This window comes from Amycolatopsis mediterranei (genome assembly GCF_026017845.1).
GTDB classification, from domain to species: Bacteria; Actinomycetota; Actinomycetes; order Mycobacteriales; family Pseudonocardiaceae; genus Amycolatopsis; species Amycolatopsis mediterranei.
In genome coordinates this window covers 5,503,523-5,561,193 of record NZ_CP100416.1, presented here as the reverse complement: position 1 = coordinate 5,561,193, position 57,671 = coordinate 5,503,523, and the positions used below count along the sequence as shown (strand labels likewise).

The window sequence follows — 57,671 nt, the reverse complement described above, 5'->3', positions numbered from 1 at the left end:
GGCCCACGACCCCGCCACCGATCACCACAGCTCGCATCGCGGACCTCCTTCGTCGTTCGCCATGGACGCTAAGGACGTCCCCCGGTTAACTCCAGTGCAACGTTGGTACGAACTGATTCCGGCTGTGATAATCGGCGCGTGGACCACGACCTGAACCTCATCGAGGCGCTGGACGCCCTGCTCACCGAGAGCAGCGTGACGAAGGCGGCGGCGCGCCTGCACACCTCGGCGCCGGCGATGAGCCGCACCCTCGCCCGGCTGCGGCGCGCGTTCGACGATCCGCTGCTCGTCCGGGCGGGCCGTGATCTGGTGCCGACCCCTCGGGCGCTGGAGCTGCGCAGCGAGGTGCACGCGGTCGCGACCCGGGCCCGCGCGCTGTTCACCGCGTCGACCGCGGCCGACCCGCGGACCGTGGTGCGCATGTTCGACCTGCAGGTCACCGACATGCTGTCGACGACGTTCATCCCGGCCCTCATCGACGACCTGCGGAGCCAGGCGCCGGGGATCTCCCTGCGGCTGCGGCCGGAAAACCTCGAGGACACCCCGGCGCTGCGCGAAGGCCTCGTGGACCTGGAGATCGGGACGCTCCGCCCGGGCGACCCGGAGATCCACTCGGAAACGCTCGTCACCGAAACGCTGGTCGGCGCGATCCGGCCGGAGCACCCGCTGGCGAAGGCGAAGAAGGTCACCCCCGAGAGGTTCGCCGCGGCCGACCACATCGTCGTCTCACGCCGGGGCCGCGCCCACGGCCCGATCGACGAGCGGCTGGCCGAACTGGGCCTGAGCCGCCGGGTGATCGCCGTGCTGCCGAGCTTCGCGGGGGCACTGCACCTGGCCCGGGCCACCGACGTCGTCTGCGTCACGCCCGCCCGGCTGGGCCGTTCGATGCTGGAGACGCTGGGGCTGCGGACGTTCCCGATTCCGGTCGCGTTGCCGGAGGTGGTGCTCGGCATGGCCTGGCACCCCCGCAACCACCACGACCGGACGCACGCCCTGCTGCGGGAGCGCACCCGCCGGATCATGGCCCGCGCCGCGGCCTGACGTGATCGCGTCCGGTTGGCGACTGCGACCGCGCCGACTGTCGACGGATTGTCGACGGAATGCGAGATAGTCGGAGCATGACTCCACGGACCGCGGAGGCGGTCCGGGGAGCCGGGCTGCTCAGGGAAGCCGCAAGCGTGCACGCCGGGGTGGGGACTGCGATGGAGTTCAAGGTGCTCGGACCGCTCACGGTCACCGAAGGAGACCTGAGCGCTCACCTGCCCGGCGGGCTGCGGCGACGGCTGCTCGCGGCCCTGCTGGTCAACCTGAATTCGGTCGTGTCGGCCGATCGCCTGGTCCACATCCTCTGGGGTGACGATGCTCCGCCGTCGGCGTCGCGCAACCTCCACAACCAGGTGTGGCGGGTGCGTGCTGCGCTGGACGAGTGCTCACCCGGCATGGGCGCGGCGCTGATCACCCAGCCGCCCGGCTACCAGCTGCGGGTGGATCCGCAGGTGGTCGACGCCGTCCGCTTCGAACAGGCGGTCACCGGCGCGGTCGCCGAGTCGGCCGAGCGTCCCGACCGGGCGGCGGCCCAGCTGACCAAGGCGCTCGAGCTGTGGCGTGGGGCGCCCTACGCGGAGTTCGCCGGGCAGGAGTTCTGCCGGTACGAGGCGATGCGGCTCGAAGAACTGCGCCTGGTCGCGATCGAGGAGCGGTTCGAAGCGATCATCGCCTCGGGCCGGCACGCGGAGCTGAACGGCGAGATCGAGGCGTTCGCCGCCGAGCACCCGTTGCGGGAACGGCCCCAGGACCTGCTGATGATGGTCCTGCACCGGGCCGGGCGCCAGGCCGACGCCGCCGCGGTCTACCGGGAGTTCCGCCGGCGGCTGGTGGAGCAGATGGGGCTGGAGCCGTCCGCCGCGCTGCGCCGGCGCCACGAGCACATCCTGCACACCGATCCGGTGCCGGAACCGGACCGGCGGCGCGCCCGCGTCGGCAACCTGCGGCTGGAGCTGAGCGATCTGGTCGGTCGCGGCGACGACATCGCCCGGGCGCTGGCCACCCTCCGCCACACCAGGGTGCTGACCATGACCGGGGTCGGCGGGGTGGGCAAGACCCGGCTTGCCCTGCGGGTGGCGGCGGAGGCGAGCGAGGCGTTCCCGCACGGCGTCTGGGTGTGCGAACTGGGCGCGGTGCGGGACGGCTGGCTGGTGCCCGACGTGCTGGCGACGACGCTCGGGATGCAGGCGCTGCCGGGCGCGACCGTCACCGACGGGCTGGTCGACTTCCTGCGCTCCCGGCGCGCGTTGCTGGTGATCGACAACTGCGAGCACGTACTGGACGCCGCCGCGCACCTGGTCGACGCGGTGGCGCGCGACTGCCCCGAGGTCGTGGTGCTGGCCACCAGCCGCGAGCCGCTGGGCGTCGACGGCGAGCACGTCCTGCCGGTGGGCCTGCTCGAGGTCCCGCCGCCGGACGCCGGCCGGGACGTCGACCGGGTGGCCGCGGTGCCGTCCGTGGCCCTGTTCGTCCGCCGGGCGAGCGCGGCGACCGCGACCTTCACCGTCGGCGCGCACAACATCGCCGAGGTCGCCGAGATCTGCCGCCGGCTGGACGGCCTGCCGCTGGCCATCGAGCTGGCCGCGACGCGGCTGAGGTCGATGTCGGTGGCCGAGGTCGCCGCCCGGCTGGAACGCCGGCTGGACTTCCTGCACAGCACGAGGCGGGTGCGGGAGGAACGGCACGGCACTCTCGGCACCGTCGTCGGGTGGTCCTACAACCTGCTGGCCCCGGTCGATCGGGCCGGCTTCGACCGGCTCAGCGTGCTGGCCGGGTCGTTCACCCTGGACGACGCCACGGCGATCGCCGTCGACGACGACATCGGTGCGGCGGAGGTGGTCGACGTCGTCGCCGACCTGGTGCACAAGTCCATGCTCGTCGCCGAAACCGAGCACACCCCGACCCGGTACACGATGCTGGAGACCCTGCGGATCTACGGCCGGGAACAGCTCGAACGCAGCGGGCGGCTGGCGCTCTTGCAGCGCCGGCACGCCGCCCACTGCGTCGCCGTGGCCGAAGCGTCTTCCGCCGGGCTGGCCGGGGCAGACGAAGCAAGCTGGGCGGCCAGGATCGCCGCGCTGCTGAACGACCTGCGCGCCGCCCACAGCTGGGCGCTGACCACCGATCCGGCGACCGCGATCCGGCTGTCGGCCGCGTTGCTGCGGTACACCTCGGCACACGGACCGGCCGAGATGTACCGCTGGGCCGACCGGGCGGTGGCGGCCGCGACCCACGAGCCGCCCGGCCCGCGACTGGCGGCCGCACTGGCCGTCGCCGCCGCGGGCGCCGCTCGCCGGGGCGATCTGGCCGACGCGGAGGAGTTGGTCGAGCGCGGGTTGCGCGCGGTGCCAGAGCGGGCCGACCCGGCGCGGCGGCATCTGCTCTGGGTACTGGCCAGGGTGGCCTCGTTCCGGGGCCGGCTCACCGACGCGGCCACCTTGTACGCGAAGGTCGCGCAGCTGGCGGAGCAGGTCGATGACACGCATTGCGTCGCCTACGTCACCGCGAGCGGTGCTTTGCAGCACGCCTACCAAGGTGCGGCCGAGCGGGCCGTGGTGCTCGCCGGCCAGGCCGGGAAGCTGGCGATGGTCACCCGCAACCCGACCGCCATCGCCTGGGCGCACTACGCGCTCGGGGTGGCGTTGCAGGACCGGGAGCCGGAGCGGGCGCTGGCCACCCTGCGGCAGGCGCGCGAGGTCGGGAGGGCCGGGGGCAACACCTACATCCCGGGCGTGGCGCTCAGCGTGGCCGCCGCCCTGATGACCCGGCACGGCGACGTGGACCAGGCGGCGCGGCTGACCGCCGAGGTGGTCGACTACTGGAGCCACGAGAGCCACTGGGCGCAGCAGTGGGTCGCGTTGCGCACCGCCGTCTCCGTGCTCGCCCGGTCGGGGGAGTACGAAGCGGCGGCGACGCTGCACGGCGCACTGGTGGCCAGCGATGGCGCGATCCGGCCGATCGGGGCCGAGGCCGAGCTGTCCGACGCGGTCGTCGGCGCCGTGGCCGATCGGCTCGGCGACGAGCCGTTCACCGCCGCTGTCACCCGCGGTGCCACGCTGAGCGACGACGACGCGGTGGTCTTCGCGAGGACGGCGCTCGACCGGATCGGCCGGGCCGGGCCCGCCGCCCCCGCGCACGGGGTGGTTTCCTGGTCGCCGAGGGGCGAGGTCGCCGCCCGGTCGTGAACGAGTGCGGCGGAACCGGCCGGCTATCCGGCGGCAGCTGCCCCGCGCGGCCCGGATACCCGGGCGCGGGCGAGTTCGAGGCGCCGTACCGCTTCCGGCATCTCCGACGGCGACAGCGTGGCGAACGACAGCCGGAGGTGGCGGGAGCCGTCCCGGTCGATGCAGAACGGGGGACCGGGAACGATGGCCAGGCCCTCCTCGATCGCCGCCGCGGTCAACGTGGCGGCGTCCACCCCCGCGGTCGTGATCGCGGCCCAGAAGAACAGCCCGCCACGCGGTGCGCGGAAGGTCAGCCAGCCGAGCCCGCCGAGCAGCCCGGCGAGGTGGCCGGCCCGGGTGCGGTAGAGCGACTGGAGGCGGAGCAGGTGCCGGGGCAGGAAGCCCGGCCGGCTCAGCAGCCGGCTGACCACGTGCTGGCCGAAGGTGTTGGTCTGCAGGTCCGCGTCCTGCTTGGCGGTGGTCAGCGGGCCGATCAGCGCGGGCGGGGCGACCAGCCCGGCCACCCGGAACCCGGGGCACAGCGTCTTCGACAGGCTCAGCAGCCGGATGACGCGATCGCTGAAGGCGTCGATGGAGGGCAGGCGCACCCCGTCGAACGCGAGATCCGCGTAGGGATCGTCCTCGACGATCAGGAATCCGTAGTGGCCGGCCAGCTCGGCCAGGTGACGGCGGCGCTCCTCGGTCAGCACCGCCGCCGTCGGGTTGTGGAAGTGCGGTACGACGTAGACGAGCCGGCAGCGGGCCCCACGCCGGAGCCGGCCGGCCAGCGCCTCGGTGTCCATGCCGTCCTCGTCGCCGGGCACCGCGAGCAAGTCCGCACCGGCCTGCCGGAAGACCCGCACCGCGCCGAGGTAGCCCGGATCCTCCAGCGCCACCGTGTCCCCCGGCGCCACGAGCGCGTTCGTCGTCAGGGCGAGGCCCTGCTGGCTTCCGCTGGTGACCAGCACCCGGTCCGGGTCGGTGTGGCCGCCGGTCTCGCCGGCTCGGGCGGCGAGACCGGCACGCATCGCCGGTACGCCTTCGACCGGACCGTACTGCAGGGCGGCCGCGGCCGCGGAGCTCATGACCTCGTCGAGGACGGTCACGAGCTCCGTCAAGGGAAAGCTGTCCGGGGCCGGGAGGCCGCCCGCCAGCGACAGGACACCGGGCGCGGCCGCGGCGGCCAGGATGTCGCGGATGGCGTCCGGCGGGGCCGCCCGGTCCACTGTGGTCACTTGCGCGCGAGGAACAGGCGGCCGGTGGGGAAGCCGAGTTCGACGGTCTCCACGTGCCGGAAGCCGGCGCCGGACAGCTTGTGCTCCCACTCGGCGACCGACAACAGCTTGCGGGTCATGAATTCCCGGTGGTAGTAGGTCACGATGGAGCTGAACCGGCGCTCCCGTTCGGTGCGGACGTAGGGGATCGCTTCGGTGATCGCCATCAGGCCGCCCGGCCGCAGCGCCGTGTGGCAGTTGGCCAGCACCGCGTCGGCGATGTGCTCCTCGTCCGGCAGCATGTCGTGGAAGACGAATCCGGCGTGGATGACGTCGGCGTCGAGGAGCGGACCCGGATCGGTGGCCAGCGACTGGATCGACCGCTGCAGCACGGTGAGCCGGTCGCTCATGCCGGCGTGCGCGGCCGCGTCCTTCGCCGCGTCGCACGCCCCCTGGTCGAGGTCGAGGCCGAGACCCGTCGTGCCGGGCAGCATGTCCAGCAGTTCGATCAGCAGCCGGCAGGTACCCGAGCCCAGGTCGGCGACCCGGGTGGGGCGCGCCTCGGTGATCGCCTCGAACGCCGCGGGGTAGAAGGCCAGCGATCCCATCCACTGTGAGCTGACGGCGACTTGCCTGCCGTCACGGACGTACGCCGCCCGCGCGCTCTCCGGATCGATGAGGAACTCGCGCGGGTGCTCGACGAAGGGACGGTTGGCGTTCATCGTCCACGACACGTAGCCCGCCTGGTGCCGGATGACGTCGTAGTCGGAAACGGTCCGGAAGAAGTCACCGTCGGTGTCCACGCGCTCGATGATGCCGGCGGACTCCAAGGCCTCGAGGTAGCGGGCGACACCGCTTTCCGGCAGCTCTCCGATCGAGGCGAGCCGGCTCGCGGTGAACTTCCCGCCGGTGCTGATCTCCTCGAGGACGCCGAGCCGGTCACCGATCTCCAGCAGCGCCGCCGCGGCCGCGATGTCCGGCGCCGATGCGCTTTGCTTGATTTCCCGGAAGAGTTCGCGTCGGGGGCTGGCGGCAACGGTCATGGGCATTTCCTTATCTGATCGATGAGAACAGATCCGACAATCGGGGTGGATCCGAGGGAAAATGTTCGGACGATTCGACCGCACGAGCGCGGTCGGCTAACGGCCGGCCAGTCGCAGCACCGAATGCAGCAGGGTGCGCGCGCCGGCGATCAGGTGCGCGTCGTCGGTGTGCTCGTCCGGGGCGTGGCTGATGCCGCGGTGGCTCGGCACGAAGATCATGCCGATCGGGGCGATGTCGCTCACGATCTGGGCGTCGTGACCGGCGGAGCTGAACATCTCCCGATGCGCGAGGCCCAGTGCTTCGGCGGCCGCGGCGATCGCCTGCCGCGCGGGCTCGGTGGTCGGCGTCGGCGCGGTCACCGGGCGGACGGTCGCCGCGATGTCGATCCCGGTCGCCGAGCCGAGCCGGGCCAGCTCGCCGGTCAGCGCGCGCTCCGCGGCCCGCAGGCGTTCCGGTCTGCTGTCCCGGATCTCGGCGGTCAGCTCCACCCGGCCCGGGATGACGTTCGTGACGTTGGGCTCGGCGTCGAGCCGCCCGACCGTGCCGACGGCACAGAGACCGCGTTCGGTGGCCAGCTCCTCGACCGCAAGCACCACCCGGGCCGCTACCGCCAACGCGTCCCTGCGCAGGGCCATCGGCGTCGTGCCGGCGTGGCCCTGGCGCCCCTGCACGGCGATGTCCAGGATCGTCCGCCCGGTGATCGCGTCGACCACGCCGATCGGGATGCCGTGTGCTTCGAGCACCGGGCCCTGCTCGATGTGCAGCTCGAGGTAGCAGGCGATGGAGCCCGGCGGCCACGCGGCCGCGTCGATGGTGTCGAGATCCCCGCCCGCCGCCCGCAGCGCGGCACGCAGCGGCAGGCCGCCGCGCTCCGCCGCTACCGTCGCGGCGGCGACGTCCACCTTGCCCGTGAGAGCGAGCGAGCCGAAGAACGGGTAGGGGAATCCGGCGCCTTCCTCGTTGGTGAAGGCGATCGCGACCGGTTCCACCGGCAGTTCGACTTCGGCCTGGGCCAGCACCCGGACCACCTCGCACGCCGCCACGACGCCGTAGGTGCCGTCCAGGCGGCCGCCGTCGACCACGGTGTCCAGGTGCGAGCCGAGCAGGACGACGGGCTTGTCGTGGTCCGCGCCCGCCCGGCGCACGATCAGGTTGGCGGCCTGGTCGACGTGCGTGGTGAGGCCGTCCTCGTGGCACCGCGCCGCCAGGTAGCGGCGGGCCGCGGTCTCCTCGTCGCTGAGGCCGGTTCTGGTGATTCCGCCCAGCCCGGGCCGGGCGCCGAACGCGGCGATCTCGTCCAGGCGACGCAGCAGGAGGGCGGCGTCGATGTCCAGCCCGGGATCGAGACCCGCGCCGCCGGCCCGGGTGCGGCCGCCGGCCGGTGTGGACAGCACTGCGGGATCAGCCGGAATGCTCATAACGTCCTCATGCTGTGGGAAGTGGGGTTTTCGTGCCGGTTCGATCTGGCATTTGGGCAACGATAATCCGGCCGTCTATCACTGGGCTATCCATGTGCGATCGGGGATTTTCCGGAACGGCGGTTGACTGTCGAACACGGCCTGGAAATATGGCTCAGTGCGTCGGCGACGATTCGGATGCCGTCCGGCCCGATAACAGTGGCGAGGAGCCAGATGAGAAATATTTGGAATCTGGTGGCGCACAATCGGAATTTTTTCCTGTTGTCCGGCGCCAACCTGATCTCGCTGGCCGGTGACTGGATTCTGGGCATCGGGATGATGTTCTACGTCTACACGGTCACCGGGTCCGCGCTGGCCTCCGGCGCCATGCTGCTGGTGTCGATGGTCCCGCAACTGCTGTTCGGCTCGCTCGCCGGTGTGTTCGTCGATCGCTGGGACCGCAAGCGCACGATGGTCGTCACCAACCTGCTGCTGGCGCTGGCCCTGATCCCGCTGTTCGCGGTGCACGACGAACGCACGATCTGGGTCGTCTACGTGGTCGTCTTCGTCCAGGGCGTGCTCGAGCAGCTCTTCCAGCCGGCGGAAGCCGCGATGGTCCCGCACGTCGTGCCGGCCGAAGACCTGGTCGCCGCCAACGCGCTCAACGGCCAGAACCGCCAGGTCGCCAGGTTGATCGGCGCCGCGGTCGGCGGTGTCCTCGCCGCCACCGGCGGTATCTTCCTGGTCACCGTCGTCGACGCGGTCAGCTACCTGGTCGCCGCCGCACTGGTGGCGATGATCCGGGCCGAGGTGCCGCCGGAGCCGATCGACCCGGCCGGGGACCGGCGCCGGCTCGACCACGAGTGGCGGGCGGGCATCGCACTGTGCCTGGCCCGCCGGGATTTGACCACCCTCCTCGTCTTCCGGCTGATGTCCGGGTTCGGCGAGGGCGTGCTCGCGGTGCTGATCGCGCCGTTGATCATCAGCGTGCTGCACGCCAGCAGCGCCGAGTACGGCTCCGTGATCTCGGTGCAGGCGGTCGGCGGGATCGTGGGCGGGCTCGCCATCGCCGCCGTCGGGCGGCGCTGGCCGCCCCGGCTTCTGCTCGGCTACGGCGCGCTGATGTTCGGGGTGGTCGACCTGGTCATCGCCCTCTACCCGCTTGCCCTGCCCGCCCTCTGGCCGATCTTCATCCTGATCAGCGTGGTCGGTGCGCCGTCGGCGGCGCAGCAGGCCGGGTTCAGCACGATCCAGCAGACCGAGACGCCGGACCGGTACCGCGGTCGCGTCTTCGGCGCGCTCAGCACCGGGTGGGCGCTGGCCATGCTGCTGGGCATCGTGCTGGCGAGCACGCTCGGCGACGTCGTCGGCATCATCGCGATCATCTCGCTGCAGGGCGTGATCCACATCCTCGCCGGCCCGTACCTCCTCGTGCGGCTGAGACCTCCGCTCCCGGAGGTCTCGGCCGGGGTGGCCGTGCCGGTCGTCGAAGACAACCGGACGGGCGGGTGAACCGCCCGATGGACGGGGCGATCACGGCGCCGCAGCGATCGGAGGTCGGTTTCCGCGCCGGCGTGGGCACCTGCTTCGGCACGTTCGGCGAGCTGCTGCAGGGCGCGCTGCCCGGACCCGAGCAGGACTTCCTGGTGACCCTGCCGATCGCGCGCTGGACCACGGCGGTGCTCAGCCTGTCGCCGGAAACCGACGAGCTGCTCGTCCGGCCGGCCGGCAAGCACAAGGCGCTGCGCGCGGCCCGGATCGCGCTCGCCCGGTACGGGGTGCGGCCGGGCGGCACGCTCACGCTGACCAGTGACCTGCCGGAGGGCAAGGGGATGTCGAGTTCCTCGGCCGACCTGGTGGCCACGGTCCGGGCCGTCGGCGCCGCGCTGGGGATCGCGGTGACACCGGCGGAGACCGAGGCCTGCCTGCGGCAGATCGAGCCGACGGACGGGCTGATGTACCACGAAATGGTCGCCTTCTACCACCGCAGGGTGAAGCTGCACCGCGTGCTCGGCCCGACGCCGCCCATGACCATCGTCGGGATCGACGAGGGCGGGCAGGTCGACACGGTCCGGTTCAACGCGGCCCGGCCGGTGATCACGGCGGCCGAGCGGCGCGAATACCGCACGTTGCTCGACCGGCTCGGCACCGCGCTGGCCGGCGGCGACCTGGCCGGGGTCGGCCGGATCTGCACCAGGAGCGCCGTGCTCAACCAGTCGAGGTGTCACAAGCGGCACCTCGAGCGGGCGATGGAGATCAGCAGGGACGTCCGGGCGCTCGGGGTGACCGTGGCCCACAGCGGCACCATCGTCGGCGTCCTCATCAGCGGCGACGACCCACGGCACGCCGGCAAGATCCGCGACGCCGTCGCTGCCTGCACCGAACTCGCCGGCGCGGCGTCGATCGACCACACGCTCGAGCCGGCGGCCGCCCGTCCGGCACAGCGAGACGACAACCGGGAGGGCGTGTCCTATGTGGACTGACCAGGGGCGCGAGCAGGTCTGGACGTTGATCGGCGGCTTCGAGGCGCAGGTGCGCGCGGTGCCCGAAGCCGTCGCCTTGGAGGACGTCGACGGGGCCACGACGACCTACCGGGAACTCAACGCGCAGGCGAACCGGCTGGCGCGGCTGCTCGTCGGCCGCGGTGTCGGCCCGGAGGTCCGGGTGGCGCTCGTGCTGGAGCGGTCGCCGGCCCAGGTCGTGGCGATCCTCGCCGTGCTGAAGGCGGGCGGCGCGTACGTGCCGATCGACGCCGGCTACCCGCCCGAGCGGATCGCCCTCATGCACGCCGACTCCGGAGCCTCGCTGGTGCTCACGACGAGCGACCTCGCCGCCGGCCTGCCGTCCGGGACCGGCCCGCTCGTCTCGCTGGACGAGCCGGGGACCGTCGCCGCCCTGGCGGCGCACGCCGACGGCAACCTCGACCTCGAGCTGTGGGGCGACCAGGCCGTCTACGTGATCTACACCTCGGGTTCGACGGGCACCCCGAAGGGGGTCGTGGTGTCGAACGCCAACCTGGCCACCCTGTTCGTCGAGGCCCAGCGGATCCTGCGGTTCGGACCGTCGGACGTGTGGACCCTGTTCCACTCCTGCTCGTTCGACTTCGCCGTCTGGGAGCAGTTCGGCGCGCTGCTGCACGGCGGCCGGCTGGTGCTGGTGTCGCGCGAGCAGGCCCGCTCGGCCGAGGAGTACCTCGACCTCGTCGAGCGCGCCGGTGTGACGGTGTTCAACCAGACGCCGTCGGCGTTCCTGCAGTTCGTCCAGACGGCCGACGGCCTCGGCCGGACCGGGTGGACGGACCCGCTGCGGGTCGTCTTCCTGGGCGGCGAGTCGCTCGAGGCCGCGCGGCTGGCGGGGTGGTACGGCCGCGAGCCGGCGAGCCGGCCGATGGTGACCAACGCCTACGGGGCCACCGAGGTCTCGATCCTCAACAACATCCGGCTGATGGACCCGGCGAGTGCCGCGGCCGGCGCCGGCAGCCTGATCGGCACCGGCCTTCCCGGGCTCGGCGTGACCGTGCTCGACGCCGGGTTCGCCCCGGTGCCGCCGGGCGGGATCGGCGAGGTGCACGTGTCCGGGCCCGGGGTGACCAGGGGCTACCACGGCCGGCCCGGCTTGACCGCGCGCTCGTTCGTGCCCGATCCCGCCGGGCCGGCCGGCTCGCGGATGTACCGCACCGGCGACCTCGCCCGCTGGGCCGGGGACGAGCTGGAGTTCCTCGGCCGGGCGGACGACCAGGTGAAGATCCGCGGTTTCCGGATCGAGCTCGGCGAGGTCGAGGCGGCGATCGCGACCTGCCCGGCGGTGGCCCAGTCCGCCGTGGCCGCCCGGGAGGACCGGCCGGGCGACCAGGTCCTGGTCGCCTACGTGGTGCCCGACGGTGAGGCGGCCGGCCTGCCGGCCGCGGTGAAGGCCTGGTCGAGCGCCCGGCTGCCCGCGCACATGGTCCCGGCCACCGTGCTGGTGCTCCCGGCCCTTCCCTTGACACCCAACGGGAAACTCGACCGCAAGGCGTTGCCCGCCCCGCCGGTGCACACGGCCGCGGGCGACGGGACGGAAACCGGCACCGAGCGGGCCGTCGCGGCGATCTGGGCGCAGCTGCTGGGCCGCGACGGTGTCACCAGGCTGGACGACTTCCTGGACCTGGGCGGCCATTCCCTGGTGGCCGCGCGGATCGCCGCCCGGGTACGGGCGGAGCTGAACACCGGCGTGCAGGTCCGCGACTTCTACGACTACCCGCGGCTGGCCGACTTCGCCTGCCGCGTGGAGGCGTTGCAGGTGCCGGCGGCCGGAACGGCGGAGAGCGAATGACCACCGAACCCGGACGTCTCGCCCCGCAGTCCTACGAGCAGCAGCGGCTGTCCCTGTTCGAGGGGCTCGACGACGGCGGCGTCGCCAGCAACGTCGCCTACATCCACTGGATCACCGGTGCCCTGGACACCACGGCGCTGACGGCGGCGATCGCCGCCGTGCACGCCCGGCACGAGGTCCTCCGCACCCGGTACCCGGACGTGTCGACCCAGGAAGTGCTCCCGGTGGGCGAGGCCCCGCTGGAACACCTCGACCTGAGCACCGGCCCGGACCCCGAAGCCGCGCTGCGCCGGCTGGTGGACCGCCGGGTCGGCAGGCCGTTCGACCTGGCCGCCGGACCGCCGGTGCGGTGGATCCGCGCCGCGCTGGGACCGGACCGGCACGCGCTGGCGATGGTCGTGCACCACATCGCCATGGACGCCTGGTCGCTCGCGGTGCTCAACGGGGACATCTCGGAGCTCTACTCGGCGTTCCACACCGGCCGGCTGCCCCGGCTGCCCGAGCTGCCCACGACCTACGCCGGCTACGCCACCGAGCAGCGCGACCGGGACGGTGCCGCCGCGGCGCCCGAACTCGACTACTGGGTCACCGAGCTCGCCGGTCTGCCCGGCCCGACGCGGCTCCCGTTCGACCGGCCGGCCGGCCACGAGACGGGCCGCCGCGGCGGGGTGCGCCGGGCACCGATCCCGCCGTCGCTGGTGAGTGCGGCCGCGAGCCTGGCCAAGGCGGAACGGGCGTCCCTGTTCATGGTGCTGCTGGCCGCGTTCTCCTGGCAGCTCGCGTGGTGCGGCGACCAGCGCGACTTCGTGGTCGGGGTGCCGAACGCCGGTCGCGACCAGGACGGGCTCGACGCGGTCGTCGGCTGCTTCATCGACACCCGGCCGTGCCGGATCCGCCTCGGCGAGGCCCCCACCTTCCGCGAGCTGCTGGCCGTGGTCCGGAAGTCCACACTGGACTCCTACCGGCACGGGGCACTGTCGCTCGAGCGAGTGGTCGCCGCGGTGGGGCCGGACCGCGAACCCGGCCGGGATCCACTGGTGCAGGTGAGCTTCGGGGTGACGAACACCCCGGATGCCGGGCTGCGCCTGGCCGGCCTCGAGGTGACCGAGGAGGAGCGCTTTTCGCCGGCCACCGCGCTCGACCTGGCGGTGATCGTCCTCGACGAGCCCGCCGGCCTCACCGGCATGTGGCAGTACCGGGCCGACCTGTTCGACCCCGGCACCATCGCCGGGCTCCAGGCCGACTTCGAACGGATCGTGCGCTGGGCCACGGCCAACCCGGACCGGCCGCTCACCGGCTTCGCGGGCTTCACCATCGGGTCCGGTGTGGACGGTGCCGACGTGACGGCCGGGCCGGCCGCGGCGGACGACGACGCCGAAGCGGCCCCGCGCACCGGGACCGAGGAACTGGTCGCGCGGCTCTGGTGCGAGACGCTCGGGCTGGACTGGGTCGGCGTCGGGGAAGACTTCTTCGAGCTGGGCGGGCATTCGCTGGTGGCCGCCCAGCTCGTGGCCCGGATCGAGGCCCGGCTGCCCGGCCTGCCCGTCCGCGGGCTGATGCGGGACGTCCTGCGGTACCCGACGGTCCGCCGGTTCGCCGCGGTCCTCGACGAGCGCCTGGCCGGCCTCGCCGTGCCCGAGCCGCGCCGCGTCCCGATCCTGCCCCGCGGCGAGGCATTGCCACTCTCGCTCGGGCAGAAGCGGCTGTGGTTCCTCGACCAGTTCGTCAACGACAGCGCCGAGTACCTGGTGCCGTGGATCCTGCGCGTGTCCGGGCCGCTCGACACCGGTGCGCTGGTCGCCGCCCTGACCGAGATCGTCGCCCGGCACGAGGTGCTGCGGACCAGCGTGGTCGTGGCCGCCGACGACCCGGTCGGGATCGTGCGCGACGTCACGGCGTTCACGGTCGCGGTGGCCGAGTGCTCGGCCGCGGCGCTGACCGCGACGATCACCGCCGAGACCACCCGGCCGCTCGACCTGGCGGCCGGCCTGCCGATCCGGGCCACGCTCCTCCGGCTCGGCGACGCCGACCACGTCCTGTGCCTGACGGTGCACCACATGGTCTTCGACAACTGGTCGGCCGGGTTGTTGCACGAGGAGCTCGATACGCTCTACGGCGCGTTCACCGCGGGGCAGCCGTCACCGCTGCCGCCGCTCGTCGTGCAGTACGCCGACGTCACCGCGGCTCAGGAGTCCGGACAGGACGGTCCGGAGTTCGCCGCGAAGCTCGACTTCTGGCGGACCGAGCTGGCCGGTGCGGAGGCGTTCGAACTCGCGCCGGACCTGCCGAGGCCGGCCCGCCGGACGTCGCCGGGCCGGACCGTGTCCTTCTCGGTGCCCGAGGACGTCCTGGCCGGGCTGGAACGGATCGGCACCCGGCACGGCGCGACGACGTTCATGACCCTGCTGGCCGCGTGGCAGGTGCTGCTGCACCGGTGCACCGGTGCCGACGACCTCACGGTGGGCACCACCGCCGCCGACCGGGAGCTGACCGAATCCGAGCCGCTGATCGGCCTGTTCATCAACATGCTCGTGCTGCGCGGCGACCTGTCGGGCCGGCCGGCCTTCGGGGAGCTGCTGGCGCGCACCAGGGACCGGACCCTGGAGGCCTACGCGCACCAGGACGTGCCGTTCGACCGCCTGGTGGAGGAACTGGCCCCGGAGCGGGACCTGGCCAGGACCCCGATCTTCCAGGTCATGGTCAAACTGGACAGCGGACGGCAGCGGCCGCCGACCTTGCCGGGGTTGACCGTCCGGCGGCTGGCCAACGCCCCGGTGCCCGCCAAGTACGACATCGAACTCACCTTCGCGCCGAATCCCACCGGCGGCCTGTCGGGCGAGCTCAGCTACGACACCGGCCTGTACCTGCCGGACACCATCGACCGGCTGATCGGCCACTTCCGCACCCTGCTCACCGACATCGCCGATGACCCGGACCGCCCGATCGACCGGCTCGCGCTGATGGACGCCGCCGGACGAGCCGAGGCCGCGGCGCTGGCCGCGCGACCGGAGGTCCCGGTTCCCGCGCTCTGCCTGCACGAGCTGATCGCCCTCCGGATCGCCGACACCCCCGACGCGGTCGCGGTGGTGCAGGACGACCGCGCGCTCGGTTACGCCGAGCTGGGGCGCTGGTCCGACGCGGTCGCGGCGTGGCTCCGCGAGCACGGCGCCGGACCGGACGTGGTGGTCGGGGTGGTGCTGGACCGCTCGATCGAGCTGGTCGTCGCGTTGCTCGGGGTGCTCAAGGCCGGCAGCGCGTACCTGCCGATCGAGCCCGGCACGCCACCTGCCCGGATCACCCAGCTGCTCCGGGACTCGGGTGCGCCCGTGTGCCTGGTGGAGCCCCGGGTGGCGGGCGTCGTGACCGAGGCCGGCAGCCGGGCCCTGCTCGTCCCGATGCGGCAGTCCGCCGCGCGCGGGCCGGTCCCGGCTCCGATGGTCGACCCCGGCCACCTGGCCGCCGTCTACTACACCTCGGGATCGACGGGACGGCCCAAGGGCGTCGCCTGCACGCACGGCGGCTGGGTCAACCGGATGCACTGGATGCAGCGCCACCACCCGCTCGGTGCGGGGGAGACGGTGCTGCACAAGACGACCATCACCTTCGACGACGCCGCGGTGGAGATCTTCTGGCCGCTGATGTCCGGGGCCACGGTGGCGGTGCTCGGCCCGGGACGGCACCGCGACCCGCGCGCGATCGCGGACGCGGTGATCCGGTACCACGCGGTGCACGTGCAGTTCGTCCCGAGCATGCTCGAGCTGTTCCTGGACACGGTCACCGGCGCGGACGTCCGGCGGATGCCCGCGTTGCGCAGCGTGCTCTCCAGCGGCGAGGCGCTGCGACCGGAGCTCGCCGGCCGGTTCCGCGAGGTGTTCGGCGAGTCGGTCGTGCTGGACAACACCTGGGGCGCCACGGAAGTGTCCATCGACTCCACCTGCCACGTCTGCCGGAGCGAGGACGCGACCGGCACCGCGGTCCCGATCGGCAGGCCGATCGACAACAACGAGGTGCGGGTGCTCGACCCGCGGTTCGAAGAGGTGCCGGTCGGCGTACCCGGCGAGCTCTGCATCGGCGGGGCCGGGCTCGCCCGCGGCTATCTCGGCGACCCCAGGCGGACCGCGGAGGTCTTCGTGCCCCACCCGGAACGAGCGGGCGAGCGGTTGTACCGGACCGGCGACTGGGGCAGGCGCGGCCGCGACGGTGTGCTGGTGTTCCTGCGCCGCAAGGACGATCAGGTGAAGATCCGCGGGGTCCGGGTCGAGCTGGGCGAGGTGGAACACGCGTTGCGCGCCCACCCGGCGGTGGCCGACGCCGTCGTCGTCGCCTGGACCGCGGCCCCGGGGGACAAGCGGCTGGCCGGGTACGTCGTCGCCGGCTGCTCGTCCCGGGAACTGCTCGAGCACGCCCGCGCCGTGCTCCCGGTGTACGCGGTACCCGGCTCGATCACGGTGCTCGACGCCCTGCCGAGACTGCCCAGCGGAAAGCTGGACCGGAAGAACCTGCCCGAGCCGGCGGTGACCGGCCACGAGGACTCCTTCCTCGCGCCGCGCACCGCCACCGAGAAGGTGCTGGCCGGGATCTGGGCGGACGTGCTCGGGCGCGACCGGGTGGGCGTCGAGGACGACTTCTTCGCCATCGGCGGTCACTCCCTGCTGGCCACGCGGGCGATCGCGCGGATGCGGCAGGCCTTCGTGGCCGAGCTGCCGTTGACGCTGATCTTCGAGCGACCGACCGTCGCGCGGATGGCCGAGGCGATCGAGGAGATCGTGCTGGCCGAGGTGGCCGGGCTCACCGATGCCGAGGCTCGCGAGCTGCTGAGCTGATCCGGCCGGAGCGAGTTCGGCCGTAGGAAGGGAAAGGTACCGAGATGTCGGAGAACGAGGCCGGGACGGACCGCTACGTGGTGGTCGTCAACGACGAGGAGCAGTACTCGATCTGGCCGGAGGGCAAGGACGTGCCCGCGGGCTGGCGCACCGACGGCGCCGCCGGGTCCAAAGAGGACTGCCTGCGGCACGTCGAGGAGGTCTGGATCGACATGCGCCCCCTCAGTCTCCGCCGGAAGATGGCCGACCGGCAAGCCACGGCCAACGGCTGAGCGACCCACGAGACGGACCGGACGCGAGGAAGCGATGACCACGACGTCGAACGAACCCCGAGAGCTTTCGGCCGCGCAGCGTGCGCTGGCGCTGCAGCGGCTGCGTGGCATCCGCGGTGGCACCGCGGACGAGCCGATGACCGTGCCATCCGGTACGCCGGTGCCGCTTTCGCCGGTGCAGCACGGCTTGTGGGTGGTCGAGCAGTTCCTCGACGACAACTCGCTCTACGGCGTGCACCGGAGCCTGTGGCTGCGGGGCGAACTCGACGTGGTGGCCCTGCGCGCCGGTCTCGACCGGCTGGTGGCGCGGCACGAGACGCTGCGCACCACCTACACCGGTGACACGGTGCCGCGGCAGCAGGTCGCTGCCGCCCGCGAAGCGGACTTCGTGGTGACGGACCTCGCCGGCCTCCCCGCGCCGGAGAGCCGGCAGCGTGCCCTCGACCTGGCCGGTGCCGAGCTCGGCACCCCGTTCGACCTCGGCACCGGGCCGACGCTGCGGGCCAGGCTGTTCCGGACGGGGCCTGCCGAGCACCTGCTGGTGCTGAACATGCACCACCTGGTCAGCGACGCCTGGTCCTGCACCGTGCTGGGACGCGATCTCGGTGAGCTCTACGCGTCCGAAGTGGCGGGACGCGCGCCGGAGCTGCCCGAGCTGGCGATCCAGTACGGCGACTACGCGTACTGGCAAATGCGCAGGCTCGCCGGGCCGCTGCGGGAGGAGCAGCTCGGGTACTGGCGGGCGGCGCTCGACGGGGTCGCGCCGGTGCTGCGGCTGCCGGCCGACCGGCGGCACCCGGCGCGGCCGTCCTACCGGGCCGGCCGCGCGCGGCGGTCGCTCGACGCCGAGCTGGCCGCGGCGGTGCGCCGGCTCGCCCACGAGCGGGGCGTGACGCTGTTCTCCCTGTTGATGACCGCGTTCGCCGTGGTGCTGGGCCGGTGCGCGGGCCAGGACCGGTTCGCGGTCGGCTCGCTCACCTCGGGACGGGAACGCCCCGAGGTCGAGCACCTGATCGGGATGTTCGCCAACACCGTGGCGATCCCGGTCGACCTGTCCGGGAACCCGACGTTCGGCGAACTGCTGCAGGGGACCCGGCGGGCCGTGCTCGGCGCGCTGGGCCACCAGGACGTGTCGTTCGAGGACGTGGTGGCCGCGGTGCGCCCGGAGCGGGAACCCGGCCGCAGCCCGCTGTTCCAGGTGCTGTTCCAGCTGGTGGAGGTCGACGACGAGCGATGGCGGTTCGGCGACCTCGACGTGCGGGCCGCCGAGACGCACAACGGGCTCGGCAAGGTCGATCTCGCCCTCTACGGCATTCACGACGGCGGCCGGCTCGACCTCGAGATCGAGTACGCGCACGACGTCTTCGACCACACCACCGCGCTGCGCTACGCCGACCGGGTCGCCGCGGTGCTCGCGCAGGTCGTGCTCGTCCCGGACGCTCCGCTGTCCACTGTGGACGTCATGTCCCCCGCCGAGCGGCAGCTGGTGGTGCGGGAGTGGAACGACACGGCGGCGGAAGTGCCGCGCGTGACCTTGGCGGAGTTGTTCGAGTCGGTGGCCGGGCGGGTGCCGGACTCGGCGGCCGTGGTGGACACCGACGGTTCGGTGACGACGTACGCCGAATTGAACGCGCGGGCGAACCGGCTCGCCCACCACCTGCGAGACCGCGGGGTGGGCTGCGAGTCGGTCGTCGGCGTCTGCCTGGAGTCCGGGGTCGACCAGCTGGCGGCCCTGCTGGCGGTGGTGAAGTCCGGGGGCGCCTACCTGCCGCTCGATCCGGACCACCCGGCGGACCGGCTCGGGTTCATGCTGACCGACACCGGTGCGCGCATCGTGGTCACCGCGGCGCACCTCGCCGGGGCACTGCCTCGGGAACACGTCGGGGACCTGGTTCTGGTGGACGACGACCGGGCGGCCATCCAGGAGTGCCCGGCCACCGACCCGGTGGCGGTGATCGGCCCGGACAACTTGGTGTACGTGATGTACACGTCGGGGTCGACGGGACGGCCGAAGGGCGTGATGGTTTCGCACCACGGCCTGGTGAACTACCTGTGGTGGGCGATCGAAGGGTATGGCCTCGAGGGCGCTTCGGGTGCGCTGATGGTGGGTTCGGTTGCGGTGGATCTGTCGGTGCCGAACTTCTTCCTGCCTTTGATCGGCGGCAAGGACGTCACCCTGTTGCCGCCGGACCGCAGCCTGTCGGCGTTGGCGGAAACGCTCGGCGGCCCTGGTGACTTCTCGTTGCTGAAGCTCACCCCCGGGCACCTGGATCTGGTGCGGGCGACGCTGGGTGCGAGTTCCACTGTGGACTCGGTGCGGACGTTCGTGGTCGGCGCCGACGAGGTCCGGCCGGAGACGGTGGCCGCATGGCGGAGGATCGCACCGAACGCGCGGATCATCGACGAATACGGACCCACCGAAACCGTGGTCGGCTGCTCCACCTACGTGATCGGCGACGATTTCGACCCGGCCACGCCGGTGTCGATCGGCAAACCCATTGCCAACACCCGGATGTACGTCCTCGGCCAGCACCTGGCACCGGTGCCGATCGGGGCCGTGGGCGAGTTGTGCATCGGTGGTTTCGGGGTGGCGCGGGGGTACTGGCGGCGGGCGGGGTTGACGGCGGAGAAGTTCGTGCCGGATCCGTTCGGTCCGGCCGGCACGCGGATGTACCGGACCGGTGATCTGGCCCGGTTCCGCGCGGACGGGAACCTGGAGTTCCTGGGCCGGGTGGATCATCAGGTCAAGATCCGGGGCTATCGGGTGGAGCTGGGGGAGATCGAGGCCCGGTTGCTCCGCCACGAGCAGGTCCGCGAAGCCGTCGTGCTGGCCACCGAGGATACCGCCGGGCACAAGCGGCTCGCCGCCTACGTGGTGGCCGAAACCGACACCGCGGCACTCCGGGACTTTCTCGCCGGGGCCCTGCCCGACCACATGATCCCCGCTACCTGGACGCTGCTGGCGCGGATGCCGCTGACCCAGGCCGGCAAGATCGACCGGACCGCGCTCGCCGCGCTGTCGAGCGATCCGGCACCCGGTCCGGCGGACCACGCCGCGCCGGGCACGCCGGCCGAGACCGTGCTCGCCGAGATCTGGGCGGACGTGCTCGGCCTGGAGCGGGTCGGGACCGACCAGGACTTCTTCCGCCTCGGCGGTGACTCCATCCTCGCCATCCGGATCACCGCGGCGGCCCGGCGAGCGGGCCTGCACCTCACCGTCCGGCAGGTCTTCGAGAACCGCACCGTGGCCGCACTGGCCGCGGCCGTCGCGGACACCGCCGTGGTCGCGGTCGCGGCCGAGCAGGGGACCGTTTCCGGGCCGCTGCCGCTGACCCCGATGCTGAAGTGGTTCACCGAGACCCACGGCGGGCTCGACCACTACAACCAGTCCGTGCTCGTGACCTGCGAGCCGTCGGTCGACCCCGGCATCCTCTCCGCGGCGCTCTGCGCACTGGCCGACCACCACGACGCGCTCCGCACCCGGTTGTCCCGCTCGGCCGGCTCGTGGCGCGCCGAGATCGTCGCGGCCCACGACCGTGGCCCGCTCCGGACCGTCGACCTGTCCGCGATCCCCGCGGCCGACCGGGACGAGGCCCGGACCCGGATCGCCACCGAGGTCCAGTCGAGCCTCTCGGTCGGCCAGGCCCGTCTCCTGCGCGCCGTGCTCTTCACCGGGGCGGGTCCGGACACCCTCCTCGTCGCGGCGCACCACATCGCCGTCGACACCGTGTCCTGGAGCATCCTGCTCGAGGACCTCGCCACGGCCTGCCGGCAGCTCGAGGCCGGCCTGCCGGTCCGGCTGGGTGCCAAGACGACCTCCTACCGGCAGTGGGCGGGCCTGGTCGCCGAGCGTGCCGGGACCGTCGGGACCGAAGCCCCGGCGCCTGCTCCGCTGCCGGTCGACCTCGACGACGGCCCGGACGCCGAGCAGTTCACGGAGGCGGCCGAGGTCGCGTTGCCGGCCGAGCTGACCGACACGTTGCTGCGCCGGACGACGGCGGCCTACCGCACCGAGATCAACGACGTGCTGCTCACCGCGCTGGCCCGCACGTTCGCCGGCTGGACCGGTGAGCCCGGGCTGGTCGTCGACGTCGAGGGGCACGGCCGCGACCCGTTCCTCGACGACGTGGACCTGACCCGCACCGTCGGCTGGTTCACCTCGATCCGCCCGGTGCTGCTGCCCGTGCCGCGACCGGACTGGGACAGCTGCCTCAAAGCGGTCAAGGAAAGCCTGCGCACGACGTCGGACGGACCGCGGGCCACCGCGCAGGTGTCGTTCAACTACCTGGGCCGGCTGGACCGGCCCGGCGGTGACGCCGGACGGTTCCGGCTGCTGGCCGAGGACCTCGGCGCGACCAGAGCCCCGGGCGCCGGGCGGCCGTACCTGCTGGAGATCACCGCGGCCGTCGTCGACGACCGGCTCCGGATCTCCCTGAGCTACTCGAGCCGGCGCTACCGGCGCGCCACCGTCACCCGCCTGGCCGAGGCGTTCGCGGCCGCTCTTGCCGCGGTGGCCGAGCATTGCACTTCCGGAGCACGGGGAGTCACGCCGAGCGACTTCCCGCTCGCCGGCTTGCCGCAGTCCACTCTGGACACACTGGTGGCCGGGCTCGGCAGCTCGCCCGACCCGATCGAGGTCGGTGACATCGCCGACCTCTATCCGCTCTCGCCCTTGCAACAGGGCATGTTGTTCCGTTCGGTGTACGACCCCGGCTCGCAGGACTACCTCGAGCAGAACGGGTTCGTGGTCCGGGGCCCGCTGGACGCCGACGCGTTCGAGGCCGCGTGGCAGCTGGTCGCCGACCGGCACGCGGTGCTGCGCAGCCGGTTCGTCTGGGCGGGGTTGCCGCACCCGCTGCAGGTCGTGCGCACCGGCGGGCGGATCCGGGCCGCCCGCCTCGACTGGTCCAAAGTGGACCCCGCCGACGTGCCCGAGTGGTTCGACCGCCTGACCCGGGCGGAGCGCGCCGTGGGGTTCGACCTCACGGCCGAGTGCCCCGCGCGGCTCGCGATCGCCACCCGCGCGCCGGACGAGCACTACGTGCTGTGGTCCTTCCACCACATCGTGCTCGACGCGTGGAGCGTGACCGCGGTGCTGGACGAGGTGGCCGAGGCCTACCTGAGCCTGCGCGACGGGCGTGCACCCGTCCTGCCCGAGGTGGTGCCGTTCCGCGACCACATCGCCTGGATCGCCCGGCAGGACCGGGCCGCCGACGCCGCGTTCTGGCGAGCCGAGCTCGCCGGTCTGCCCGGCCCGACCGTGCTGCCCAGCGCCTTCGCCGCCGGGGACCCGGGAGTCGGCCGGGTGCCGGCGACGGTGCCTGCCGAGGTCGTCGCCGCGGTCCGGCAGCTGGCGCTGCGCAGCGGGTGCACGGTCGGCACGGTCGTGCACGCCGCGTGGGCGCTGCTGCTGAGCCGGTACACCGGCGAGACCGACGTCGTGTTCGGCAGCACCGTGACCGGCCGGGCCACCGGCGTGCCCGGCGCCGACCGGATCGTCGGGATGCTGATCAACACGCTGCCCACCCGGGTCGACGTCGACCCGGACCTGCCGGTGCCCGCGTACCTGGCCGCCGTGCACGACAAGCAGCTCGCCCTGCGTGAGCGCGAACACTGCGGCCTGGTCGACATCCAGCACGCCACGACCGTCCCGGCCGGCACCGCGCTGTTCGACAACGTGCTCGTCTACGAGAGCTTCCCGCCGGGCGGGGAGCCGGTGCGTGCGTTGGGGGTCGCCCCGTACGGCCCGGTGACCGAGCAGACCGACTGCCCGCTCGTGGTCGAGGTCGGGCACCACGAAACCCTCGAGCTCGTCGCCACCTACCACCGCGCCCGGTTCGACCGGGACACCTGCGTCCGCCTGCTCGCCACCTTCCAGAACCTGCTCGCCGGCCTGGCCGCCGAGCCGCGCGCCCGGCTCCGGGACGTGCCCACCCTGTCGCCCGCCGAGCGCGAGCTGGTCCTCCGTCAGGGGAACGACACCGCGATGGCCGTGCCGCGGACGACGCTGGGGGAGCTGTTCGGGACCGCGGTCGCGCGGACACCGGAGGCGTCCGCGGTGGTGGACGTCGACGGTTCGGTGACGACCTACGCCGAGCTGGACACGAGGGTCAACCGGCTGGCGCACCACCTGCGCGAGCGTGGCGTGGGCGGCGAATCGATCGTCGGCGTGTGCGTCGAGCCCGGGGTGGACATGCTGGTGGCGCTGCTGGGCGTGGTGAAGGCCGGCGGCGCCTACCTGCCGCTGGATCCGGAACACCCCGCGGACCGGCTGGGTTTCATGCTCGCCGACACCGCGTCCCCGATCGTGGTGACGCAGAGTGCGTTCGGCTCGCTCATCGGCTCGGTGTTCGGTGGCGACCTGGTGCTGCTCGACGGTGACCGCGCGGCGATCGACGCCTGCCCGGCCACCCATCCCGAGCCCGTGATCGGGCCGGACAACCTGGTGTACGTGATGTACACGTCGGGGTCGACGGGACGGCCGAAGGGCGTGATGATCTCCCACCACGGCTTGGTGAACTACCTGTGGTGGGCGGTCGAGGGATACGGGCTGGGCGGCGGTTCCGGCGCGCCGCTGCTGGGTTCCATCGCCTTCGACCTCTCGGTGCCGAACTTCTTCCTGCCTTTGATCGGCGGCAAGGACGTCACCCTGCTGCCACCGGACCGCAGCCTGTCGGCCTTGGCCGAACTGCTGGCCCGGCCCGGCGACTTCAGCCTGCTCAAGCTGACCCCCGGCCACCTGGACGTCCTGCGCGGCATCCTCGGTGACCGGGCCACGGTCGATTCGGTGCGGACGTTCGTCGTCGGTGCCGACGAGGTCCGGCCGGAGACGGTGGCGGCGTGGCGCCGGGTCGCGCCGAACGCCCGCATCATCGACGAATACGGGCCCACCGAAACCGTGGTCGGCTGCTCCACCTACGTGATCGGCGACGATTTCGACCCCGCGCAGCCGGTCTCCATCGGCAAGCCCATCGGCAACATCCGGATGTACGTGCTCGACGACCACCTCGAGCCGGTGCCCACCGGGGTCGTCGGGGAGCTGTGCATCGCCGGGTTCGGCGTCGCGCGCGGGTACTGGCGGCGGCCGGCGCTGACCGCGGGCGCGTTCGTCCCCGACATCCGCCCGGACACGCCCGGCGCCCGGATGTACCGCACCGGCGACCTGGCCCGGCACCGTCCCGACGGGAACCTCGAGTTCCTCGGCCGCATCGACCACCAGGTCAAGGTCCGCGGCTACCGCGTCGAACTCGGCGAGGTCGAGGCGAGGTTGCTGCTGCACGAGCAGGTCAGCGAGGCCGTCGTGGACGCCCGGCCCGACGCCGCCGGTCACCGGCGGCTCGTCGCCTACGTCGTGGCCCACGCCGGGCGCCCGCTGGACACCGCGCGCCTGCGGGACTTCGTGGCCGCCGCGCTGCCCGAATACATGGTGCCCAGCACCTGGCTGGTGCTCGACCGGATGCCGCTCACGCAGGCGGGCAAGGTCAACCGCAAGATCATGCCGGACCCCGGCCACACCCGGAGTGCCGCGGCGGACTACGTCGCGCCGCGCACCCCGAGCGAGCGGCTGCTGGCCGAGGTGATGGCCGGCGTGCTCGGGGTGGACCGGGTCGGCGCCGACGACGACTTCTTCCTGCTGGGCGGCGATTCGATCCGGGCCATCGAAGTCCTCGGCCGGATCCGCCAGGCCGGTGCGCCGCTCACGCTGCGGCAGATCTTCGAGCACCGGACCGTGGCCGCGCTGGCGGGCGAGGTCAGTCCCGGGGACGTGGCGCCGGTGCGCATCCCCGCGCGCCCGGCGACCGGTCCGGTCCCGCTTTCCCCGGTGCAGCACGGGTTGTGGGTGGTCGATCAGTTCCTGGCGAACAACGCGCTCTACAGCGTCTACCGCGGCCTGTGGCTGCGCGGCGAGCTGGATGTCCCCGCGCTGCGCCTCGCCCTCGACGAGCTGGTGCGCCGGCACGAGATCCTCCGCACCACGTTCACCGGCGGCGCCGAACCGGCGCAGGTGATCGGCGACGTGCGGCCCGCGGCGTTCGAGGTCGTCGAGTGCACCGACCGGGCCCACGCGGCGGCGGCGGCCGAGGAGGAGCTGCGCCGTCCGTTCGATCTGGCCGACGGGCCGCTGTTCCGCACCACGTTGTTCGGCGTCGGTGCCCGTGAGCACCTGCTGCTGCTCAACACGCACCACCTGCTGAACGACGACTGGTCGGTGCTCGCTCACGAGCTTCGCGAGCTGTACGCCGCCGCCACGATCGGGACGGCGGCGACGTTGACCGAGCCGCTCGTGCAGTACGGCGACTACGCGCACTGGCAGGCCGCCCGCATCTCCGGCGAGGTGCGTGCGCAGCAGCTCGCGTACTGGCGGGCCGCGCTCGGCACCCTGTCGCCGGCCCTGCGGCTGCCGACCGACCGACCGCACCCGGCACGACCCACCTACCGCGCCGCCACCGTGCGTGGCACGGTGCCGGCGGAGCTGACCGGCGCGCTGCGCCGAGTCGCGCGGGAACACGGCGTGACGATGTTCTCGCTGTTGCTGACGGCGTTCGAAGTGCTGCTGGGCCGCTGCGGCGGGCAGGACCGGTTCGCGGTGGGCTCACTGGTGTCCGGCCGGGACCGTGCCGACCTCGCCGGATCGATCGGGATGTTCGCCAACACCGTGGCCATCCCGGCGGACCTGTCCGGTGACCCGGCCATCGGCGCGCTGCTGGCCAGGACCCAGGCGGCCATGGTCGAGGTCCTCGACCACCAGGACGTCTCGTTCGAGGACGTGGTGGCCGCGGTGCGGCCGGCCCGGGAAGCCGGGCGGAACCCGCTGTTCCAGGTGCTGTTCCAGCTGTACCAGCCGGACGACGCGCTGTGGCGGCTGGGGGATCTCGACGTCGAGCCCGCCGATCTGGACAGCGGGTCCGGCAAACTCGACCTGAGCCTGTTCGCGGTGGACCGGGCCGAGCTGGTCGAACTGGAGCTGCGGTACGCGACCGACTTGTTCGACCCGGCTTCCGCCTCGCGCATGGTGCGCCGGCTCGTCGCCGTCCTGGAGAGCATGGCCGCGGATCCGGCCGCTCGGCTGTCCACTGTGGACGTCATGGGACCCGCGGAGCGGCAGCTGGTCGTCCGGGAGTGGAACGACACGGCGGCGGAGGTGCCGTGGGCGACGCTGGCGGAGTTGTTCCAGACCGCGGTCGCGCGGACACCGGAGGCGCCCGCGGTGGTGGACGTCGACGGTTCGGTGACGACCTACGCCGAGCTGAACGCGCGGGCGAACCGGCTTGCCCAGCACCTCCGTCACCTCGGCGTCGAAGCCGAATCCGTGGTCGGCGTGTGCCTCGAGCCCGGGCTGGACGTCCTGATCACGTTGCTGGCGGTGGGAAAGGCGGGCGGCGCCTACCTCCCCCTTGATCCGGAGCACCCGGCCGGTCGCCTCGAGTTCGTGCTGGCCGACTCGGCCACCCGGCTGATCGTCACCCGGCGCAAGCTCGCCGGGATCCTGCCGGACGCCTTCGCCGGCCGGATGGTGCTGATCGACCACGATCGCGCGGCCATCCAGGAGTGCCCGGCCACCGATCCGGTGGCGGTGATCGGTCCGGAGAACCTGGTGTATGTGATGTACACGTCGGGGTCGACGGGACAGCCGAAGGGCGTGATGATCTCCCACCACGGCCTGGTGAACTACCTGTGGTGGGCGATCGAGGGGTACGGCCTCGGTGGTGCGTCGGGCGCGCCGATGGTGGGTTCGGTCGCGGTGGATCTGTCGGTGCCGAACTTCTTCCTGCCCTTGATCGGCGGCAAGGACGTGACGTTGCTGCCGCCGGACCGCAGCCTGTCCGCGTTGGCGGAACTGCTCACCAAGCCCGGGGACTTTTCGCTGGTGAAGCTCACCCCGGGGCACCTGGATCTGGTGCGCGCCACGATGGGAGCCGACGCGGTCGTCGATTCCGTGCGGACGTTCGTGGTCGGTGCCGACGAGGTCCGGCCGGAGACGGTGGCGGCCTGGCGCACGGTGGCGCCGAACGCGCGGATCATCGACGAATACGGGCCCACCGAAACCGTGGTGGGGTGTTCGACGTATGTGATCGGCGACGATTTCGATCCGGCCAGGCCGGTGTCGATCGGCAAACCCATTGCGAACACGCGGATGTACGTGCTCGACGGCGGCTTGGCACCGGTGCCGGTGGGTGTCGTGGGCGAGTTGTGCATCGGCGGTTTCGGGGTCGCGCGGGGCTATTGGCGGCGGGCGGGGTTGACGGCGGAGAAGTTCGTGCCGGATCCCTTTGGTCCGGCGGGGACGAGGATGTACCGGACCGGTGATCTGGCCCGGTTCCGCGCGGACGGGAACCTGGAGTTCCTCGGCCGGGCCGACCACCAGGTCAAAATCCGCGGCTACCGGGTGGAGCTGGGGGAGATCGAGACCCGGTTGCTCCGCCACGACCAGGTCAGCGAAGCCGTCGTGACCGCACGACCCGATTCCGCCGGGCACAAGCGGCTCGCCGCCTACGTCGTCTGCCACGCCGGACAGGACCTCGACACCGAAGCGCTGCGCAGCTTCGCGGCCGCCGCGCTGCCCGAGCACATGGTGCCGGTCCGCTGGACGGTGCTCGACCACCTGCCCCTGACTCCGGCGGGGAAGATCGACCGTGACGCGCTGCCGGATGCGGACCACACCACGCCCGCCGAGGCCGTCGGCCGGGTGCCCGGCACGGCGACCGAGCGCCTGCTCGCCGAGCTGTGGGCCGAGGCACTCGGCGTCGGCCAGGTCGGCGTGGACGGTGACTTCTTCCACCTCGGTGGCGACTCGATCCTCGCCATCCGGCTCACCGAGCGGGCGCACCAGGCCGGGTTGCGGATCACCGTCCGGCAGATCTTCGAGCACCGCACCATCGCCGCGCTCGCCGGTGTGGTCGAACCGGTGCCCGCCGCGGAAACGCCGGTGGAACCCGCCGCGCCGGACGGATTCCCCTTGTCCGGACTGCCCGCCGGCCTGCTCGAGCGGTTGACCGCGGACAGCGACGTCGAGGACGTCTACCGGCTCACCCCGCTCCAGGCCGGCATGCTGGTCGAGTCGCTGGGAGCCGCCGGCCGGGACCCGTACTTCCGGCAGTGGGCTTACGACCTCGACGGCGACCTCGACGTCGGCGCGTTCACCCGCAGCTGGCAGCACGTGATCGACCGGCACACCGTGCTGCGCACCCGGTTCGCCTGGGAGGGGCTGCCGCACCCGGTCCAGGTGGTCTGCGGCACGTTCCCGGTGCTGTTCGAGCGCTGGGACGCCCGTTCGGTCCCGCCCGGTGAGCGCACCGCGTGGCTGGAGCGGCTGCTGAGCGACGAGCGGGACAGCGGCATCGAACTGGATGTCTCGCCACCGTCCCGGTTCCTGCTGGTGCGCACCGGGGAACGCGGCCACCGGTTCGTCTGGAACACCCATCACATCCTGCTCGACGGATGGAGCCACGCCGTCGTCATGGCGGAGGTGTTCGCCGCCTATGCCGCGTTCACCGCCGGTGAGCGGCCGAGCCTGCCCGAGGTGACCCCGTTCCGGTCGTTCGTCGAATGGCTGGACCGGCAGGCCGAAGACGGTCCCGGGTACTGGCGCCGCGCGTTGGCCGGCGTCATCGAACCGACGCCGCCGCCCGCCGCCCGGCCCACCGGTCACCCGAGTGCCCCGGGCGTGACCGGCCGCGAGCTGCCGGCAGCGCTCGCCACCGACCTGGACGCCGCGGCGCGGCGGTACGGGGTCACGGTGGGCACGCTGGCGCAGGCCGCCTGGGCGTTGCTGCTCAGCGGCTACAGCGACCGGCCCGAGGTGATCTTCGGGATCACCGTCGCGGGCCGCGCCGCGGAGCTGCCGGGGATCTCCCGCATGGTGGGCATGCTGATGAACACGGTGCCCGCACGGGTGCCGGTCGCCGGTTCGCTCGGCGTCGAGGACTGGCTCCGGCGGTTGCACGAGCAGCAGGTGGCCCGCTACCCGCACGATCACCACGCCCTGACCGACATCCACCGCTGGTCGGCGATCCCCGGTGGGACGCGCCTGTTCGAGACCAGGTTCGTGTTCGAGACCGGCGTCGACGCCGAACGGCCGGGGACGGACGGCTTGGTCGTCACCGAGGCCGGCGCGACCGACGGCGAATCGGAATATCCGCTGGTGCTCGCGCTCAGCAGGGGCGCACGCCTGCAGGTCGCCGTCAAGTACGACCGGGCGTGGTACACCGAGCCGGCCGGGGAGCGGCTGCTCGACGAGTACGTGGACCTCCTGCGGACGGTGGCGACGGCCGAGCCGGAGCTGCCGGTCGCCGCGATCGCGCTGCCCCGCGGCGAGACGAACTGGGCCGGCCGCCCGGGCGGCGACCAGGCGCGGACGGCGGCCGCACGGGTGGCCCCGCGCACACCGGCGGAACGCGATGTCGCCGGGATCTGGGCGGAAGTCCTGCGGATCGACCGGGTGGCCGAGATCGGCGTGCACGACGACTTCTACGACCTCGGCGGCGACTCCATCCTGGTCTTCCAGGTGGTGACCCGTGCCCGGAAGGCGGGCCTGCCCGTGAGCGTGCGGCAGGCACTGCGCCACCGCACCATCGCGGAGCTGGTCGAGGCCGCGGAAACCGCCGCGGCGGCCGAAGCCGCACCGGAAGCGGCAGGACTCGCCGGGGACGGCGGTGCGACGCCGCTGACGCCGACGTTGCTGCGGTTCCTGGCCTGCGACCTCGACCACCGGCACCACAACCAGTCGATGCTGCTGTCCTGGCGCTCGGCGCCGGACGCCGAGGTGCTCGAGCGCGCCCTGCAAGCGGTGGTGGACCGGCACGAGGCCCTGCGGTTCCGGCTGCGCATCGACCCGCACCGGCAGCTGGACCCGGCCGGAACCGTTCCCGTCCGCCTCCGGGTGGTGGACCTGGCCGGTGTCGCGGCCGGCGAGCAAGCCGAGGCTGTGCGGCTGACCGGCGACGAGCTCAACGCCGCGATGGACCTCGACGGCGGGCGGCTGGTCAACGCCGCGCTGTTCACCGGGGCCGGGGCGGCCCGGTTGCTGATCGCCGTGCACCACATGGCGGTGGACTCGATGTCGTGGCCGATCCTGCTCGAGGACCTGACGGAGGCCTACCGGTCGCTGGCCGCCGGCGAGCCCGTGCGGCTGCCGGAGCCGTCGACGTCCTACCGGCAGTGGGCACGGCGGCTGGCCGAGCACACCGGCAGCCCCCGGTTCGCGGACGAGTCCGGGTACTGGCTCGCCGCCCGTCCGGCGGTGGCCGCGCTCCCGACCGACCGGTTGAACGGGCTGAACGTCCAGGCCGCCCAGCGGGTTGTGCGGACGACGCTGCCCGCCGATGTGACCGAAGCGCTGCTCCGCTCGGCGCGGGGGCCGCTCGGCTGCCGGATCGACGAGCTGCTGCTGACGGCGGTGGCCACGGCCCTCGCCGGCTGGTCCGGCTCGTCCGAGGTCTTGCTCGACGTCGAGCGGCACGGTCGTGAGGCGGTGTCCGACGACGTCGACCTCGGCCGGACGGTGGGCTGGTTCACCGCGGTGCACCCGTTGTTCCTGCACCTGCCGGAACGCGGCGGGGCGCGACGGCGGGCGGTCGCCGTCCGGGAACAGGTGCGCGCGGTGCCGTCCGGAGGCCTCGGCTACGGCTTGGCGCGGTACCTGCGCGAGGACACGGCACGGATCTTGGCGGACCGGCAGGCCGCCCAGGTCGTCTTCACCTACCACGGGCAGCGGCACTCGACCGCGGCAGACCCCGGCGCGCTGTTCGACGTCGTGACGGTGGGCGGCCCGGGGCAGACGCGTGATCCGGCCGGCCGCCGCTCGCACCTGCTCGAGGTGGACACGGAGGTGGTGGACGGGCAGGCGGTGGTCAGCTGGACGTACGCGAGCGGCTTGCACGACGAGGGGACCATCGCCGGGGTGGCCGAAGACTGCGCGGCCGAACTGACCGAGCTGGCCCGGGCCGGTGACCGGCCCGGGGTGCGGCCGCGCGGCGACGCCGGCCGGTTGCTCGACCGGGTGTTCCCGCACGCGCCCGGGCTGGTCTTGCCGATGGCCCGCAACCGGGTGCCCGGGCTGAGCGTGGCGCTGATCGTCGACGGCGAGTTGCATGGCGCGTGGGGCCACGGGGTCACCGGCGGCGACCCGGGCGGGCCGGTCACCGCGGCCACCGCGTTCCAGGCCTGCTCGGTGAGCAAGTACGTGACCACGCTCGGGGTCCTCCGCCTCGTCCAGGACGGCCGGCTCGACCTCGACGAGGACGTCAACCGGTACCTGACCGGGTGGCGGCTGCCGCCCGCGGGTGCCGGTGACCCGCCGGTGTCGTTGCGCCAGATCCTCAGCCACACGGCCGGGTTGTCGGAGTTCCGCCTGCCCGGCTACCCCCGCGGCGGCGCGGTGCCGTCGCTCACCGACATCCTGGACGGCGTGCCGCCGGCGAACACCCCGCCGATCCGGCGGGAACGCCCGGCCGGTTCGGGTTTTCTCTACTCCTGCGGCAACTTCTCGGTGGTCCAGCAGGTGGTGACCGACGTGACCGGCCGTCCGTTCGCCGAGGTGATGCGGTCGCTGGTGCTCGAGCCGCTCGGCATGCGCGACAGCGGGTTCGAGCAGGACTTCCCGGACACCGCCGACGTCCAGGTCGCGCACGGCCACAAGCCGGACGGCAGCCCGTACGCCGGCGGCTGGCTGCTCTTCCCCGAGGCGGCCTCCAGCGGGCTGTGGTGCACCCCGGCCGACCTGGCCAAGGTGTCGGTGGAGGTCATGCGCGCGGTGACCGGGGCACCCGCCGCCTTCCTCGACCGGTCGCTGGCGCTGGCGATGGTCGGCCCGACGAGCGCCGAATACGGGCTGGGCTGCGCGGTCACCAGGGAAGACGGCGCGCACTGGTTCGGCCACCCGGGCGACAAGCGCTCGCACCAGTGCTTCACGGCGACCGACCTGAACACCGGGACCGGGCTCGTCGTGGCGGCCAACATCGGCGGTGAGGCGCCCCTGATGGCCGATCTGATCAACGAGCTCGGGGTCCACATCCGTTACCTGATCGACTAAAAGGAAGCTCCACAATGGACGAATCGCGTGACTGGCGTCTCGTGGCGGTCTCGGCCGCCACGCCGGCGGAGTTCCGGCGCGCCGCCGCGGCACTGGCGGACGACCTCGCGCTGCGGCCGTCGGCGCCGCTCGGCGGGCAGGCCGGACCGGTGGCGCCGCGGCCGGACGCGCGCTACCGGCGCGCGTTCGTGGCCGGCGACACCACCGAAGCGGTCCGGCGGCTGCGCCGGCTCGGGCCGGGAACCGGGCCGGTGGCCGACGGACCGGGCGTGGTCTTCCTGATCCCCGGGGTCGGCGACCACTACGCCGGGATGGGACGCGGGCTCTACCGCCGCGAGCCGGTGTTCCGGAAGTGGCTGGACCGGTGTGCCGAGCTCCTGATCGGCGAGCTCGGGTTCGACCTGCGCGCCGAGCTGTACCCCGACCGGCCGGACCCGCGCCCCGCCCCGGCCGGTACCCACCCCAGCGGAATCGACCTGACGAAGCTGCTCGACCGGTCCGGCGGGCACCGCCCGATCGAGCGCACCCTGGTCGCCCAGCCCGTCGTCTTCGCCGTGGAGTACGCGCTGGCCAGGCTGCTGCTCAGCTGGGGGATCACGCCGGCGGCCATGCTCGGCTACAGCATCGGCGAGTACGTCGCCGCGACCGTCGCCGGCGTGCTGACGCTCGAGGACGCGCTGGTGCTGGTGGCCAGGCGGGCCAAGCTCGTCGAGACCGTGGCCCCCGGCGGGATGCTCGTGGTGATGCTCGGCCGCGAAGCCCTCGCGGCGTACCTGGGCAGCGAACTCTCGCTCGCCGCGGTGAACGGGCCGCAGCTGTGCGTCGCCGCCGGCCCGTTGCCCGCTCTGCGGCACCTGGAACAGCGGCTGACCGCCGACGGCGTCGCGAGCGTCCGGGCCGGCACCCGCCACGCGTTCCACTCGCGGATGATGGCCTCGATCGAGGCGCCGCTCGCCGACCTGGCCGGCACGTTCGGCCTCGCCGCGCCGCGGATCCCGCTCCTGTCCAACGTGAGCGGCACCTGGCTCACCGACGCGGAGGCGACTTCGCCCGCCTACTGGGCCCGGCACCTGCGCCAGCCGGTGCGGCTGCACGACAACCTCACCGAGATGTGGCGGCTGCCCGGCGCGGTCGCGGTGGAGGTCGGGGCGGGCCGGATGCTCGGCGGGTTCGCCGCCCAGCATCCCGCCCGCCCGCCCGGCGAGCCGGCGGTGCTCGCCACCCTGCCCGCTGCCACCGGTGACCGGGCCGACACCGCGGCCGTCCTGGACACCGCCGGACGGCTGTGGGAGCTGGGCTGCCCGGTCGACCTGACCGGCGGCGATCTCCTCGGCACCTCGGCCCACGACCACCACTACCTGGGGAGCAGCTCATGATCACCCGTGTCGGAGTCGTCGGTGCCGGCACGATCGGCATCGGGGTCAGTCAGGCGTTCGCGGCCGGCGGCATCGAGGTCACCTTGGTCGACACCGCACCGGAGGCGCTGGCCGCGGCGCGCAGGCAGATCGCCGAAGACGTCCGCATGGCGCGGATGTTCCGGGCGGACGAGCCGCCCGTGCGAACCGAGCTCATCACCTGCACGACCGACCTGGCCGAGCTGGCCGACGCCGGGTTCGTGGTGGAGAACGTCACCGAGAAGCCCGAGCTGAAGCGGGAGGTTCACCAGCGGCTCGACGAGCTCTGCGCACCGCGGTGCGTGTTCGGCGTGAACACCTCGGCGGTCCCGATCACCCGGGTGGGCGGCTTCACCGGGCGGCCGGACCGGGTGATCGGCACGCACTTCATGAACCCCGCGCAGCTCAAGCCGATGGTCGAGGTGATCCGGGGCTTCCACACCTCGGACGAGACCCTCGAGACCACTCAGAAGCTGATCGCCGCGATCGGCAAGGAAAGCGTGGTGGTCGCCGACTCGCCCGGGTTCGTCACCAACCGGGTGCTGATGCTGACCGTCAACGAAGCGATCTGCCTGCTCGACGAAGGCGTTGCCACGGCGGCCGAGATCGACCTGCTGTTCGTGCGCTGCTTCGGGCACCGGATGGGCCCGCTGGCCACCGCCGACCTGATCGGGCTGGACACCGTCCGCTACTCGCTCGATGTCCTGCTCGAAAACTTCAACGACCCGAAATACCGCCCGTCGACGCTGCTCAGCCAGTACGTCGACGCCGGGCTCCTCGGCCGCAAGAGCGGCCGCGGGTTCTTCACCTACGACATCCGATGAACCGGAGCAGTGACATGGATAGCCAGCTGGCCACGATCAAGAGTTTCGTCGCGCGGCACCTCAACGGCTTCGAGCCCGCCGACGAGGACGACCTCTTCGCCTCCGGACACCTGACCTCGCTGTTCGCCGTGCAGATCGTCATGTTCGTGGAGACCACGTTCGACGTCGAGGTGGTGGGCGACGACCTCAACATCGGCAACTTCGCCTCGATCGCGCGGATCGACCGGTACGTGACGAGCCGGCTCGCCGGCGCCGACCTCGCCGCGAAGGCGTAGCAGCATGACCACACCGTGGTTTCCCTACCCGCCGGCCGCGCCGCCTCGGCCGCTGCGGCTGTTCTGCCTGCCCCCCGCCGGTGGCGGGGCGTCCGGGTACCGCACCTGGATCGGCGCGTTCGGGCCGGACGTCGAAGTGGTGCCGGTGCAGTTGCCCGGCCGGGAGAACCGGCTCCACGAGCGGCCGGCCGGTTCCGCCGCGGAGCTGGCCGACCGGCTGGTGGCGCCGGTGCTCGACCGGGCGGGCGATCGGTTCGCGGTGTTCGGGCACAGCATGGGCGCGATCCTCGCCCACGACCTGACGCACCGGCTGTGCGCGGCCGGACGGCCGCCCGAACACCTGATCGTCTCCGCGCACCGCGCGCCCCAGCTCGCCGCCCGGCGCCGGTGGGACCGGCCGGCCGCCGAGATGTCCGGCGACGACCTGCGCGACTACCTGGCCGACCGGGCCGGGACACCGCGGGAAGTCCTCGACCTGCCGGAGCTGATGGACCTGGTGCTGCCGGTGCTGCGGGCCGATCTGGCCCTGTGCCAGTCCTATCAGGACACCGCGCGAACGCCGCTGCCCGTTCCGCTCAGCGCCTTCGGCGGGGCGGACGACCCGGAGGCCGGTGCGGGTGAACTGGCCGCGTGGTCGGACCGGACCAGCGCGGGATTCCGGATGCGGCTGCTGGCGGGCGGCCACGGCTACCTCTTCGAGGACGTCCCCGCGGTGCACGCGGCACTGCGCGCCGCGCTGGCCGATCCACCGAAGCCGCGGCCCGTTGCGGCCGGGTCGTCCTGATGAGCACCGGCACGTACGCCGATGTGGTCGAGGCCCAGCGGATCCCGACCCTGGTCCGGCTGAGCGGCAACCTCTACGCGCTCGCCTACCGGCTGATGAAGATGGTGCCGGCTCGGCACATCCTCCGCCAGGCGCGGGCGGGCGGCCTGCTGGACCCGGGCACCACGGTGGTCGAGACCACCTCGGGCACGTTCGGGTTGGCGCTGGCCATGCAGTGCGCGCTGCACGCCCAGCCGCTGGTCCTGGTGGGCGACCCGGTGATCGACGCCCGGCTGCACCGGCAGCTGACGGACCTCGGCGCGACGGTCGACATCGTCCGGGAGCGGGCCGCGCACGGCGGCTTCCAGACGACCCGGCTGCGCCGGGTCGCCGAGATCCGCGAGCGGATCGGTGCCACGTTCTGCCCCGAGCAGTACTCCAACCCGGCGAACCCCGCCGCCTACGCGATGGTCGCCGACCTGCTCTCCGACGCCCTCGGCCAGGTCGACTGCCTGGTCGGCCCGGTCGGCTCCGGCGGCTCGATGTGCGGGACCACGCGGTACCTGCGCCAGGGCAGCTCCGATCTGGTGTCGATCGGCATCGACACGAACCACAGCGTGCTGTTCGGTCAGGACGACGGGCCCCGGGAGCTGCGCGGTCTCGGCAACAGCCTGATGCCGGCCAACCTCGACCACACGCAGTTCGACGAGGTGCACTGGCTCGGCGCGGCCGCCGCCTACGCCGCGACCCGGGAGCTGCACCGCCGCCACGCGCTGTTCATGGGACCCACCGCGGGCGCGGCCTACCTGGTCGGTTCCTGGTGGGCCCGGCGGCGGCCGGACGCGCTGACCGTCGTCGTGCTGCCGGACGAGGGGCACCGCTACCACGACACCGTCTACGACGACGGGTGGCTGGCGGCCAACGGGCTGCAGCTCGGCCGCCGGGTCGACGGCCCGCTCGAGGTGGCCGCCCCGCGGGACGCGGCCGACGGGTGGTGCCGGTTCGCGTGGCGACGCCGTTCGCTGGCCGAAGTGGGCGACGCCGTGGCGCTCGCCGAGGTCGCCCGGTGACCGCCGAGCTCGGTGCCCTGCGCGACGGCCGGTCGGCGTCGACGCTCTGCGCCCGCGCGGCCGGCATCGTGTTCGGTGCGGACACCGGTCCCGCGATGGCGGCGGAACTGGACCGCATCACCGCGGTCGACCAGGCGCACGTCGTCATGCTCGCGGAGCGGGAGCTGATCGGGCCGGCCGCGGCGGCCGAGCTGCTGAGGGAGATCCAGTTCCTGCGCGCCGACGATTTCGCCGAGCTGCGTGGCCGGCGCGCGCCGCGGGGCCTGTACCTGCTCTACGAGAGCCACCTGATCGAGCGGCTCGGCCGCGAGATCGGTGGCGTGCTGCACACCGGCCGGTCCCGCAACGATCTGAAGGCGACCGTCCACAAGCTGCGCCTGCGTGCCGTGCTCGCCGGCCTCGTCCGGGAACTGCTGCGCCTGCAGGCCGTGACGCTCGGCCGGGCCCGGCGGCACCGGGTCACCGTGATGCCCGTCTACAGCCAGTTCCAGCCATCGGTGCCGGGGAGCTACGGCTGGTACCTGCTCGGCATCGCCGAGGCGCTCGACCACGACATCGACGGCCTCGTGCGGGCCGGCGAGGGGCTGCGGGAGTGCCCGCTCGGCGCGGCCGGCGGCGCGGGCACCGACGTGCGGCTCGACCCGGCCCGTACCGCGGATCTGCTCGGGTTCACCGAGCCGGTCCGCCACGCCGGGTACGCGATCGCCTCGCGGGACACCATGCTCCGGATCCTCTCCGCCGCCGTGCTGGCCGGGCTGACGCTCTCCCGGCTGGCCACCGACCTGCAGCTGTGGAGCACCCCGGAGTTCGACCTCGTCGAGTTCCCGGACCACCTGGTCGGCATCAGCTCGGCCATGCCGCAGAAGCGCAACCCCTTCCTGCTCGAGGTCATCAAGGGCGCCTCGGGCGCGCTGATCGGGGCGTGGACCGCGGCGGTGGCCACGACGAAGAACACCCCGTTCGGCAATTCGGTCGAGGTGAGCACCGAGGGGGTGGCGCCCGGCTGGGCGGCGCTGGATACGTTGGGGGACCAAGTGCAGTTGTCGATCTCGGTGCTGGCCGGCGCCCGGCCGCGGCCGGAGCGCATGCTCGCCGGGGCGCACCACGGGTACACGGTGGCGACCGCGATCGCGAACCGGTTGGTGGCCCAGGGTGTTCCCTTCCGCTCGGCGCACACGGCGACCGGGCGGCTGGTGACCGAGCTGATCGCCGAAGGCGTCACCTCGTTCGCCGCGGTGCCGCCCGGCGAGCTGGCCGCTCGCCTCGGCGCTGCGCTCGGCACCGAGGTGCGGCTCGGGGCCGCCGACCTCGATCCGGCCGAGGTGGTCCGGGCGACGGACTTCGGCGGCGGGCCGGGAGCCCGGTCGTTCGCGCTCGCCCACACCCGGCTGGCCCGCCGGTGGCGGGTCCAGGTGCGGCAGCTGACGGCCGAAGAGCGGCGGCGCCGGACGGCCCGGCGGCGGCGGGCGCGGGCGGTCACCGCCCTGATCGACGGGCGGGCCGAGGCCCGGCGCCCGGGGAACGGAGGCCGCCCGTGAGCGAGCCGGCGATCGAAACGTCCACTTCGGACGGAGCGGGCAGGCCGTGGCTCGTGCTGGTGGAGAGCAACACCACCGGCACCGGCCGGGACTTCGCCGAGGCAGCCGTGCGCCGCGGGCTGCGGCCGGTGCTGCTCGCCCGCGATCCGCGCCGCTACCCCTACGCCGGCGAGCTCGGCCTCCCGCTCCGGGTGGTGGACACCGGCGACCTGTCCGAGGTCGAGGCGGTCTGCCGGGCGCTGGCCCCGCCCGGACCGGCCGGAATCCTCAGCAGCAGCGAGTTCTTCGTCCCGGCCGCCGCGCGGGTCGCCGCCCGGCTCGGCCTGCCGGCGCAGGATCCCGCGGCCATCGAACGGTGCCGGGACAAGGCGGCGCAGCGGTGGTGCCTGCGTGCTGCAGGCGTACCGGTTCCGGACTTCGTCGCCTGCGATACCGCGGCTGCCGCGGAGCGGGCGGCCCACCGGCTGGGTGGACCGGTGGTGGTCAAGCCCGTGTCCGGCTCCGGTTCGGCGGGCGTGCGCCGGTGCGCCAACCCGGGTGCGGCGCGCTGGTGGGCCGACCGGCTGCTGACGGACGGGCGCCGGTTTCCCGTCGCCCGGGTGCTCGTGGAGCGCGAAGTGGCCGGCCCGGAGTTCTCGGTGGAGATCCTCGACGGCAAGCCGGCCGGCGTGACCCGCAAGCACGTCGGCCAGGCGCCGTACTTCGTGGAGACCGGTCACGACCACCCGGCGCCGCTGCCGGCCGGCGAGGCCGTGGCGCTGCACGAGGTGGCCGTACGAGCCGTCCAGGCGGTCGGCCATTCGGTGGGACCCGCGCACGTCGAGCTGCGGGTCCCACCGGGTGGCGAGCCGACCGTCATCGAGATCAATCCCCGCCTGGCCGGCGGCCTGATCCCGCGACTGGTCCGGCACGCGACCGGGCGGGACCTGGTCGACGAGGTGGTCGCGGGCGCCGCCGCCCTGCCCGTGCCGGGCTCCCCGCTCGCCGGCCGGTTCGCCTCGATCCGCTTCCTGGTGCCCCAGCGTCCGGGCCTGGTGGCCGGCGTGACCGGGCTGGCGCAGGCCAGGGCCCTGCCCGGGATCGTCGAGGCGTACTGCCCGCTGCAGCCCGGCGCGGTCATCGGGTTCGAGCACTCCTTCGCCGACCGGCAGGGGCATGTGATGGCGGTCGCGCCGGGCTCGGAGGCGGCTGCGGCCCTCGCCGACCGCGCGCTCGCGGAGATCCGGATCGGCTACGCGGACGAGCGGGCCGGCGCCACGGCACGGTGACGCGGTGTCCACAACAGACAGGGTCCACAACGGAGAAAGTCCACAACGGACGGAGGAGGGACCATGCGGATCGTCGAGCTGCGCAGCGACACGTTCACCCTGCCGACCGAGGCGATGCTGAGGGCGATGGCCCGGGCACCCCTCGGCGACGACGTCTACGGCGAGGACCCCACCGTCCGCGCGCTCGAGGAGAAAGCGGCGGGCGTGCTCGGCATGACCGCGGCCTGCCTGATGCCGAGCGGGACGATGGCCAACCTCGCCACGCTCATGGCGCACGCTCCGCGCGGGAGCCGGGTGCTCACCGGACAGGACTCCGACATCCAGGTCTACGAGGCACACGGGGTGTCGGTGTGCGGCGGAGTCGCCCTCGAGCCCGTCGCGACCGATGACCGTGGGCTGCTGTGCGGTGCGGCGCTGGAGCGCGCACTGCCGGAGGACCCCGACGACCCGCAGTTCTCCCTTCCGGCGGTGGTGTGCGTGGAGAACACCGCCAACCGGGCGGGCGGGGTGCCGCTCGGTCCCGCCGACTTGGCGCCGGTCCGGGCGTTCGCCCGGCGCCACGACCTCGTCCTGCACGTGGACGGTGCGCGGATCTTCAACGCCGCCGTGGCGTTGCGGGTCGGCGTGGCCGAGCTCGCCGCGGGCGCCGGCTCGGTGCAGTTCTGCCTGTCGAAGGGCTTGTCCGCGCCGGTCGGTTCGGTGGTCACCGGCTCGGCCGAGCTGATCGGCCGGGTTCGCCGGGTGCGCAAGATGCTCGGCGGCGGCATGCGTCAGGCGGGCGTGATCGCGGCGGCCGGGATCGTCGCGCTGGACACCATGGTGGACCGGCTGGAGGAGGACCACGAGCACGCCCGGTTGCTCGCCGACGGTCTGGCCGGCATCCCGGGGATCGAGGTGGACCGGGTGGTGGTGCGGACGAACATGGTCCGGTTCCGCGTGGCCGGCCCGGGGATCACGCACCAGGGCCTGATCGCCCTCGCGGCGCGGGACGGAGTCCGGCTCGCCGAACTCGGCCGCGGCACGCTGCGCGCGGTGACGCACCGGGGGGTCGAGGCCGGCGACGTGGCGCGGGCGGTGTCGGTGGTCGCCGCAATCGTGCGGGCGCACCGGAGGGCGGCGTCGTGAGGGGAACCCGCGGAGCGTTCCGGCGTCCCGGAGTGCGGGGGGAGTCTTCGTGACCGAGGACTTCGGCCGGTTGCTGCGTGCGCACCGGAGGCTCTCCGCGCTGACCCAGCTCCAGCTCGCGGATCTGTCCACGCTGAGCGTGCGGGCGATCCGCGATCTCGAGCAGGGCCGGGCCCAGCGGCCGCGGCCGAACACCGTGCGGCTGCTCGCCGACGGCCTGGAGCTGCGGGGAAGCCGGCGAGCGGCGTTCGAGGCGGCCGCCAACGCCGGCGACGCCGCCGTCCGGGCACTGGCAGCCGAACTGCACTGCACTGATCCGCCGGCCGCGATGAACGCCCTGCTCGGCCGGGAGCAAGAGGTGCGGGTGCTGGCCGACCTGGTGCTGGTGGACCGGCACCGGGTGGTGACGGTGACCGGGATCGCCGGGGTCGGCAAGACCCGGCTGGCCATCGAGGTGGCCGGCCACGTGGCCGAGTCCGGGCTGCGCGTGCTGTGGAAGCGGTGCGACCGCGGCCCGTTGCCCGGACCCGAGTTGCTGCGGACGGCGGAGCTGGCCGGTGACCGGGACGTCCTGCTGGTCTTGGACGGGATCGCGGTGCCTGCACCGGACCTGCCGATCCTCGAGCTGCTCCGCCGCTGCCCACGCCTGCGGGTGCTGGTGACCTCCGACGCACCGCTGAACCAGGGGGAGGAGCGGGTGGCGCCGTTGACGCCGCTGCCGGTGCCCGAGGCGGCGCGCTCCGGCGACCTGCTGGCCGTGGGCCGGTCGCCGTCGGTCCGGCTGCTGCTGCGCCACATCCGGGCGCTCAACCCGGCGTTCCGGCTCGGCGACGGCAACGTGCGGGCGATCGCGGAGATCTGCCGCCGGTGTGACGGGCACCCGCGGGCGGTGGAGGTGGCGGGGATCTGGTGCGCGCTGTGGTCGCCACACCAGGTGTGCGCTCAGCTCGCGCAGGATCCGATCGCCCTGCCCCGCCCGGCGGCGACGGGGATGGAGATCCCCGGACTGACCGCGGCCCTCTACCGGAGCCTGGCCGCCCTCGGTGTCCGGGAGCGGCAGTTGCTGGTCCGGCTGCTGCCGCTGCGGTCGGCGTGGTCGGTCGAGGAGGTGTCGGCGCTGACCGGCGGCGAACCGGCCGAAACGACCGCTGTGGTGCACAACCTGGTGCTGCGTGGGCTGGTGCGCGGCGATGACCGTCCCGGTGGGACGGAGTTCGAGGTGCTGAACCTCGTCCGGTCCTGTGTGGCCGGTCGTCCCGAGCCGTTGTCCGTGTAGCCGCGTGTTCACCCGGAAACCGTGATAGTCGAGCAATAGCAAGGACTTCTATGCTGACTCCCGACCTTCGACACGATGGTGGTTGATCTCGATGACCTGTGCGTGGCGCGAACTCGTCCGCCGATGACCGGCACCACGACCACGCCGGTTTCCGTAGCGTCCGCGTCGGCGGTGCTCACCGACCTCGTCGGCGATCGCGCGGCGGGCTGGGACCGGGCCGGCCGGCTGCCGGTCGCCCTGGTCCGCCGGATCGCGCGGGCGGGGCTCCTGTGCCCCGACGTCCCTGGGGAATTCGGCGGACCGGGCATGTCGGCACAGGCTGCCGGCGAGCTGACCGCGCACGCCGGCAGCCTGTGCTCGTCGCTGCGCAGCCTGATGACCTCGCAGGGGATGGCGGCCTGGACGCTGCGCCGCTTCGGCAGCCGCGCGCAGCGGGCCGAGCACCTGCCCCGGCTGGCCACCGGCACGCTGGCCGCGGTGGCGTTCAGCGAACCGGACGCCGGCAGCGACCTGGCCGCCATGACCACCCGCGTCGACGTCGCCGGCGACACGGCGACCGTGTCCGGCGCCAAGGCATGGGTCACCGGATCGGCCTACGCCGACGTCCTGCTCGTGTTCGTCCGCCACGGTGAGGGTGCCGCGGTGGTCCTGGTGCCTTCCTCGGCCGAGGGGGTCACGATCGCGCCGCTCGAGGCTCCGTTGGGGTGCCGCGCGGCCGGGCACGCCCACGTACGCCTGGACGATGTGCGGGTGCCGGCCGACGCGGTACTGGCCGGCGCGGGGCTCCCGTTGACCTGGCTGACCGGCTCGGTGCTCACCCACGGCCGGCTTTCCGTGGCGTGGGGGTGCGTCGGGATCCTGCGCGCGTGCCTGCGCGCGGCGAGCCACCACGCGAACACCCGGCAGCAGTTCGGCAAGCCGCTGGCGCGGCACCAGCTCGTCGCCGCGCACCTGGCCGACCTGCTGGTCGCGGAGCAGGCCGCCACGAGGCTGTGCGAGCACGCGAGCCGGTGCTGGGACCTCGGCGCTCCGGAACTCGCCGCCGCCGTGGTGACCGCGAAGCAGTTCGCGGCCGGCGCCGCGGCCGCCGGGGCCGCGTCGGCGGTTCAGGTGCTCGGCTCCGCGGGCGCCGTCGACGGCGAAGTGGTGGCCAGGGCCTACCGCGACGCCAAGCTGATGGAAATCATCGAGGGCAGCACCGAGATCTGCCGGCTGCTGCTCGCCGAACAAGCGCTGGCGGTGTGGACATGAGCGGTGGGACCGTGAAGTGCCTCGTCTGGGACCTCGATGACACGCTGTGGCGCGGGACCCTCCTGGAGGACCCCGCGGTGGCCGTGCCGGAGGCGATCCGCGCGGTGGTCACCGAGCTGGACCGCCGCGGCATCCTCCAGTCGGTGGCCAGCCGCAACGAGCACGACCACGCCTGGGCCCGGCTCGAGGAGCTCGGTCTCGCGGAGTTCCTGATCCTGCCGCAGATCGGCTGGGGGGCGAAGTCCCACGCGGTGCGGGCGATCGCCGACCGGCTCGGGTTCGACCACCGGACGATCGCGTTCATCGACGACCGGCCGGCCGAGCGGTTCGAGGTGTCCCGTGCCCTGCCGGGAGTGCGGTGCTACCCGGCCGAGGCGGCGAGCACGCTGACCACCTTGCCCGAGTTCAGCCCGGCCATCGTGACCGAGGACTCGCGGCACCGGCGGGCGAGGTACCAGGGGGAGGTCCTGCGGCGCACCGAGCGGGAGAACTTCGCCGGCGGTCAGGACGACTTCCTCCGCACGCTCGAGCTGGACCTGCGGGTGCGCCGCGCGACGGAACCGGACCTGGCCAGGGTCGAGGAGCTCACGCTGCGGACCAGCCAGATGAACGCCACCGGCGTGCCCTACTCCGAAGCGGCCCTGCGCGACCTGCTGGACGACGACGCGCACGAGGTGCTCGTGGCCACCCTGACCGACCGGTTCGGCCCGCACGGTGCGGTCGCCGTCGTGTTGCTGGCCAAGCACTCTTCGGTGTGGAACCTCAAGCTGCTCACCACCTCGTGCCGGGTCATCCCGTACGGCATCGGTTCGGTCCTGCTGCGCTGGCTCACCGGCGAGGCGGCCAAGGCCCGCGTTCACCTGGTGGCCGACTTCGTCCCGACCGACCGCAACCGGATGATGGCGGTGGCCTACCGGTTCGCCGGCTTCACCGAGCAGCCGTGCGAGTGCGTCGCGGATCTGCCGGTGGCGGCGGCCGAGGTGCGGCGGATGCACCTGGTGGCCCTCGCGCAGGAGCCGCCCACCGTGCTGCGGGTGAGCGCGCCGGAGCTGGCCGTCGAGGGCACCGGCGTCACCGTGTGGACGGCGAGCGCGCTTCTCTGAGCGGGCGGGGGTGCCGGCCCGACGCGGGTGCGCCGGGCCGGCACCCGCTCAGCTGCCCCCGGAGTACGTGCGGTGGGCGGCGGACGGGACGAGGTGCAGCCAGCCGTCCGGATCGGCCGACCGGCCGCGCTGGACGTCGGTGAGCGCGGTCCGCAGGTGGGCGGTCACCGGCCCCATCGTGCCGTCGCCCACCGTCCAGGAACTCCGGCCCTGGTCCACCACCCGGCCGACGGGAGTGACCACCGCCGCCGTGCCGCAGGCGAACGTCTCGGTGATGAGGCCGGCGGCGCACTCGGTCCGCCACTGGTCCACCGAGATCCGCTCCTCGGTCACCCGGTAGCCGTGCCGGGCGGCCAGCACCAGCAGCGAATCCCGGGTGACCCCGGGCAGCAGCGTGCCGGTCAGCGGGGAGGTGATCACTTCGGCCGACGAGCCGGTGCCGCGGACGAAGAACAGGTTCATCCCGCCCATTTCCTCGACCCAGCGGTGTTCCACCGAGTCCAGCCACACCACCTGCTGGCAGCCGGCGTCGGCGGCGGCCCGTTGCGCCACGAAGGACGGCCCGTAGTTCGCGGCGCACTTGACATCGCCGGTGCCGCCGGGCAACGCGCGGCTGTGATCGTGACTGACGAACACCGAGACGGGCGCCACCGTGTCGCCGAAGAAGCCGCCTGCGACGAAGGCGAGCACCAGGAACTCGTACTCCTCGGACGGGCGCAGCATCAGGTTCGCCTCGCTGCCGTACATGAGCGGACGCAGGTAGAGGCTGTGTTCGGGATCGTCCGACAGCGCGGCGTGATCCGCGGCCACGACTTCCTCCAGCGCCAGCAGGAAGTCCGCGGCCGGCAGCTCGGGCATCGCGAGGCGGCGCGCCGAACGCTGGAACCGCAGGGCGTTGAGCCGTGGCCGGAACATCGCCATGCCGCCGCCGGGGTGGCGGAACGCCTTGAGGCCTTCGAAGATCACCTGGCCGTAGTGCAACCCGAGGGTGCCGGGGTGGACGGAGAGGTTCGCCAGCCGCCGCAGCCCTGGGGCGTGCCAACCGCGCCCGGCCGTCCAGCTCATGGTGTACATGTGGCCGGTGAACGCGGCGCCGTGACCGGGCCGGTCGGCCGGCGCGGACACGGCGGCCCGTTCGTCGAGTACTCGTGCCATGGTGGGTGCTCCCCGGTTCGTGGTCGGCAGGGTCGAGGTCACGTCAGTGGGGCGAAGAAGAAGGTTTCGCGCCGGGTGAACAGGTTGTCCGGGCCGACCTCGAAGAAGTCGGCGAACCGCAGGTCGACCGGGCTCCCGTCGTGGCCGACGCCGTGGAACTCGCCGCGCACCGCGACGTCGTCGCCGACGGCGACCACCGTGGTCAGGACGTGCCTGCCCGATCGGATCACCCGGTCGTGGGTGTAGAACCTGGTGATCCCCTCCGGGCCGGCGAAGGGTTCGTAGCCGGGACGGTGGTAACGGGCGTCCGCGGCGAACAGCCCGGCCGCGCCGGCCACGTCCGTGCTGTCCACGCAGTCGTAGAAGTGCCGGGCCATGGCGATCGCGGCGGCTTGCCGGGTCGGTGCCTCGCTCGGGGACACGTTTGCCTCCTTGGCGGAATCGGTTGACAGGCAGCTGGTTCGAGGAATGTCAGGTCCGCGGACGGCGCGGCCGGGCGGGGCGGACGGGCGCGGGCAGCGCCGCGCGGTCGAGCTTCCCGTTCGCGGTGAGCGGCAGCGTCTCCATCGCGACGATCGCGGCGGGCACCAGGTGATCGGGCAGCGAGGCGAGGAGGTACCGCCGCAGCTCCCCGGTGGTGAACTTGGCGCCCTCCACCGGCACGACGTAGGCGACCAGCCGTTTGTCGCCCGGCCGGTCCTCCCGGGCGATCACCGCGGCCCGGCGCACCGCCGGGTGCCTGCCGATGGCCGTCTCCACCTCGCCCGGCTCGATCCGGAAGCCGCGGATCTTGACCTGGTCGTCGGCCCGGCCGAGGAACTCCACGACCCCGTCGGGCCGCCTGCGCACCAGGTCGCCGGTCCGGTACATCCGGTCGCCGGGGGCGCCGAAGGGATCGGGCAAGAACCGTTGTGCGGTCAGGCCGGGCTCGTTCAGGTAGCCGTGGGCCAGGCCGGCGCCGGTCATGTACAGCTCGGCGGTCACGCCGTCGGGCACCGGGTCCAGCCGGTGGTCCAGGACGCGGATGCCCTTGTGGGCGATCGGCTTGCCGACGGGGATCGACGTCGCGGCCAGGTCGTCCGCGGTGACGGTGTGGCAGAGCGTGAAGATCATGTTCTCGACCGGGGAGTAGCCGTTGACCAGCCGGATGCCGGGGTACTCGCGCAACGCCTTGGCCACGTGCGCCAGTGACGCCGGCTCGCCACCGGTCATCAGCTGCCGCACCCCGGTGAACGTGCCGGGGTAGGCGTCCAGCATGAAGTTGAGCAGGCTGGCCGAAAGGTGCAGGGTGCTCACCCGGTGCGCCCGGACCAGCTCGTTGATCGCCGGGGGATCCGGGCGACGGCCCGGCTGCAGCACGCACGTCCCCCCGAACAGCAGCGCACCGAAGAGCTCGAGGGCGAAGGCGTCCCAGGAGACCGGCGAGCACTGCAGCACCACTTCCCGGTCCGAGAAGTCCACATAGGTCTGGTTGGCCAGGGTGGCGACGATCGCCCGGTGCGGCGAGGCCACGCCCTTGGGCCGGCCGGTCGAGCCGGAGGTGAACATCACGCAGGCCAGGTCCTCGCCGTCGGCCGCGGCCCGCGGCTCCACGGGCGCGCCGGCGGCGATCGCGGCCGCCTGCCGGTCCAGCACGAGCAGCCGGGCGCCGGTCCCGCGCACCAGCCCGGTCAGCGCGCTGCTGGTGATCACCAGCGTGCTGCCGGCGGCGGTCAGCACCTGGCTCAGGCGCCGGGCGGGGAAGTCCGGGTCCAGCATGGTGTAGGCACCGTCGGCCTTCAGCACCGCCAGCAGCGCCACGACCAGCTCGGGGCTGCGCTCCAGGCAGATGCCGACCAGCTCGCCGGCGCAGGGCAGCCGCGCCACGAGGTGGTTGGCCAGCCGGTTCGCGCGCGCGTCCAGCTCGCCGTAGGTGATCCGCTGATCCTGGAAGATCAACGCGGTCGCGCCCGGCTGCATGGCGGCCCGCCCCGCGAACAGGCCGCAGACGGTGGTCGCCGGGTAGGGCCGTCCGGTGCCGGTCCGCTCGCCCGCGCTCCGTCGCCGCTCCTCGGGCGGGTTCGACGGGGGTGTCGTGGCATCGGTGGCCGGGGTCACGACACGGTCCACGGCAGGTCCGCGGCCGGCTCGGCGACCGGGACCGCGGACGGCTCCGGCGACCAGATGTCGTCGAGGTTCACGTCGGCGGTGTGGTACTTGCCGAGGGCGCTGGTCACCAGCCGCAGCTCCAGTGCCAGGCACCGGACCAGCCGCACGAGCCCGTCTTCGGGGTCCTCGTCGACCGCGATCAGCGCGGCCCGGCCGAGCCCGACCGCGTTCGCGCCGAGCGCCAGGCACTTGGCCACCCGGACGCCCTCCCACATCCGGCCGGACACCAGCAGGCAGGCTGCGTGCGGGCCGATCCGGCGCAGGCATTCGGCCAGTGGCAGCCCGACGTGGCGCAGGAAGGACGTGGGTGCCCAGCCGGTGCCCGCTTCGGCGCCGTCGACGGTGACCGCGTCGGCTCCGGCGTCCCACGCGCACCTCGCCGCATCCCGGACGTCCCGTGCCGGGGGCAGCTTCACCCACACCCGCGCCCGGGGGTAGTTGTTGCGCATCAGCCTGATCTGCTGGCGCAGGATCTCGACGGTGAACGTGCCGGGACTGCTGCTGCGCAGCACCGTGCCGTCGCAGCCGAAGAGCGGGTCGGTGGCGAACACGCCGGCCAGCCGGTCCGCGGCGTCGCCTTCGAGCACGGTCATCCCGCCGAGGCCCGGCTTCGCGCCCTGGCCGATCTTCAGCTCGAACGCCAGCCGGCCGGACTCGAGCAGGGGCCGGACGTTCGGATCGCTGTAGACCAGGTTCCACACCTCGGCGTCGGCGTCCTCGGTGCTCTGCTGGACGACCAGTCCGCCGGACCCGTCCGGCAGCTCTGCGGCGTAGGCCCGGATCCGGCCGAGCAGTGACTGCCCGGCGTCCTCCTCGAGCCGGCCGTACCCCTTGACGGGCACCATGTTCTCGCCGATCACCATCGGGATGCCCAGCCGGCCGGCCTGGCGGCTCGCGGCGACGCCGAGGTCGAGGCTGGCCGCTTTGGTCGACCCGAGCGCGGAGAGATACAGCGGCAGCGGCGAGGTGAACCCACCGACGGCGGTCTCCAGCCCGACATCCCGGTACACCGGCTCCCGGCCCAGCTCGATGAGCTTCTCGAGCCGCTGTGGCACGAACACCGGCGGGACGAGCTGCAGGACGTCGATCAGGTCGGGGGTGCGGAGGTCGTCGGCCGGGTCCGCGCCGAAGAGCACCCGCCCGTAGGAGGCGACGTCCGGGAAGGCTTCGGCGGCACCGGACCGGGCCCGGTCGCGGATGGGTTCCTCGGGAAAGCCCGGTGCTCGCAGGCCGCTCACGGCGACACCGTCCCCGCCACCTTGGGAAAGGCGCTGGCTTCCCGGACCGAGGCGAGGCCGGCCAGGTATCTCGTGAGCCGTTCGAGCCCGATGCCGAAGCCGGCGCTCGGCGGGATGCCGTCCCGCACCATCCGCAGGTACCAGGCGTACTTGGCCGGGTTCTCCCCGGTCTCCCGCATCCGGGTGACGATCGTGGCGTAGTCGTGCTCGCGCTCGCTGCCGCTGCACAGCTCGCCGTACCCTTCCGGGGCGATCAGGTCGAAGTTGCGCAGCCGGCCGGGGTGCTCCGGGCTCTCCCGGTCGTAGAAACCCCGCGAGCCCTTGGGGTAGTCGGTGACGAAGAAGGGCTTGCTCGCCTTGCGCGACAGCAGGGCCTCGCCGGCCCAGTCGAGTTCGCCGTCCGGGTTCTGGTCGTGCCCGAGGTCGCGCAGATCGGCGACCGCGGCGGTGTGGGTGCGCCGATCGAACGAGCCGGTGAGCAGGCCGGCGAAGGCGCCGGTGTCGCGGCCGAGCCGGTCGAAGTCGTCGGGCAGCGCGGCGGTCACGTCCCGGATGACCGTCCGGACGAGCTCCTCGACCAGCCGGGTGATCTGATCCCGGCTCGCGTCCGCCACCTCGACGTCGATCTGGTGGAACTCGACGAGGTGCCGGTCGGTGGAGGCGGTCTCCACGGGTTCGAGCCGCACGTTGGGCGCGATGCAGAAGATCTTGTCGAAGGTGGTGAGCGCGGCCTGCTTGTACAGGATGGCGCTGGTCATCAGCTTGTAGCGGTGACCGTAGAAGTCGATGTCGACCTGCTTGGCGCCGCGCGCGCCCGGATCGGTGACCGGCCCGATGATCGGCAGCAGCAGCTCGGTGAAGCCCCGTGCGGACAGGAACTCGCGCACCGCGGTCAGCATCCGGTGCTGGATCCGGAGCACCGAGCGGGTGACCGGGGACGACAGGTGCTCGCGTGGGCTCCTCGGCGTGGCGGGTTCCGCGGCCGCGGTGCGGCGGTTGCTGGTCATCCTTGGCTCCCTTGGTGGTGCTCGCTAGCGGGCGGCGGTGCTGACGGCGCCCGGATCCGGTCCCGCGTCGTCGAACCTGCGTTGGACGAAGGACAGCGAGGCGAGCAGGCCGGCGGCGGTCTGCTCGGTGCCGCGCACCGGCCGGGTCTCCGCCCGCACCGGCATCGAGCCGGTCTGCGACCAGCGCAGCCGCCCGTCCTGGTCCAGGTAGCTGCGGGAGCGCCCGGCGTTGTCCGGGTGCAGGCAGTACGGGACGTCGAGGTAACCGAGCCGGAACGCGTCGGCGAGTGCGCGGCCGAGGTCGTCGCTCAACCCGGTCACCGCGCCGACCAGTTCCCGCGCCTCGCGGTAGATGCCGCTGTCCGCCACCGACCCGCTCGTGACCGGCGCGCACTGTCGCGCGGCGGCCGCGGCGACCTCCAGGGCCCGGACGTTCTCGGCGACGGTGGGAATCCGGTGTGCCTCGGCGAGCGTCTTCACCACCAGCCGGGCCGCGCCCGTCCGGACCGCCAGCCCGGCGGCTTCCCGCAGCAATCGGGTGCCACCGGCCGAACTGCGGGGGTACATGCCCATGTAGGTGTAGAGCACGATGTGCCAGTCGAGGTCGGGCATCAGCTCGGCGGCCAGCCGGCGCAGCGCGAGGATCGCCTCGCGGTCCTGGTCGGCGTTGCTCTGCTGGGCGTAGCTGAGCGAGATGCTGCGCAGCCCGTTCTGGCGGAAGAACAGCCCCTCCAGCACGCTGACCGCGACCAGCAGGCTCGGCGGGCAGAGCATGCCGAGCAGGCAGCCGCCGAAGCTCTCGAGGTGCGGCTCGACGCCGTCGGCGCGGAGGGCGGCGAGCCGTTCGCAGCTGCGCACCCAGTTGCGCACCGAGGTCTGCACGGGCACCCGGCCGTAGGGCAGGCAGTAGGAGATCGGCCCGCCTTCGGTCGCGTGCAGCCCGACGCCGATCAGGGTGCGCACGATGTCGTCGGGGACGGCGGAGCCGTGCCGGACCTGGACCGGGAAGCCGGGGCCCGCCACGCCGTCGAGCATCGCGCGGGTGGTGGCCGGTTCGTGGGCCAGGATCGGATAGCCGTTGAGGTCCCCGCCCGAGGCGAGCGCCGCGCGGGCGGCGGCGTGGGCACCGGTCCTGGTGTAGCTGTCCAGGGTGATCGTGCCGACCGTGGTCGCCGCGGCGTCGCGGGTGGCCAGCAGCCCGGCGCGCATCGCGCCCGGATCGCTGACCCCCATGCGCGGCTGCACGACGAGCTGCCCGGCGTCGTGCATGTCGGCGACGAAGCCGCCGAACCACGGCGACGTCGACCGTCCGGTGCTCACGGCCGCACGCCGGCCGTCAGCCGCCCGACGAAGGACCGGAAGGCGGCCGTCCCGGCGCCGTCGTCGACGACCAGGTCGAACCCGGCCGCGCGCAGGAGGTCGCCGCGGTCGTGGGCGGCCGGCCCGGCGATGCCGAGCTTCCCGCCGATGACCGCGGGGACGGCGCCCAGCTCGCGCTCGGCCCGGAGCCTGCGGATCAGCCGGAGGCCGTCGGTGAACCCGTGCCCGTTCAAGCTGCTCACCACGACCAGGTCGGGGCGCCGCCGCAGGCACTCGGCGATCAGCAGGTCGTCCGGCACGCACGCACCGAGGTTGGTCACCCGGTGGCCGAGCTCCTCGAGCAGGAGCTGGACGTAGACGAGGTTCCAGGTGTGCGAGTCGGACGCCACGGTGGTCACCACGACGTCGAGTTTCGCCGGGCCGCCCGGCGCCGGGAGCCGTCCGGCGGCCCGGTCGGCACGTTCGGCGCGGGTACCACCGATCGGCGCGGCTGTACTCCGCATCCGGGGCTCCCTTTCCACTATTCGATGCTGACGACGATCCGGGGACATCTTCGAACGACGGTCCCGGCCGAATTCGAAATCGTCCGTACCCGGCCCGTCCCGTTGTGCGAGGAATATTCTTCGGCGAAGGGTAGTCGCCCCACGCCACGCCGATCGGCACCTCGACCGGCAAAATAGCGGCAGTTTGCTCACCGATTCCCGTGCGCGCCGTCCGGATCGCCGAACAATAGCTCGCCGATAGGGCCGTCCAGCATGCTGACGACACCGCGGTGAACACCTGCAGGAGAAACCGGTCGGAAACACCCCGTACTGAACAGGCCGTCGTGCCTGACCCCTCATGCAGGAGCGCACATGATCGATGGAGACGCTGGCGAAGAATGCGGTGTCGTGGGCATCTGGGCGCGCGGCGCCCAGATCGCGGACATGCTCACCGACGCCCTGTTCGCCCTGCAGCACCGAGGCCAGGAGTCCGCGGGCCTTTCGGTCGGGGACTCCTCCGGCATCGCGACGCACCGGGGGATGGGGCTCGTCACCGAGGCGCTGCCCGCCGCGGCGACCCGGCACCTGTCCGGGCACGTCGGCATCGGACACGTCCGCTACTCCACCTCCGCCGAGTCCTCTTTGGACAATGCGCAGCCGTTCGCGGCCCGCACGGCCGCCGGTGCGGACTTCGCCTTGGCGCACAACGGAAACCTGACCATGCTGCCCGTTCCCGTCGAGGTCGGTGCGGTCGGCGGACCGGCCGTGGAGCGCCGCCACGCGCAGTCGGACACCCGCCGGCTCGCGGCACTGCTGAAGGACGAGCCGGGCAGCCTTGGCGACGCGCTGGCGCGGATCCTGCCGCGCACCGGCGGTGCCTACTGCTTCGTCGGGGTCTCTGCGGGGGCCCTGTTCGCCGCGCGCGACCCGCGCGGTTTCCGCCCGCTCAGCATCGGCCGTCTCGCGGGTGGTGGCTGGGCGGTGGCCTCGGAGACGGTGGCGCTGGACAACCTCGGCGCGACCGCGCTGCGGGACGTGGCACCGGGTGAGATCGTCGAGGTCGGCGAACACGGGGTCCACTCGCGACGGTTCGGGTCGGCCAAGCCGGCCTTGTGCGTCTTCGAGCACGTGTACATCGCCCGGCCGGACTCGACGATCGGCGGCCGGTCCGTCTTCGACGTGCGCCGGGCACTCGGCGTCGCGCTCGCCCGCTGCGCGCCGGCCGACGCCGATCTGGTGATCCCGGTGCCCGACACGGCCCGGATCGCCGCGCTCGGTTACGCGGAGGGGAGCGGCATCCCGTACGGCGAGGGCCTGTTCCGCAGCCCCTACGTCAACCGGAGCTTCATCCAGCCGTCGCCGGGCCTCCGCCGGCGGGCGGTGCGTGCGAAGCTCAGCCCGATCGCCTCGGCGGTCGCCGGACGCCGGGTGGTCGTGGTGGACGACTCCGTCGTGCGGGCCAATTCCATCAAGCACGTCGTCGCGATCCTGCGAAAGGCCGGCGCGGCCGAGGTGCACGTGCGGGTGGCATCGCCATCGGTGCGCTGGCCGTGTTTCTTCGGCGTCGATATCGGAACCTCGGACGAGCTGGTCGCAGACCGGCGCAGCGCGGAGCAGATCGCGGATCTGGTGAACGCGGACTCGCTCGGCTATCTGCCCGCGGAGGTGATGCTCGAACAGGCCCACGGAACGACGGGTTTCTGCGCGGCGTGTTTCACCGGCGAATATCCCGAGGAATGATGATCGCGCCGGCCGGCGCTCCCGGCGGGTCATCACCGCGTCGCCGAGAAGCGGTCCTGAGCGGTCCGCGCCGCGGTACCGGTGAGGATCTCCTGCTCCAGGTCGCGCAGGACGGGGCCCGGTTCCACGCCCAGTTCGCTGACGAACAGCTGCCGCGTCTCCTGGTAGACCCGCAGCGCCTCCATGGTGCGGCCGCTGCGGGACAACGCGATCATCAGCTGGGCGCGGAGGCGTTCGCGGAACGGGTACTTCGCGACGAGCGGCACCACTTCGCTGATGATGTCCGCCGACCGGCCGAGCATGATCCGCACGTCGAAGTGGTTCTCGCTCAGGGTGATCCGCCGTTCGCACAGCCGGGCGGCGATCGATTCGATGTGCTCGTTGCGCAGTCCGGAGAACGGATCGCCGCGCCACAACCGCAGCGCCGCGGCGTAGTACTGGTCGGCGTCGCTCAGCCTGCCCGCGGCCAGCGCGGTGCGTCCCAGTTCGGCCAGTTCGTCGAACCGGTGCGCGTCGAGCTTGCCGGGCCCGACCCGGGCGAGGTAGCCCGGCGGCTCGGTGTCGATCAGCCGGTGCAGGCCGGATCTGGCGAGGCGTTTGCGCACGCCGGACACGCTGATGTGCACCTGGCTGCGCGCCGTGGACGGCGACTCGGTTCCCCACATGACGTCGATCAGCGAGTCGATCGACACCACGCGGTTGGCCTGCCAGACCAGGGCTCCGACCAGGATCTGCTGCCGGCGCGCGGTGAGCCGGATCGGTCCGCGCGGACCGGTCAGCTCCAGTGGGCCGAGTATCGAGATCACGGGCTGGTCGGTGCGTTCCGCGGGCGGCGCCAGTCGGTGATCGAGCATGGTGTGTCCCCCTCGTCGATGCCCCAGCGAGCGGCCGTGAGCTGCCACGGCCGGCCGAGACCAGAACGTAGGCGCCGGTCCTCACACACCGCTCTCACGGCGCTCTCACGGGTCTCTCCGCGGGTGCCTCGTGCGCCGCCATCGGACGGCCGGCGGTTTGTCGGCGGCGCGGCGAACGAAGGAACGGGGGTCCATGAATGAGCACCGCGGTTTGACGAGCCGATTTTCGGAAATCGGACATAAAACGATCTTCGCCGAATTCGGCGGGTCGTCGAATTTGCGTCCGAATGGCCGTCGAAGCATCGACGCGTAAATGCATACACTACGCTCGAAGTGTTCAGGTGCTTCGTCGAACTGGAGGATGCCATGCAAACTGTGGATTCCACGGCCGTGCTGGAAGGCTGGCTGTCGGGTTCGGAATCGGTACACGGCCTGGCGAACCCGGCCGGCCCGCTGTACGTCGGCGGGAACGCCGCCGAGGCCGCGTTGGTCGACCCGACCGACATGCTGTACGCGTTCTGTTCGAGCCCGACCGGCTCCCACGGCAGCTGGTGCTGCTGACGAGGTCGATTTTCGGTACGCGCCCGCCATTCCCTTCGGGGAGTGCGCGGGCGCACTCGGATCGGATCAGGCGGAGGACGGCATGCTCGATTCAGTGGACAACGAAACCCTCCCGTTCGGCGGCCCCGTGGAACGGCTCACCCGGCCGTGGCGGACCACGCTGGCGGCCGAGCTCGACGCGGTTCCCGGCCTGGCCCCGGACGAGCGCGCCCTGGTCCTGGCGGCCGGGAGCGAGGCGTTGGTCCAGTCCTTGCACGCGAAGCTGTCCCGGGTGTTCCTCATCGAGCTGCACGCGCGGCGGCTGACCGCCGGCGCCGCCGGAGACGCCGAAATCTGGGCGGACTACCTCGAAGAAGCGACGCGCGAGGGCTACCTGACGAGCATCGAAGGGCGCTACCCGGTGCTGCCGCGGCGGGTCGAGCGGGTGGCGCGGTCGTCCGTGGCCGCCGTCGCCGGCTTCGCCGCCCGGCTGGCCGCCGACCGCCCGGCCTTCGACGAGGCGCTGCGCGGACCGCTGAGGGCGGTCGTGTTCGGGCGGGGTGACACGCACCGGGGCGGCCTGACCGTCAGCCGGGTCGACGTCGGGGCCGGGACCATCATGTACAAGCCGCGGAATTCGGCGATCGACGTGGCGCTCGCGGCGCTGATCCGGGACGTCTACGCACAGTTCCCCGGCGCGCCGGGGCCCGCCGAGCGGATCCGGGTGCCGCGGGTGCTGCTGCGTGACGGCTACGGGTGGGCCGACTACGTCGAGCCGCGCTACTGCGCCGACGAGCGGGAGCTGGGCGTCTTCTACCGCAACATCGGACACTGGCTGGCCGTCCTGCGGTTGTGCGGCGGCACCGACATGCACGCGGAGAACATGATCGCGGCGGGGCCGGTGCCGGTCGTCGTGGACGCCGAGACGTTGTTCGACGCGCCTGCGGAGTTCCCGGCCAGCGGGCAGGGCGACGCCGTGGACGTCGCGACCGCGTCGATCCGCCGAACGGTCCTGCGCACCGGCCTGCTCCCGGTGCGCGGCACGGGATACGCGCTGGGCGGGGTGGACATTTCCGGAATCGGCGCGCTGCCCGGGCAGCAGCCCCGCATCCCGGCGCCGGTGATCGCCGACGCGGGCACGGCCGCCGCGCGCCTCGAGGTCGACCTCGTCGACGTGCCGGCGGCGGGCAACCACCCCAGCCCGAAGCCGGTGCTGCACGCCCACTGGGACCGCGTGCTCGAAGGGTTCCAGGAGATGACCGCGCACCTGCGCCGCCTCGACACCCGTCCCGGCGGCGACGTGCACCACCTGCTCCGGCACTTCCACGGCGTGGAGGCCCGCCGGATCCTGCGGCCGACGCAGGCCTACGTCGACATCGGCCGGATGCTGTGGCACCCGGCGTCCCTGCACGACGAAGCGGCCGCGATCGAACGCGGGCGGGACATCCTGCTCCGCAACGCCCAGGTCCTGCACGGCGCGCCCCAGGACCGGCCGACCATCGACGCCGAGATCGCCGACCTGCTGGCCGGGGACGTCCCGTTGTTCAGCTTCACCGTTGACGACGCGGCGGTCGCGGCGTCGGTGGCCGACTGGCGCGGGGCGGACCTGCCGTTCGAGGAGTCGATCATCCAGGACGCCCTCGTCGGCGCCTACCTCAACGAACGCACCCTGCCATCGCGCCGCCAGTACCCGGCGCACGAGCCGCACTGCCGGGACCGGGACCGCCGGCGGCGGGCCTTGGCCGCGCGGCTGGTCCGGCAGCTGTGCGACGGCGGGGTGCGCGGCGCGGACGGCACGGTCACGTGGATCAGCCCGGTGTTCACCCCGGCGGGCTGGTCGATCCGCGTCCTGCCCGCCGACCTGTACACCGGCCAGGGCGGGGTGGTGCTCACGCTGGCCGAATACCTGGCCGAGGTGCGCGCCGGCCGCGCCGACGAGGTCGCCGGGGTGCAGGAATGCTTCGACGGGGCGCTGAAGGTGCTGAGGAGCGTCGAGGAGCTGACCGAGACGCCGTCGGCCGGGGCGTTCAGCGGTGCGGCGTCGCAGGTGTGGACGTGGCTCGCGCTGCACCGCGTGCTGGGCTGGGACTGGCTGCCGGAGCGGGCGGCCGAGCGGGCCGGGCTGTTCTCCGACGGCCGCATGATCGCCGAGGACCGCGAGGTGGACCTGCTCAACGGCGTCGCGGGCGCCGCGGTGCCGCTGCTCGGCCTCGCCGCAACGGGCCGGCCGGAGTGGCTGCCGGTGGCCGCGGCGGTCGGGAACCGCCTGGTGGAGCTGGCCGTGCACGAGGACTACGGGGCACGCTGGCCGACCCGGCTCAACCCCGAGGGCATCGGCGGCTTCGCCCATGGCGCCACCGGCATCGGCTGGACGCTGATGCGGCTCGCCCTCAGCGACGCCGGCACGGCGGCGGAACGCGCCACCTGGCGGGAGCTGGCGGAGCGCGCGTTCGCGTACCAGGAATGGCTGTACCGGCCGGAGGAGGGCAACTGGTTCGACGCCCGCATCGGCAGTGAAGAGGACTTCTTCACCAGCTGGTGCCACGGCAGCGCCGGCATCGGGCTGGCGGCGCTGGACCTGCACCGCCGCACCGGCGAGCAGCGGTGGCTGGAGATGGCGGGCCGTGCCGCCCGCGCGAGCGCCGCCGAAGGCTTCGGCTGGAGCCACACGCTCTGCCACGGAGACATGGGCATGTGGGAGATGCTCGACGCGATCCGCCAGGCCGAACCGTCCTGGGACGGCCCGGACCGCGACGAGATCGACGCCGAGCTCCTGACCGGCCTGGAGCAGCGCGGCCCGGTCGGCGGTCTGGCCCGCGAGGCGTTTTCCCCGAGCCTGATGTCCGGGTTGGCCGGAGTGGTACACGGGCTGCTCCGCATGCATCCCGAGCAGCGCCTGCCGTCCCCGCTCCTGCTGGACTAGTGTCCTGCGCCTGAAATCCGCTATCTAATTGTAGGATGCGGTGATGGCGGGTCGTGGACGGTCCAAGGTCGAGCTGG

Annotated in this window: 34 protein-coding genes (1 of these 34 cut by a window edge); 22 read left to right on the top strand and 12 right to left on the bottom strand. The window is 73.1% G+C overall.

All coding sequences use genetic code 11. From position 1 onward, the window contains the following. Nucleotides 1-37 carry the 5' portion of an FAD-dependent monooxygenase gene (locus ISP_RS24910; RefSeq protein WP_013226610.1) on the bottom strand. It extends 1,070 nt beyond the left edge of the window, so 37 of the gene's 1,107 nt are visible here — the first part of the coding sequence; the start codon lies at nucleotides 35-37; the stop codon falls past the left edge of the window. A 101-nt stretch (nucleotides 38-138) separates the two neighbouring features. Between ISP_RS24910 and ISP_RS24905 the strand changes: the two genes are divergently transcribed. Together ISP_RS24905 and ISP_RS24900 are read left to right on the top strand one after the other, a co-directional pair. Then, a complete protein-coding gene (locus tag ISP_RS24905; protein ID WP_013226609.1) occupies nucleotides 139-1,041 on the top strand; it encodes a LysR family transcriptional regulator in 903 nt (300 codons plus the stop codon). A 77-nt stretch (nucleotides 1,042-1,118) separates the two neighbouring features. Beyond that, entirely contained in the window at nucleotides 1,119-4,229 is a 3,111-nt protein-coding gene (locus ISP_RS24900) for a BTAD domain-containing putative transcriptional regulator (RefSeq protein WP_230468337.1), read from the top strand. Between the two features lie 23 nt (nucleotides 4,230-4,252). Here the strand turns inward: ISP_RS24900 and ISP_RS24895 are convergent, their stop codons facing one another. The 3 genes from ISP_RS24895 to ISP_RS24885 all read right to left on the bottom strand — a co-directional run bounded on the left by ISP_RS24895 (nucleotide 4,253) and on the right by ISP_RS24885 (nucleotide 7,884). Then, nucleotides 4,253-5,443 (bottom strand): aminotransferase-like domain-containing protein, encoded by a 1,191-nt coding sequence (locus ISP_RS24895; RefSeq protein WP_230468336.1) that lies wholly within the window; start codon nucleotides 5,441-5,443, stop codon nucleotides 4,253-4,255. After that, the gene (locus ISP_RS24890) at nucleotides 5,440-6,465 is read right to left on the bottom strand and encodes a methyltransferase (RefSeq protein ID WP_013226606.1); all 1,026 of its coding nucleotides are present in this window, start codon (nucleotides 6,463-6,465) and stop codon (nucleotides 5,440-5,442) included. The genes ISP_RS24895 and ISP_RS24890 overlap by 4 nt, the downstream gene beginning before the upstream one ends. A 96-nt stretch (nucleotides 6,466-6,561) precedes the next feature. After that, nucleotides 6,562-7,884 carry a Zn-dependent hydrolase gene (locus ISP_RS24885; protein WP_230468335.1) on the bottom strand — a complete coding sequence of 441 codons (1,323 nt, stop codon included), beginning with the start codon at nucleotides 7,882-7,884 and terminating at the stop codon, nucleotides 6,562-6,564. Between the two features lie 177 nt (nucleotides 7,885-8,061). Here ISP_RS24885 and ISP_RS24880 point away from each other — a divergent pair, with 177 nt between their 5' ends. From ISP_RS24880 to ISP_RS24800, 17 genes are all read left to right on the top strand, one after another. Then, complete coding sequence (locus tag ISP_RS24880; RefSeq protein WP_320109505.1) at nucleotides 8,062-9,375, top strand: MFS transporter; 1,314 nt, start codon at nucleotides 8,062-8,064, stop codon at nucleotides 9,373-9,375. 8 nt (nucleotides 9,376-9,383) lie between these two features. Continuing rightward, the gene (locus tag ISP_RS24875) at nucleotides 9,384-10,346 is read left to right on the top strand and encodes a GHMP family kinase ATP-binding protein (protein ID WP_013226603.1); all 963 of its coding nucleotides are present in this window, start codon (nucleotides 9,384-9,386) and stop codon (nucleotides 10,344-10,346) included. Then, complete coding sequence (locus ISP_RS24870) at nucleotides 10,336-12,174, top strand: amino acid adenylation domain-containing protein (protein WP_013226602.1); 1,839 nt, start codon at nucleotides 10,336-10,338, stop codon at nucleotides 12,172-12,174. The genes ISP_RS24875 and ISP_RS24870 overlap by 11 nt, the downstream gene beginning before the upstream one ends. After that, nucleotides 12,171-16,997, top strand: a complete 4,827-nt coding sequence (locus tag ISP_RS24865) for a non-ribosomal peptide synthetase (RefSeq protein ID WP_013226601.1) — start codon at nucleotides 12,171-12,173, stop codon at nucleotides 16,995-16,997. The genes ISP_RS24870 and ISP_RS24865 overlap by 4 nt, the downstream gene beginning before the upstream one ends. 44 nt (nucleotides 16,998-17,041) lie before the next feature. Beyond that, on the top strand, nucleotides 17,042-17,269 hold the full coding sequence (locus ISP_RS24860; protein WP_013226600.1) for an MbtH family protein: 228 nt from the start codon (nucleotides 17,042-17,044) through the stop codon (nucleotides 17,267-17,269). A gap of 34 nt (nucleotides 17,270-17,303) precedes the next feature. Then, entirely contained in the window at nucleotides 17,304-32,300 is a 14,997-nt protein-coding gene (locus ISP_RS24855; protein ID WP_013226599.1) for a non-ribosomal peptide synthetase, read from the top strand. Between the two features lie 14 nt (nucleotides 32,301-32,314). After that, nucleotides 32,315-33,676 (top strand): acyltransferase domain-containing protein, encoded by a 1,362-nt coding sequence (locus ISP_RS24850; RefSeq protein WP_013226598.1) that lies wholly within the window; start codon nucleotides 32,315-32,317, stop codon nucleotides 33,674-33,676. Next, nucleotides 33,673-34,518 carry a 3-hydroxyacyl-CoA dehydrogenase family protein gene (locus tag ISP_RS24845; RefSeq protein WP_013226597.1) on the top strand — a complete coding sequence of 282 codons (846 nt, stop codon included), beginning with the start codon at nucleotides 33,673-33,675 and terminating at the stop codon, nucleotides 34,516-34,518. The genes ISP_RS24850 and ISP_RS24845 overlap by 4 nt, the downstream gene beginning before the upstream one ends. Before the next feature lie 14 nt (nucleotides 34,519-34,532). Continuing rightward, complete coding sequence (locus tag ISP_RS24840) at nucleotides 34,533-34,793, top strand: acyl carrier protein (RefSeq protein ID WP_013226596.1); 261 nt, start codon at nucleotides 34,533-34,535, stop codon at nucleotides 34,791-34,793. A gap of 4 nt (nucleotides 34,794-34,797) precedes the next feature. Next, complete coding sequence (locus ISP_RS24835; protein ID WP_013226595.1) at nucleotides 34,798-35,577, top strand: thioesterase II family protein; 780 nt, start codon at nucleotides 34,798-34,800, stop codon at nucleotides 35,575-35,577. Next, nucleotides 35,577-36,626, top strand: coding sequence for a PLP-dependent cysteine synthase family protein (locus ISP_RS24830; protein ID WP_013226594.1), 1,050 nt, complete (start codon nucleotides 35,577-35,579; stop codon nucleotides 36,624-36,626). The genes ISP_RS24835 and ISP_RS24830 overlap by 1 nt, the downstream gene beginning before the upstream one ends. Beyond that, nucleotides 36,623-38,164 (top strand): argininosuccinate lyase, encoded by a 1,542-nt coding sequence (locus ISP_RS24825; protein WP_013226593.1) that lies wholly within the window; start codon nucleotides 36,623-36,625, stop codon nucleotides 38,162-38,164. Before ISP_RS24830 ends, ISP_RS24825 begins: the two co-directional genes overlap by 4 nt. Beyond that, nucleotides 38,161-39,432: an ATP-grasp domain-containing protein gene (locus tag ISP_RS24820; RefSeq protein ID WP_013226592.1), complete on the top strand. Its 1,272-nt coding sequence runs from the start codon at nucleotides 38,161-38,163 to the stop codon at nucleotides 39,430-39,432. The genes ISP_RS24825 and ISP_RS24820 overlap by 4 nt, the downstream gene beginning before the upstream one ends. A gap of 63 nt (nucleotides 39,433-39,495) precedes the next feature. Next, the gene (locus ISP_RS24815; protein WP_013226591.1) at nucleotides 39,496-40,557 is read left to right on the top strand and encodes a GntG family PLP-dependent aldolase; all 1,062 of its coding nucleotides are present in this window, start codon (nucleotides 39,496-39,498) and stop codon (nucleotides 40,555-40,557) included. A 49-nt stretch (nucleotides 40,558-40,606) separates the two neighbouring features. Beyond that, nucleotides 40,607-41,833, top strand: a complete 1,227-nt coding sequence (locus tag ISP_RS24810) for a helix-turn-helix domain-containing protein (RefSeq protein ID WP_013226590.1) — start codon at nucleotides 40,607-40,609, stop codon at nucleotides 41,831-41,833. 123 nt (nucleotides 41,834-41,956) lie between these two features. Beyond that, nucleotides 41,957-43,084: an acyl-CoA dehydrogenase family protein gene (locus tag ISP_RS24805; protein WP_013226589.1), complete on the top strand. Its 1,128-nt coding sequence runs from the start codon at nucleotides 41,957-41,959 to the stop codon at nucleotides 43,082-43,084. Next, a complete protein-coding gene (locus ISP_RS24800) occupies nucleotides 43,081-44,187 on the top strand; it encodes an HAD-IIIC family phosphatase (protein WP_014467157.1) in 1,107 nt (368 codons plus the stop codon). Before ISP_RS24805 ends, ISP_RS24800 begins: the two co-directional genes overlap by 4 nt. Before the next feature lie 48 nt (nucleotides 44,188-44,235). Here ISP_RS24800 and ISP_RS24795 read toward each other — a convergent pair whose 3' ends face one another. Genes ISP_RS24795 through ISP_RS24765 form a run of 7 tightly spaced genes read right to left on the bottom strand, consistent with a single transcriptional unit; the run spans nucleotide 44,236 to nucleotide 51,558 of the window. Beyond that, nucleotides 44,236-45,342, bottom strand: a complete 1,107-nt coding sequence (locus ISP_RS24795) for a branched-chain amino acid aminotransferase (RefSeq protein WP_013226587.1) — start codon at nucleotides 45,340-45,342, stop codon at nucleotides 44,236-44,238. 38 nt (nucleotides 45,343-45,380) lie between these two features. Beyond that, a complete protein-coding gene (locus ISP_RS24790; RefSeq protein WP_013226586.1) occupies nucleotides 45,381-45,764 on the bottom strand; it encodes a nuclear transport factor 2 family protein in 384 nt (127 codons plus the stop codon). A gap of 49 nt (nucleotides 45,765-45,813) precedes the next feature. Then, nucleotides 45,814-47,451, bottom strand: coding sequence for an amino acid adenylation domain-containing protein (locus ISP_RS24785; RefSeq protein ID WP_014467155.1), 1,638 nt, complete (start codon nucleotides 47,449-47,451; stop codon nucleotides 45,814-45,816). Beyond that, nucleotides 47,436-48,728, bottom strand: a complete 1,293-nt coding sequence (locus tag ISP_RS24780) for a glutamate synthase-related protein (protein ID WP_013226584.1) — start codon at nucleotides 48,726-48,728, stop codon at nucleotides 47,436-47,438. The genes ISP_RS24785 and ISP_RS24780 overlap by 16 nt, the downstream gene beginning before the upstream one ends. Then, nucleotides 48,725-49,735, bottom strand: coding sequence for an asparagine synthetase A (locus ISP_RS24775; RefSeq protein WP_013226583.1), 1,011 nt, complete (start codon nucleotides 49,733-49,735; stop codon nucleotides 48,725-48,727). The genes ISP_RS24780 and ISP_RS24775 overlap by 4 nt, the downstream gene beginning before the upstream one ends. A 24-nt stretch (nucleotides 49,736-49,759) precedes the next feature. Then, nucleotides 49,760-51,055 (bottom strand): methylaspartate mutase, encoded by a 1,296-nt coding sequence (locus ISP_RS24770; RefSeq protein WP_013226582.1) that lies wholly within the window; start codon nucleotides 51,053-51,055, stop codon nucleotides 49,760-49,762. Further along, a complete protein-coding gene (locus tag ISP_RS24765) occupies nucleotides 51,052-51,558 on the bottom strand; it encodes a cobalamin B12-binding domain-containing protein (protein ID WP_013226581.1) in 507 nt (168 codons plus the stop codon). Before ISP_RS24765 ends, ISP_RS24770 begins: the two co-directional genes overlap by 4 nt. 351 nt (nucleotides 51,559-51,909) lie before the next feature. Here ISP_RS24765 and purF point away from each other — a divergent pair, with 351 nt between their 5' ends. Then, nucleotides 51,910-53,277, top strand: a complete 1,368-nt coding sequence (gene purF, locus ISP_RS24760) for an amidophosphoribosyltransferase (protein WP_230468334.1) — start codon at nucleotides 51,910-51,912, stop codon at nucleotides 53,275-53,277. 32 nt (nucleotides 53,278-53,309) lie between these two features. On the opposite strand, the gene ISP_RS24755 is transcribed toward purF, so the two are convergent. Continuing rightward, nucleotides 53,310-54,131, bottom strand: coding sequence for an AfsR/SARP family transcriptional regulator (locus ISP_RS24755; RefSeq protein ID WP_013226579.1), 822 nt, complete (start codon nucleotides 54,129-54,131; stop codon nucleotides 53,310-53,312). Nucleotides 54,132-54,497: 366 nt separating this feature from the next. Here ISP_RS24755 and ISP_RS24750 point away from each other — a divergent pair, with 366 nt between their 5' ends. Then, nucleotides 54,498-54,692, top strand: coding sequence for a DUF6229 family protein (locus tag ISP_RS24750; protein WP_230468333.1), 195 nt, complete (start codon nucleotides 54,498-54,500; stop codon nucleotides 54,690-54,692). A gap of 82 nt (nucleotides 54,693-54,774) precedes the next feature. Beyond that, nucleotides 54,775-57,594: a type 2 lanthipeptide synthetase LanM family protein gene (locus ISP_RS24745; protein ID WP_013226577.1), complete on the top strand. Its 2,820-nt coding sequence runs from the start codon at nucleotides 54,775-54,777 to the stop codon at nucleotides 57,592-57,594. Nucleotides 57,595-57,671 lie beyond the last annotated feature (77 nt).

Bases quoted from the DNA above. Each gene is read 5' to 3' on its own strand.
- ISP_RS24900 (WP_230468337.1), top strand. From the start codon at position 1,119: ATGACTCCACGGACCGCGGAGGCGGTCCGGGGAGCCGGGCTGCTCAGG.
- ISP_RS24890 (WP_013226606.1), bottom strand. From the start codon at position 6,465: ATGACCGTTGCCGCCAGCCCCCGACGCGAACTCTTCCGGGAAATCAAG.
- ISP_RS24885 (WP_230468335.1), bottom strand. From the start codon at position 7,884: ATGAGCATTCCGGCTGATCCCGCAGTGCTGTCCACACCGGCCGGCGGC.
- ISP_RS24880 (WP_320109505.1), top strand. From the start codon at position 8,062: ATGCCGTCCGGCCCGATAACAGTGGCGAGGAGCCAGATGAGAAATATT.
- ISP_RS24875 (WP_013226603.1), top strand. From the start codon at position 9,384: ATGGACGGGGCGATCACGGCGCCGCAGCGATCGGAGGTCGGTTTCCGC.
- ISP_RS24870 (WP_013226602.1), top strand. From the start codon at position 10,336: ATGTGGACTGACCAGGGGCGCGAGCAGGTCTGGACGTTGATCGGCGGC.
- ISP_RS24865 (WP_013226601.1), top strand. From the start codon at position 12,171: ATGACCACCGAACCCGGACGTCTCGCCCCGCAGTCCTACGAGCAGCAG.
- ISP_RS24860 (WP_013226600.1), top strand. From the start codon at position 17,042: ATGTCGGAGAACGAGGCCGGGACGGACCGCTACGTGGTGGTCGTCAAC.
- ISP_RS24855 (WP_013226599.1), top strand. From the start codon at position 17,304: ATGACCACGACGTCGAACGAACCCCGAGAGCTTTCGGCCGCGCAGCGT.
- ISP_RS24850 (WP_013226598.1), top strand. From the start codon at position 32,315: ATGGACGAATCGCGTGACTGGCGTCTCGTGGCGGTCTCGGCCGCCACG.
- ISP_RS24845 (WP_013226597.1), top strand. From the start codon at position 33,673: ATGATCACCCGTGTCGGAGTCGTCGGTGCCGGCACGATCGGCATCGGG.
- ISP_RS24840 (WP_013226596.1), top strand. From the start codon at position 34,533: ATGGATAGCCAGCTGGCCACGATCAAGAGTTTCGTCGCGCGGCACCTC.
- ISP_RS24835 (WP_013226595.1), top strand. From the start codon at position 34,798: ATGACCACACCGTGGTTTCCCTACCCGCCGGCCGCGCCGCCTCGGCCG.
- ISP_RS24830 (WP_013226594.1), top strand. From the start codon at position 35,577: ATGAGCACCGGCACGTACGCCGATGTGGTCGAGGCCCAGCGGATCCCG.
- ISP_RS24815 (WP_013226591.1), top strand. From the start codon at position 39,496: ATGCGGATCGTCGAGCTGCGCAGCGACACGTTCACCCTGCCGACCGAG.
- ISP_RS24805 (WP_013226589.1), top strand. From the start codon at position 41,957: ATGACCGGCACCACGACCACGCCGGTTTCCGTAGCGTCCGCGTCGGCG.
- ISP_RS24800 (WP_014467157.1), top strand. From the start codon at position 43,081: ATGAGCGGTGGGACCGTGAAGTGCCTCGTCTGGGACCTCGATGACACG.
- ISP_RS24795 (WP_013226587.1), bottom strand. From the start codon at position 45,342: ATGGCACGAGTACTCGACGAACGGGCCGCCGTGTCCGCGCCGGCCGAC.
- ISP_RS24775 (WP_013226583.1), bottom strand. From the start codon at position 49,735: ATGACCAGCAACCGCCGCACCGCGGCCGCGGAACCCGCCACGCCGAGG.
- ISP_RS24765 (WP_013226581.1), bottom strand. From the start codon at position 51,558: ATGCGGAGTACAGCCGCGCCGATCGGTGGTACCCGCGCCGAACGTGCC.
- purF (WP_230468334.1), top strand. From the start codon at position 51,910: ATGATCGATGGAGACGCTGGCGAAGAATGCGGTGTCGTGGGCATCTGG.
- ISP_RS24755 (WP_013226579.1), bottom strand. From the start codon at position 54,131: ATGCTCGATCACCGACTGGCGCCGCCCGCGGAACGCACCGACCAGCCC.
- ISP_RS24750 (WP_230468333.1), top strand. From the start codon at position 54,498: ATGCAAACTGTGGATTCCACGGCCGTGCTGGAAGGCTGGCTGTCGGGT.
- ISP_RS24745 (WP_013226577.1), top strand. From the start codon at position 54,775: ATGCTCGATTCAGTGGACAACGAAACCCTCCCGTTCGGCGGCCCCGTG.